The organism is Paractinoplanes ovalisporus (genome assembly GCF_016834655.1).
Classification (GTDB): domain Bacteria; phylum Actinomycetota; class Actinomycetes; order Mycobacteriales; family Micromonosporaceae; genus Actinoplanes; species Actinoplanes ovalisporus.
The window spans coordinates 55,978-111,034 of record NZ_JAENHP010000018.1; the positions used below are offsets into that span (position 1 = coordinate 55,978).

Genomic DNA, 55,057 nt, shown 5'->3' on the forward strand with positions numbered 1-55,057 from the left:
GGGCCGGGCGGGCAGTCGATGCGCGACGTGGTGACCCGGCTCGGCGAGCGGCGGGCCGACGTGGTGACGATCGGCGCGACCGACGTCGAGGGCGCGGCCGGGCGGCTCCCGGTGCCGGCGGTGACCGACGAGCGGTACAGCGCGCTGCTCGACATCCTGCCGCTGCAGAAACTGGCCCTGGCGCTGGCTCTGGCCCGCGGTGAGGACCCCGACGCGCCGCGCGGGCTCAAGAAGGTCACCACAACGCTGTAGGAAACAAGGACGTGGCACGCTTGGCGCGTGTCAACGTTGCGTGATCTGGCCGAGGAGCACACCGGTCTGGGGCCGGCCGACATCGACCACCTGCACCGGCTCGCCGGTGACTGGCAGCTGCTGTCCGACCTCTCCTTCGCCGACCTGCTCATGTGGGTGCCGGTGAAGGTGGAGGCCGGGCCGCCGCGCGAGTACCTCTGCGTGGCCCAGGTGCGGCCGACCACGGCGCCGACGGCGTACCAGGACGACCAGGTCGGCAAGATCGTCGGCGGCCCCGAGGTGGCCCACCTCGACATCGCCTTCCGCCAGGAGCGGATCTGGCGGGAGGGCGACCCGGTCTGGTACGGCGACACCCCGGCCCGGCACGAGGCGATTCCCGTACGCCTGCGCGACCCCAACGACCACGAAGAGGGCTTCAGCGAGGTCATCGCGGTGATCGGCCGCGACACCAACCTCTCCACCGCGCGTACGCCCAGCCAGCTCGAGCTCAACTATCTGACCACCGCCGACGACCTGGCCCAGATGGTCGCCGACGGCACCTTCCCGCCGCCCCGGCACCCGGGCGAGACCACCTCGGCGCCCCGGGTCGGTGACGGGCTCATCCGGCTCGACGCGGGCGGCAAGGTCACGTACGCCAGCCCCAACGCGCAGTCGGCCTACCGGCGCCTCGGCTTCAACGCCCACCTGGTCGGCGAGGAGCTCTCGGCGCTCACCAGCCGGCTCGCGGCCGACCCGCTGGAGGGCAACGACGCCGCCGAGCGGGTCCTGTCGGCGTTGCGCGGCGAGTCCCCGCCCCGGCAGGAGATGGAGGCCCGCGGCGCGACCGTGCTGATCCGGTCGCTGCCGTTGATGCCGGCCGGGGTGCCGATCGGCGCGCTCGTCCTCGTCCGGGACGTGACCGAGGTCCGACGCCGCGACCGCGCGCTGATGACCAAGGACGCGACGATCCGCGAGATCCACCACCGGGTCAAGAACAACCTGCAGACCGTGGCCGCGCTGCTGCGCCTGCAGGCCCGCCGGGTCGACGCCCCCGAGGCCCGGATCGCCCTGCAGGAGTCCGTGCGCCGGGTCGCGTCGATCGCCCTGGTGCACGAGACGCTGTCGATGTCGAGCGACGAGGCGGTCGAGTTCGACGGGATCGTCGACCGGGTCGCCACCGCGGCCACCGAGGTCGCCGCGACCAGCGTGCCGGTGAAGATGCGCCGCGAGGGCACGTTCGGGGTGCTGCCCGCCGAGATCGCCACGTCGCTGGTCATGGTGCTCAACGAACTGCTGATCAACGCGGTCGAGCACGGCTTCCCGGCCTCGGAGGACGACGACGCCCCCGCGCCGGGTGAGGCGGAGGGGGACGGTGAGGTCGTCGTCTCGGCCCACCGGTTCCGCAAGCAGCTGCACGTGACGGTGGCCGACAACGGCCAGGGACTGCCGGACGACTTCCGGGCCGACGACAGCCAGCGCCTCGGACTGCAGATCGTGCGCGCCCTGGCCACCGGTGAGCTGCGCGGCAGCATCGAGCTGCGCAACCGGGCCGGCGGGGGCACGGAGGCCGTCCTGGTCGTGCCGTTGGGCAAACGCTGAAAGCTCCCACCAGGTGGGCCGGGACACACTCCCGAAATCTGGACCGCACTGGCCCAGATTGGTTCGGCGTGAGAGGCTTGCCGACATGACCGCTGCTCTGGACCGCCGCTTCGTGGCTCGCCGCCACGTTGATTACGGCCGTGTCCGCAGCGCGATGTGTCCGGCTTCCTGACGCCGTCCGATTTTTATTTCGGGCGCGCGAAGACGCGCCGGCCACTCCTGACACTGTAGTCACGAGCCTTCTGAGCCGTGAGCGTCCGGTCGCGCCCACGAGTCCAGGAGGACCGCCGACATGGTGACCCCAGCTAAGCCGACCGCTCGCCCCCGCAAGGCGCGCGGCGAGGGTCAGTGGGCGCTCGGACACCGCGAGCCGCTGAACCCCAACGAGCGGATCAAGAAGGACGACAACCCGCTCAACGTCCGCGCCCGCATCGAGAACATCTATGCCCACTCGGGCTTCGCCTCGATCGACCCGCAGGACCTTCGCGGTCGTTTCCGCTGGTGGGGGCTCTACACCCAGCGCAAGGCGGGCATCGACGGCGGCCGCACGGCGGTGCTCGAGCCGCACGAGCTCGAGGACGAGTTCTTCATGCTCCGCGTCCGCATCGACGGCGGCGCGCTTTCCGTGGCCCAGCTCCGCACGATCGCGCAGATCTCGCAGGAGTTCGGCCGCGACTCGGCCGACATCACCGACCGGCAGAACATCCAGCTGCACTGGATCCGGGTCGAGGACATGCCGGAGATCTGGCGCCGGCTCGAGGCGGTCGGGCTGCAGACCACCGAGGCCTGCGGCGACTGCCCGCGCATCGTGCTCGGCTCGCCCGTGGCCGGGGTGGCGGTCGACGAGGTGATCGACGCGACGCCCGCGATTGACGAAATTCTCAAGCGCTACATCGGCGACCCGCGCTATTCCAACCTGCCGCGCAAGTTCAAGTCGTCGATCGGCTGGCTGGCCGACGCGCCGTACGAGACCAACGACATCTCGCTGGTCGGCGTCGAGCACCCGCAGCACGGCCCCGGCTTCGACCTGTGGGTCGGCGGCGGCCTCTCCACCAACCCGCGCCTGGCCGAGCGGCTGGGCGTGTGGGTGCCGCTCGAAGACATCCCGGACGTGTGGGAGGGCGTCGTCGGCATCTTCCGCGACTACGGCTACCGCCGCCTGCGCAACCGGGCCCGCCTGAAGTTCCTGCTGGCCGACTGGGGCGTCGCGAAGTTCCGCGAGATCCTGGAGAAGGAATACCTGGGTCGCGCGCTGATCGACGGCCCGGCGCCCGACCTGCCGGCCAAGCCGATCGACCACATCGGCGTGCACAAGCAGATCGACGGCCGCAACTACATCGGCGCGGCGCCGGTCGTGGGCCGGTCCTCCGGCTCGCAGCTGAGCAAGCTGGCCGACCTCGTCGAGACGCACGGCTCCGACCGGGTGCGGCTCACGGCGTACCAGAAACTCCTGGTTCTTGACGTTGCCGACGACCAGGTCGAGCCGCTCATCTCCGGGATGCGCGCCATCGGTCTGGAGGCGCGGCCCTCGGCGTGGCGGCGCGGCACCATGGCCTGCACCGGCATCGAGTACTGCAAGCTCGCGATCGTCGAGACCAAGGCCCGCGGCGAGGAGCTGGTGGCCCGGCTCGAGGAGCGGCTCAAGGAGTTCGACGCCGACATCTCGATCCACATCAACGGTTGCCCCAACGCCTGCGCGCGCACCCAGGTGGCCGACATCGGCCTCAAGGGCCAGCTCGTGATGAACGCGCACGGCGAGCAGGTCGAGGGCTTCCAGGTGCACCTCGGCGGTGGCCTCGGCATGGCCCAGGGGCAGACCTCCGGCTTCGGACGCAAGCTCCGGGGCCTCAAGACGACGGCGGAGGAGCTTCCCGCGTACGTCGAGAAGGTCGCCCGCCACTACCTCGACGGCCGCACGTCGAAGGACGAGTCGTTCGCCCAGTGGGTGCTCCGCGCCGACGAGGAGCTCCTGAAATGAGCGACGCCCGATCCACACCCCTGTACTGCCCCTACTGCGGCGAAGAGGACCTCCGCCCCAACGAGGCTTCGCACGGCGCGTGGGAGTGCCACTCCTGCGCCCGGGTTTTCACGGTCAAGTTCAACGGCTTGCTTTCCAAGGGAGTCAACCGATGACAGTCGTGGCCGCCACCTCTCTCAACCTGGTCAACCTCGGTGCTCCGGTCGTCTCGGACCCGACTCGCCGCTCCCGTGACGAGCTCGAGGCGCTGGCGCGCGACGCCGGCCGCGATCTCGAGGGCGCCCCCGCCGAGGTCATCGCCAAGTGGGCGACCGACACCTTCGGCGACCGGTTCTGCGTCACCAGCTCGATGGCCGACGCCGTCGTGGCCCACCTCTTCTCCCGGGTTGCGCCCGGCGTCGACGTGGTCTTCCTCGACACCGGCCTGCACTTCCCCGAGACGCTCAAGGTGCGCGACATCGTGGCCGCCACGATGGACGTGAACGTCCGCTCGATCCGTCCCCGCAAGACGGTCGGGCAGCAGGACGGCGAGTACGGGCCGCGGCTGTTCGCCCGTAGCCCCGACGAGTGCTGCTTCCTGCGCAAGGTCGAGCCGCTCGAGCGCGCCCTGTCCGAGTACGACTCCTGGGCCACCGGCCTGCGCCGCGACGAGTCGCCGACCCGCGCCAACACGCCGGTCGTCGCGTTCGACGCCAAGAAGGGCAAGGTCAAGGTCAACCCGATCGCCGCCTGGACCCAGGCCGACGTGGACCGCTACATCGGCCGGTGGAACGTGCCGGTCAACGAGCTGTTCAAGAAGGGCTACGGCTCGATCGGCTGCTGGCCGTGCACCCGGCGCACGAAGGCCGGCGAGGACCCGCGCGCCGGCCGCTGGGCGATGTTCGAGAAGACCGAATGCGGACTGCACGTCTGACCGACCGCCTCGCGGTGGTCCTGGTGGCCCACGGCAGCCGGGACCCGCGGGCCGCGGCGTCAACTCAAGCCCTGGCCCGGGCCGTGCGCCGGGCCCATCCGGCGTGGGACGTCTACGCGTCGTTCCTCGACCACGCCGGGCCGCGCCCGCTCGACGTGCTGGAGTCGCTGCCCGGCCGCCGGGCGGTCCTGGTGCCGCTGTTGCTGACCGAGGCCTTCCACGGCCGTGTGGACGTGCCCGCGATCGTTGCCGAGGCGGCCAGTCTGCCGGTCGACGTGTCGCTGGCCGGTGTGCTGGGGCCGTCCCCGTCGACGTCTTCGCCCGTGCCCGGCTCGCTGATCGACGGTCTCGTGCGCCGTCTGGAGCCGGTGGGCCTCGACGCCGTCGTGCTGGCCGCCGCCGGCACGCGGGACGCTCGGGCCCGGGAAACGATCACGTGGGCCGCCGACGCCCTGAGCGCCCGTCTGAGCCTGCCGTGTGTGGCGGCGTATGCCTCGGCCTCTCCGCCGCTCCCTGGGGCCGTTGTGGGGCGTTTGCGGGCGTCGGGTGCTCGACGGGTGGGGATGGCCAGCTATTTCCTCGCGCCGGGCTTCTTGTACGACGTCGCGGTTCGCTCGGCTCGTGAGGCCGGCGCGGTCGTGGTGGCGCCGCCGCTCGGGGATGCGCCGGAGTTGGTGCGGCTCGTGGCTTCACGGGTGCTGGCTGCTGTGGGGAGTGCTCTCAGCGCTGCCGCGTAAGGGTCTGTAAGGCGACCCTAAATTCGTCGCTCACCGTTACCGGCCGTTGTGCGCTCCGCCGACGTCCACGGCGCGTGAGGTGAATGTGGACCATTCGTAGCGGTGACGCAATTTCGAGATCATTTCGTGGATTCTCGATGAAACCCAACGTGATCGAATTAGTGCGGTCGGCGAACCTTCTCGGGAACCTCTCAGGATTCGGCGCGCTGAGTAATCGGGCCGAAACAGCAAGACGCCCCGGAGCCGTTCGGCCCGGGGCGCAAATGCTGTGGGGGATTGGTTCAGGCGGTAGGAGCGCCGACCCGCAGGCCGCCACGACGCTTGACCGCGCGTCGCTCGTCTTCGCTCATCCCGCCCCAGACGCCGGCATCCTGTCCGGACTCGAGTGCCCAGGTAAGGCAGTCCTCGGTCACGGGACACCGCCGGCACACGGCCTTGGCCTGCTCGACCTGCAGGAGCGCGGGGCCGGACGTCCCGATCGGGAAGAACAGCTCCGGGTCCTCGTCGCGGCAGATCGCATCGTGACGCCAGTCCATGGCGGCAACACTCCTTGTTTCGGATGGGGTAATGAATTGCGTTACTGGTTTTACCTATGCGTCGCGGTCGGTGGCCGACGGGAGCGCACCCGTCTGCTCGCCGTGCGTAGCAAGCTTTTGTGTTTGGTAGCCGTTCGGCGCTTCTTGATTAGGAACGCGCGCAACCAGCAACCGGTTACTTCTTATCGCTTGTGAATGCTTTCACGAACTCGTGCGATGTCAAGGGTAGCGCCGGAAGTTTCTCCGGGCGGGTGAGCTGGCTCACGCCCTCTTTGTCCGGATCTGAGGTCTTGCGTCAGAGCCGGTTGAACTACGCCTCCATCAATGTAGTACGGTCCGTGCCCTTCTGCCGACCTTTTGCCCGCGTTTCTGTAACGGATTGTGAGCTTGGGCGGAGTGGGCGGCCGACCGTGACCTGGTGGTCACCGAAGGTTGATCGGTTGATCGATCTTCTTCGACTACCCAGTGGTCAGCAGATCACACGTAGCGCCTCGGGGACGGACACGAAGTGCACCTTCTGCCGTTCGCCGAGATAGTCGCCATCGAGCTGGAAGGCCTGTGGCCGGGTCGCGACCACGGTGAACTCGTCCTGGTCGTGCAGGTGCACCACCTGCTTGCCGTGCGGCTCGGCCTTGCGCAGGGCGAGCTGGGCCATGGTGCGGCTCGTGCTGGTGACGGCGAGACCACGCAACGCCATCACGTCGAGGCCGCGGTCGAACGAGGCGCCCGGGCTCGGGTTGATCGGGCGATCACCGAGGTACGTCCACGGCGCGGTGTTCTGGATGATCACGGTCCCCAGCTCGGCCTCGGGCGGTTCGCCGGGGCGCTCGATGGTCAGCGGCGGGGACTTGCGGTCCTCGCCGTTGAGGAAATGACCGACGATCGACCGGAAGTAGAGGCCGGGGGTCGAGGTGCGGCCGCGGAGCCGGGCCTGCTCGACCCGGCGCACCACCGCGGCGTCCAGGCCCATGCCGGCGGCGAACGTGAAGTAGCGGTCGTCGGCGCGCCCGAGCCCGATCACCCGGTGCCGTCCGTCGCGCAGGCCGTCGAGGATCACGCTGGTGCCCTCGACCCAGTCGCGCGGCAGGCCGAGCGCGCGGGCGAAGACGTTGGTCGAACCGCCCGGGACCACGGCGAGCGCCGGCAGCACCGAGGCGCGGGGGCCGGTCAGCCCGCTCAGCACGGCCTCGGCGGTCATCAGGCCGTTCACGGCCTCGTTGACCGTGCCGTCGCCGCCCAGGGTGACCACCACGTCGACCCCGCTCTCGGCGGCGGCCCGGGCCAGCGTCGCGGCGTGCCCGCGGCGGGTCGTGTATTCCACCGACAGCTCGACCGCGCTGCGCAGTGCCCTGACCAGGACGTCCCGGCTGCGCTCGCTGGTGGTCGTGGCCTTGGGGTTGACCAGCAGTAACGCTCGCATGCGCGGCACTGTACCCAAGAGCACGCCAAAACTCTGTCGGTATGGTGCTCGAGTGACCGGTGAGAAGGCGAGCATTGACAACCCCGCGGCGCTGATGTGGGCGGTGCGGCTGCTCTTTCTGGAGTGCGCGGCCCTGGCCGGGCTCACCTTCTGGCTCGTGGTGCTCGATGTGACGGGTGATTCGGCGCACCTCGGCGTGGCCGTGGCGCTGACCGTTTTCGCCGCTCTCGGCGTGGCGGCGATCTTCTTCGTGGCCCGCGGGCTGGCCCGGCGCACCCGGGGCGCGCGCGGCCCGGCCATCGTCGTCCAGCTGTTCACCATCGCCACCGGTGGCTTCCTGGTTCAGGTCGGCCCGCTCTGGCTGGGCGTCGTGCTGATCCTGCTCGGGGTGCTCACGGCCCTGCTGATCGTGCTCCCGTCCAGCACAAGAGCGTTGGGCATCGATTAATCGCATCCATTCGCACGCCCAGGGCCTACCCTGATGACGTGACCGGATCAACGGTGCGCCCGCCCGCGTATCAGCTGCTGGCGGACGAGTTACGAGCCGACATCACCTCGGGGCGTCTGCAACCCGGCGAGCGACTGCCGCCGGAGCCCGAGTTGTGTGTCAAAACCGGAGTCAGCCGCAGCACCGTCCGCGAGGCGTTGCGCCTGCTGGCCAGTCAGCATCTGATCGTCACCACCCGCGGTGTCACGGGTGGCAGCTTCGTCGCCCATCCGGACGCCGAGCAGCTGGCCGAGGCCTTGACCACCGGCTTCACCCTGCTCACGAACTCGGACGGGGTGGGCTTCGCCGACCTGCTCGAGCTGCGCCGGGCCCTCGAGGTGCCGGCCGCGGGCCTGGCCGCGCTGCGCCGCGACGACGACCACCTCATCGAGATCCGGGGTGCGCTGTTCGACCCCGCGGTCGACGAGTTCGAGACGATGATGGAGGCGCACGCGGCGTTCCACATGGCCGTGGCCAAGGCGACCCAGAACCCGCTCTTCGAGCTGGTGGTGCGCCCGCTCTACCACGCGAAGTTCGGCGAGGACGTCACCGAGAACCTGCCGGCGGGCTATTGGCGGCAGATCGACACCGACCACCGGCTGATCCTCGACTGCCTGATGGTGCGTGACGCCGAGTCGGCGACCAAGGCGGCCACCCAGCACATCGACTACATCGCGGCCGTGGTGCGTTAGACGGGCTCAGCCGCCCGTGCGCCGGGTGACCAGCCGGATCGTGGCGCGCTGACCGGTCGCCTCGGCCGCAGCCGAGGTGGTCAGGGCGGTCAGCACCTTCCACGCGAACGACGACTCGGCCGGCAGTTTGGCGCCCCGCACGGTCGTGACCGTGACCTCGACGGTCAGGGCGTCTTCGGTGACGGCGAAGCGGCACTCGAGCTCGGCGCCGCGGGTCGCGATGGCGAGCAGCATCGCGCACGCCTCGTCGACGGCGATGCGCAGGTCTTCGATCTCGTCGAGCGCGAAGTGCAGGCGGGCGGCCAGGCCGGCCGTGGCCGTGCGGAGCACACCCAGGTAGCCCCCGTCGGCGGGCACGGTCAGCATGACGACGTCGTCGCCGATTGCCGGGTCCGGGTGTGTGTCCAGCTGAGTCACCGTTGCTCCTCCCACCGTGAGCAGACTCTAGTCGCAGAGCGCAGTCGGCCGGTACGCCCGGTGGGCGTACCGGCCGGAACCGTGCGTGGAACTCAGGCCTGCTTGGTCTCCCAGAAGATCTTCGAGATCTCCTCGATCTTGCCCAGCAGCTGGTCGGCGACCGCGGGGTCGACCGAGCCCTTGGCGCCCGAGGCGCCGGCGAGCTTGGTGGCCTCGTTGAAGAGCTGGTGCAGGTTCGGGTACTTCTCGAAGTGCGGGGGCTTGAAGTAGTCGGTCCACAGCACCCAGAGGTGGTGCTTGACCAGCTCGGCCCGCTGCTCCTTGATCAGGATGGCCCGGGTGCGGAACTCGGGGTCGGTGTTCGCCTGGTACTTCTCGGCGATGGCCTTGACCGACTCGGCCTCGATCCGGGCCTGGGCCGGGTCGTAGACGCCACAGGGCAGGTCGCAGTGGGCGCTGACCTCGGTCTTAGGCGTGAGGAAACGCGGAAGTCGCATCAGGACTCCTCCATAGGAATTTGCGATGATCCGTGGTTGACACTACCCCTTACACCTTGCCCGTAACGTGACGGAGGACTGATGCCGTGAGGTGGCAACTACCACTGTTCGCGGTGCTTGTCCGGGGTCCCTCCATGGCACCGGCCCTGCGCTCCGGCGATGCCCTCGTGGTGCGCCGCGGCGGGCGGGCCCGGGCCGGTGACGTGGTCGTCGCGCGCTTCCGGTCCCGCCCCGACCTGCTGGTCGTCAAGCGGGCCGTCCGCGAGCAGGCGGGCGGCTGGTGGATCGAGGGCGACAACACCCTGGTCGAGGACGACAGCCGGGCGTACGGGGTGGCGGATGTCATCGGTCGGGTGTGGTTCCGGTACTACCCGCGGCTCGGTCGGCTAGGTTAAGGTCTGACATCCGCTGCGCACACTCGCGCTTCGCGGTTGCTTCTTACGGGTGATCCCCGCATCGCGCTCCGCTCCGGCGCACAACTCGCCGCTGTGATCGGTGAGCGCCCAGTCGACCCACGTCGGAATGCCGGTAGGAGTCACCCATGTCGTACTTCAGTTTTGAGCTCGATCCCGCCCTCGCCGCCGATCCCGTCTTCGACCTGCACAAACGCGGCAAGATGGAGATCAACCTGACCGTCCCGCTGGCCAGCCGCGACCACCTGTCGCTGGCCTACACGCCCGGCGTGGCCCGGGTCTGCGAGGCCATCGCCGACGACCCCGCCCTCTATCCGGACTACACCTGGACGGCCAACACCGTCGCGGTCGTCACCGACGGCTCGGCCGTGCTCGGCTTGGGCAACATCGGCCCCAAGGCCGCGATGCCGGTCATGGAGGGCAAGGCGATCCTGTTCAAGCAGTTCGGGGGCGTCGACTCGATCCCGATCTGCCTCGACACCCAGGACGTCGACGGGATCGTGGCCGCGGTCAAGGCGATGGCGCCCTCCTTCGGCGGCATCAACCTCGAGGACATCAGCGCCCCGCGCTGCTTCGAGATCGAGCGCCGGCTCGACGCCGAGCTCGACATCCCGGTCTTCCACGACGACCAGCACGGCACCGCGGTGGTCACGCTGGCCGCGCTGCGCAACGCGGCCAAGCTGCTCGACCGCCGCTTCGGCGATCTGCGGGTGGTCATCAGCGGGGCGGGCGCGGCCGGGGTCGCGATCACCCAGATGCTGATCGCCGCCGGCGTGGACGGCGCCAACGTCATCATCTGCGACTCGCGCGGCATCATCCACGCCGAGCGCGCCGACCTCACCCCGATCAAGGCCGAGCTGGCCGCGACGACCAACTTCTCCGCCCGTACGGGAGGAATCGCCGAGGCCCTGATCGGCGCGGACGTCCTGATCGGGGTCTCGGGTGGCCGGATCGAGGAGAGCGCGGTGGCCGGCATGGCCCCCGACGCGATCATCTTCGCCATGGCCAACCCGACCCCCGAGGTGGCGCCCGAGATCGCCCACAAGTACGCGGCGATCGTCGCCACCGGCCGCAGCGACTTCCCCAACCAGATCAACAACGTGCTCGCGTTCCCGGGCATCTTCCGGGGCGCCCTCGACACCCGGGCGACCACGATCACCGACCGCATGAAGGTGGCCGCGGCCGACGCCATCGCCGAGGTGGTCTCGGACGACCTGCGCGCCGACGCGATCGTCCCGTCGCCGCTCGACCCGCGCGTCGCCCCCGCGGTGAGCGCCGCCGTGGCCACGGCCGCGCAGACCGACGGTGTGGCCCGGCGTGCCGCCGCCCCCGCACCCGAACCCCGCGCGGCTGTTCTGCCCTGAGGCCGGATCGACCACTATGGTCGGAAGCTATGCGCGCCGCCTACGCCATAGCTTCCGACCCCGCCGACCCGCGCTCCGTGCTGCGCGTGGCCGACCAGCCCGACCCCGCCCCGCCCGAGGGCTGGGTGACCGTCGAGGTGCGGGCCGCCTCGCTCAACCAGCACGACCTGTGGTCGCTGCGCGGCGTGGGCCTGCCCGCCGACCGGCTGCCGATGATCCTGGGCTGTGACGCGGCCGGGGTCGACCACGACGGCAACGAGGTCGTCATCTTCCCCGTGGTCGAGGACAAGGCCGACCCCCGCGGTTACTCGCTGCTCTCCGAACGGCACCCCGGCACGCTGGCCGAGCGCGTCGCCGTACCCCGGGAAAACCTCGTGCCGAAGCCGGCCGGCCTGTCCTTCCTCGACGCCGCGTGCCTGCCGACGGCCTGGCTCACCGCCTATCACATGCTGGTCACGCGCGGCCGGGTCGCCGACGCCTCGGCGGTGCTGGTCCAGGGCGCCGGCGGCGGCGTGGCCACGGCCGCGGTCGCGCTGGCGGCCGCGATGGGCAAGCGGGTGTACGCCACCAGCCGCGACCCGGGCAAGCGGGAGCGGATCGCCGAGCTGGGCGCGACGGCCGTGGAGCCCGGCGCCCGGCTGCCCGAGCGGGTCGACGTGGTGATCGAGTCGGTCGGCGCCCCCACCTTCGAACACTCGATGAAGTGCAGCGCGCCCGGGGCCCGGATCGTGGTGTGCGGCGCGACCGGCGGGCACCTGGCCACGGTCGACCTGCGCCGGGTGTTCGCGATGCAGCTCGACATCCTGGGCAGCTCGATGGGCACCGGCCCGGAGCTGGCCGCCCTGCTCGACCTGCTGGTGACCACCGGGGTGCGCCCGGTGGTCGACTCGACGTACGGGTTCAGCGCGATCGCCGACGCCTTCGCACGGCTCGAGTCGGGCGACATCTTCGGCAAGGTCGCGATCGACTTCCTGCACTGATTTCTAGAGGTCGTCGTCGAATGTGGCGATGCTGCCGCTGGTGGCGTCGCCCTTCAGCCGTTCCCGGGCCGTGACGTCGCCGTAGAGGCTCCAGCGCCAGAAGTCGGTGCTCGTGGCCACCACGACCCGCAGCGCCCGCCCGCTGACGACGTGGCCCCCGTCGGTGACGCTGACGAACGCCTTGGGCCAGGTCAGGTTGTCGTAGGCGGCCCGGCCCTCGGCGTACGTCACCGTGCGGTCCTTGCGGCCGTGCACAAAGAGCAGGGGCGCCTCGGCGCCGGTGAACGGCACCCGCGTGATCTGGCGGCCGGCCAGCACCAGGCCCGCGCGCAGTCGCTCGTCGCGGGCCGTGCTGAACATGCCGAGCGTGGTGACGCCCCCGGCCGAGTGCCCGGCGGCCGCGATCCGTTGCGGGTCGGCGCTCCTGACGGCGGCCAGCGTCTCGGTGATCACGTACGAGGCGTCGGCGGGCTGGTTGAGTACGTCGATCACGTTCACCTCCTTCGCCGTGCCCGAGGTGCCGGGGTAGGACGGCGCGGCGACCACGAAGCCGGCCCGCGCCCACGGGATCAGCAGCTCGCGGTAGTCGGACGGGTTGCCGCCGAGGCCGTGGCTGAACAGGATCAGCGGGAACGGTCCGTTGCCCTCGGGTACCCAGACCGTGGTGGTCAACGGCCGGTCGGCGCCGCGTCGCAGCTCGAGTGTCCGCGTCGAGACGTCAAAGGCCCGGGCCGGCGCCGCGGCAACCGGGGCCGCAGACGTCGGGGCCGGAGATGGGGGCGCGGGCTCCGCTGTGCAGGCGGCAAGAAGGGCCGGCAGAACCGCGAGGGCGAGGATTCGGCGATGCACCCGACCCATTGTGCGTTTCTCGCGTCCGCCGTTGCCACGATGGGGTGAATTCCCCGTACGGATGACGTTTGTCCTGGTAGGAACCGTGGCCGGTATCATGCTGGGCTCGGCCGGCGTGCATTCTTTCGCTATGGTCTTGCGCATGTCTGACAACAGCGTCGACCCGAGCGGCAACACCGAGGCGTTCCGGGCCTTCACCCAGAACGAGCCTCAGGAATCCGCGACGGCCACCAGGACCCCACTGCTCATCGGCGGCGCGGCCGTCGCGGTGGTGCTGATCGCCCTCATCATCTGGCTGGTCGCCTGAATCAGCGCGACAGCGAGAGCGCCGTCCGGGACTGGTCGGCGATCTCCAACTCCTCGTCCGTCGGGACCACACAGACGGGGATACGGGCGCCGTGCGGGGAGATCACCTCGTCGCGGCGCTCGTTGCGTTCCGGGTCGACGCTGATGCCGAGCGGGTCGAGGCCCGAGAGCGAGGCCGCCCGGACGACCGGCGAGTTCTCCCCGACGCCGGCGGTGAACGTGATCGCGTCGACCCGGCCCAGCACCGCCAGATAGGCCCCCACATATTCGCGGATCCGCCGGCAGTAGACGTCGAAGGCCAGCGTCGCGTCCGGGTCGCCGGCCGTCCGCCGCTCCAGCACCGAGCGCAGGTCGTTGACCCCGGTCATGCCCTGCAGCCCGCCGTGCCGGGTCAGCGAATTCTCGATCTCGTCGAGCGGCAGGCCGGCCACCCGGTGCAGATGGAAGATCACGGTCGGGTCGATGTCGCCGCTGCGGGTCCCCATCACCAGGCCGGGCAGCGGGGACATGCCCATCGAGGTGGCGACGCTGCGGCCGCCCTCGACCGCGCACGCGCTCGCGCCGTTGCCGAGGTGCAGGGTGATCACGTTGGTCTCGGCCGGGTCGCGGCCCAGCAGCTGGGCCGTACGGCGCGAGACGTACGCGTGGGAGGTGCCGTGGAAGCCGTACCGGCGGATCTGCCAGCGCTCGGCCAGCGACTTGTCGATGGCCCAGGTGACGCCCTCGGGCGGGATCGTCGCGTGGAACGCCGTGTCGAAGACGGCCACCTGTGGCACGTCGGGCAGCAGCTTGCGGGCCACCTCGATGCCGGTCAGCGCGGCCGGGTTGTGCAGCGGCGCCAGCGGCACCAGCGCCTCGACCCGCGCGACCACCGCGTCGTCGATCACCGTGGGTCCGGTGAACTCGGCACCCCCGTGCACCACCCGGTGACCGACCGCGGCCAGCCCCTCCAGGTCGATCTCGTCCATGATCCCCTGAAGCGCGGCCCGGTGGTCGGCCACCTCGCCGCCGCTCTCGCCGATCCGCTCGACCAGCCCCTTGGCCACCGTCGCGGCCCCGTCGAACAGCCGGTACTTCACCGACGACGACCCGCTGTTGAGCACCAGCACCCGGCTCATCGCGCCGCCGCCTGGATCGCCGTGATCGCCACTGTGTTCACGATGTCCTTCACCGTCGCGCCGCGGGACAGGTCGTTCACCGGCCGCCGCAGGCCCTGCATGACCGGCCCGACGGCGACCGCGCCGGCCGACCGTTGCACTGCCTTGTAGGTGTTGTTGCCGGTGTTGAGGTCGGGGAAGATCAGCACCGTGGCCTGGCCGGCCACCTCGCTGCCGGGCAACTTGGTCGCGGCCACCGCCGGATCGACCGCCGCGTCGTACTGGATCGGCCCCTCCACCGGCAGATCGGGCCGGCGCTCCCGCACCAGCGCGGTGGCCGCGGCGACCTTCTCCACGTCGGCGCCCGCCCCGGAACTGCCCGTCGAGTAGGACAGCATCGCCACCCGCGGCTCGATGCCGAAGGCGGCCGCCGTCTGCGCCGACGAGAGCGCGATGTCGGCCAGCTGGGCCGCGTCGGGGTCGGGGTTGACCGCGCAGTCGCCATAGACCAGCACCCGGTCGGCCAGCAGCATGAAGAACACGCTGGACGCCACCGACACCTCCGGGACCGTCTTGATGATCTCGAAGGCGGGCCGGATGGTCGCCGCCGTCGTGTGGTTGGCACCCGACACCATGCCGTCGGCCAGGCCCTCGGCCACCATCATCGTGCCGAAGTAGTTGACGTCGCGGACCACGTCGTACGCCAGGTCGAGCGAGACGCCCCGCTTCTTGCGCAGCTCGGCGTAGCGCTCGGCGAAGTCGTCGCGCCACGGGCTGTGGGCCGGGTCCACCATTTTCGCCGCCCCGATCTCGACACCCAGCTCGCGGGCCCGCCGGGCGATCTCGGCCGGGTCGCCCAGCAGGGTCAGATCGGCCACGCCGCGCCGCAGCAGCGTCTCGGTGGCCCGCAGGATGCGCTCGTCGGTGCCCTCGGGCAGCACCAGGTGGCGGCGCTCGGCCCGGGCCCGGTCGATCAGGTCGTTCTCGAACATCAGCGGCGTGACCCGGCTCGACCGCGCCACGTCGAGCACGCGGGTCAGCTCGGCCGTGTCCACGTTCTCCTCGAACGCGCCCAGCGCCGCCTCGATCTTGCGGGGCGTGCCCGTGCCCAGGCGGGCCTGGATGTGCGAGGCGGCCGCGATCGTGTGGTAGCTGTCGCTGTCGACCAGCAGCATCGCCAGGCCGGTGTTGAGCCGCTCGATGACCCGTACGACGCGCGGGTCGGGCGGCTCACCCAGCGTCAGCACCAGCCCGGACAGCGTCACGTTGCCCGCCGCGTGCGCCGCGCTCGCGGCCAGCAGCAGGTCGGCCCGGTCGCCCGGCGTGATCATCAGCGCGCCGTCGGTCAGGTGGTCGAGCACGGTCGGCACGTGGGCGGCACCGACGACGTAGTCGAGCACGTCACGGTCGAACGCGCCCTCGCCGCCCGACACCACCGTGGCATCGAGCGCCGCCGCGACCTCGGCCACGGTCGGCGCGGCGACGGCGGCCACGGACGGGATCGACCACATCGGCACCGGCAGACCGGCATCGGAGCGGAGTTTTTCCGTGACCCGGTTGGCGATCACCGCGACGACCGTGGCGTCCAGGTCGGCGAGCGAGTGATAGGCGCTGCGAGCGGTAGCCGCCAGTGATTCCGCGCCACGTCCCTCACCACTGATCACCGGGATCACGACGCTGCCGAACTCGGTCGCCAGCCGCGCGTTGAACCCCAGCTCACGCGGGATCTCGTCACGTTCCTTGGCCCCACCGGCGGCGAAGTCGCTGCCGATCACCACCACCGAGGCGGCCCGCCGCTCGACCTCGCGGTAGCGCTCGACGATCCGCGAGATCAGCTCTTCCCACTTGCCGTCGGCGACCAGGGCGCTCGCTTCGGCCGTGGTGACGCCGTAGGAGTCCGCATAGGGCGCGACCACCGGGTAGCGCTTGGTCAGCAGCGTGAGCAGCGGATCGTCACCGTCGCCGGCAACCAGCGGACGGAACACCCCGATCCGCGCGACCTGCCGGGACAACAGTTCGACCAGCCCGAGCGCGACGGTGCCTTTGCCGACACCGGGGCCCAGACCCGCCACATAGACGCTTCGTGCCACGGGTTCAACCTACCGGCCGGTGCGGTGCCGCGCCGGGCCGAAAGTCCTAACTCCGGATGACGTCGGGCCCCTCTGCGCAAGATCAAATGCATGATGTCCCGGCTGGGTGGTGGGTGGCCGTGGCTCCTGCTCAGGCTGCCGAACCTGAAGATCAAGTGCAGGATGTCCCGGCTGGGTGGTGGATGGCCGTGGCTCCTGCCCAGGCTGCCAAACCTGAAGATCAAATTCATGATGTCCCGGCTGGGTGGTGGGTGACGGACCGTCGCTCCCGCGGGGGCCGCGGCGGCTTTCGCTGGCCGCTGGCGCGTCCAGAACGCGAAACCCACCACGGCGACGTGCGTGAGCGGTGGCGCTCACCCCAAAAACTCGATCACCCACAGCCGAGTGGCCACACGGAGCCCTCCTGGGCTGGCGGCGAAATCCGGACCGCGCCTCGCTCCCACCTCCACTACCGAACTGGCGGCTAGCACGAAGTTGCCGAGCGCGGTGCGTTGTCCACAGTTCCGGGTTGTCCACAGGGCAGACATAAGGCGCGCGCAGAGATCGACAAATCTCGTCACAATGGGTCGTGGCGGGGGTCCCCCAGGGAGGGCGGGTCTCTGGGGAGGTGGGTCTCTGGGGAGGTGGGTCTCTGGGGAGGGCGGCTTTCTGAGGAGGCGGTCCCTGGGAGGGCTGCGTGGCGACGTGCGGTCCGTGTGTGGGGCGGTCGCTATCGTCGCGGGCGCGAGTGTTCGTTTTGGCGGGGGCGTAGCGATGACAGTCGTGTTGGGGCCGTATCCGTTGTGTGCGGCCTGCCGGCTGACCAACGGTGGGCTGATCGCCGTTCGGCATCGGCAGGTTCATCTGCGGGCGCACGGCAAAGAGGCCTGCGTCGACCGTGGCCTGGCCGGGCTCCTGACCCATCTGTGGGCGGTGTGCGACACCCGGAGTTGCTGCGAGGACGATGACGGGGACGCCTACGTGGTGCCGACCGCGGACACCCTCGACGCGGCCGTGGAGATGCTGAGCGCCCTCCGTCTTGAGCCGGCTGTGACCGACGGCGTTGTCTCGTTCCCGGTGTGGACCACGTTCCGGCTGGATGATGCCGCATGGGTGCGGCAGCGGCTTTCGGGGCGATCCCGGCCGGCCGCGGTCTGGCGGGTGAACGAGAGCGGGGTCTTCGAACGCTCCGATCCGGCCGACAGTGCCGAAGACTGAAACCGACGCCAAGCGGTGTTCGGGGTCAGCGCAACCGCTCACGCACGTCGCCGTGGGGGGTTTCGCGTTCTGGACGCGTCAGCGGCCAGCGAAAGCCGCCGCGGCCCCCGCGGGAGCGACGGTCCGTCACCCACCACCCAGCCGGGACATCCTGCATTTGATCTTGCGCATGGGGATGGTCCGACGCACCGCCCAGGACTTATGAAGGCGACTGCAGGTGGCGCAGATACGCCTGCGGGGAGTCGAGGAAGCCGCGCCAGTGGGACACGATGTCCAGGTCGGCCCACTGGGTGCGGCGGATGCCGTGGGCGCCCAGCTCGAGCACAGTGGCGCCGGGTAGGGCGGTCAGCAGCGGGGAATGCGTGGCCACCACCACCTGCGAACCGGCCGCGCGCAGCTCGTCGAGGCGCGAGAGCAGACCCAGCGTCGACGTGAACGACAGGGGCGCCTCGGGCTCGTCCATCAGGTAGAAGCCGTAGCCGCGGAACTTGCGCTCCAGGATCTCCAGGAAACCCTCGCCGTGGCTCTGGTCGTGCAAGCCGGCGTCGGGGTTGGGGCCGGTCAGGCTCTCCAGGCTCTCCAGGTAGGTGTAGAGCCCGTGTGTCGTCTCGGCCCGCAGGAAGTACGCGTTGGCGCGGCGGCCGGGGGTGCGGATCACCCGCAACGCCGCGCCCAGCGGGGACTCGGTCGCGCGGGTCGAGTGCATGGCGTCGCGGGAACCGCCCTCGGGGTTCAGGCCGTGGGCGGTCGCCAGCGCCTCCACCAGGGTCGACTTGCCGGAGCCGTTCTCGCCGACGAGGAACGTGACCCCGGCCGGGATGTTCAGACCGTGGTCGAGCACCGCCCGTACGGCGGGGATCCGCGCCCACCACGCCGACCGGTCGATCAGGGCGTCGGCGTGGAGTTCGACGCGGCGGATCGGGCGGGACTCGGCGGACCTACTCGTCATCCTCGTCGTCGGCGCGGGCCAGCCAGGTGGCGAAGCGCTCGATCGGGGTCTCGAACTCGGGGTTCTGGTCGACGAAGGTGCGCAGCTGGTCGCCCAGCCACTCCAGCGTCACGCTTTCCTCGCCGCGCCGGTCGACGAGCTCCTCGATGCCACGATCGGTGAAGTACATGACCGGATAGTAAAAGGGGGCGCCCCGCCGCAGCGGAGCGCCCCCTTCACGATGAGATCACGGACGCGGCAGCGCGGCCTCGATCAGCGCCGACTGCTCGGCCTCGTGCATCTTGGCCGAACCCACCGCCGGGGCGGCCGCGGCCGGGCGCGAGATGCGCCGCAGGCGGACCCCCTCGAGGTGTTCGAGCAGGTTGAGCGCGACGAACGACCAGGCGCCCTGGTTGGCCGGCTCCTCCTGCACCCAGACGAAGTCTTCGGCGTTCGGGAACTGGGCCAGAACCGCCTTCAGCTCGTCGACCGGGAGCGGGTAGATCTGCTCCATCCGCACGATCGCGGTGTCGGTGATGCCCCGCTCGGCCCGGGCCTGGAACAGGTCGTAGTAGACCTTGCCCGAGCAGAGCAGCACCCGCTTGACCGAACCGGCGTCGAGCGGCGAGCCGTTGACGCCGGCGTCGCCGATCACCGGCTGGAACGTGCCCTGGGTGAAGTCGGCGACCGACGACACCGCGAGCTTGTGACGCAGCAGCGACTTCGGCGAGAAGACCACCAGCGGCTTGCGCTTGGGCGACAGGGCCTGGCGGCGCAGCAGGTGGAAGTAGTTGGCCGGGGTGGTCGTGTTGGCGACGCGCATGTTGTCCTGCGCGCAGAGCTGCAGGAACCGCTCGGGGCGGCCGGAGGAGTGGTCGGGACCCTGGCCCTCCTGGCCGTGCGGGAGCAGCAGCACCAGCGACGACTGCTGACCCCACTTGACCTCGCCGGACGAGATGAACTCGTCGACGATCGACTGGGCGCCGTTGACGAAGTCGCCGAACTGGGCCTCCCAGAGGACCAGCGCCTCGGGGTTCTCGACCGAGTAGCCGTATTCGAAGCCCATCGCCGCGTATTCGCTGAGCAGCGAGTCGTGCACGAAGAAGCGGGCCGAGCCGGTGGTCAGCGTGGACAGCGGCAGGAAGTCCTTGCCGGTCTTGGCGTCGACCACCGAGGCGTGCCGGGAGACGAACGTGCCCCGGCGCGAGTCCTGCCCGGCCAGCCGCACGGTGACGCCCTGGGCCAGCAGCGAGCCGAACGCGACCAGCTCGCCGAAGCCCCAGTCGATGCCGCCCTCGGTGCCCATCTTGGCCCGCCGCTCGAGCAGCTGCTGCACCCGCTTGTGCGGGGTGAAGCCCTCGGGCAGTTCCAGGTGGGCCTGGCCGACCGCGCCCACGGTGGCGGCGTCGATCGCGGTCTCGACCTCGGGCTCGGGCTCCTCCGAGATGACCCGCGGGCGGGGCGGGGTGCCGGCCGCGTCCCGGGTGGCCTTGAAGACCTGCTCCAGCTGGGACTGGTAGTCGCGCAGCTGCTCCTGGGCGTCGTCCACGGTGATGTCACCCCGGCCGATCAGCTCCTCGGTGTAGAGCTTCCGCACCGAGCGCTTCTGGTCGATGATCTCGTACATCCGCGGGTTGGTCATCGAGGGGTCGTCGCCCTCGTTGTGACCGCGGCGGCGGTAGCAGACCAGGTCGATCACGACGTCCTTGTTGAACGCCTGGCGGTATTCGAAAGCGAGCTTCGCGACCCGGACCACGGCCTCGGGGTCGTCGCCGTTCACGTGGAAGATCGGCGCCTGGATCATCCGGGCCACGTCGGTCGAGTACATCGACGAACGGCTGTATTCCGGGGCGGTGGTGAAGCCGACCTGGTTGTTGACGATCACGTGGACCGTGCCGCCCGTGCGGTAGCCGCGCAGCTGGGAGAGGTTGAGCGTCTCGGCCACCACGCCCTGACCGGCGAACGCGGCGTCACCGTGCACGAGCACGGGCAGCACCGTGTAGCCGTGCAGGCCCAGGTCGAGGCGGTCCTGCTTGGCGCGGACGATGCCCTCGAGCACGGGGTCGACGGCCTCGAGGTGGGACGGGTTGGCCACCACGCTGACGGTCGTCGAGTTCTCGCCGTCGGGCGTCGTGTACTTGCCGGACTGGCCCAGGTGGTACTTGACGTCGCCGGAGCCGTGGGCCGACTTCGGGTCCATCTGACCCTCGAACTCGTTGAAGATCTTCTCGTACGGCTTGCCGACGATGTTGGCGAGCACGTTGAGCCGGCCGCGGTGGGCCATGCCGATGACCATCTCGTCGAGACCGGCGTCGGCCGACGACTCGAGCACGGCGTCGAGCAGCGGGATCAGCGACTCGCCGCCCTCGAGCGAGAACCGCTTCTGGCCGACGAACTTGGTCTGCAGGAACGTCTCGAACGCCTCGGCCGCGTTCAGCCGGTTGAGGATGTGCTTCTGCTCGTCCGAGTCGGGCTTCGTGTACTTGATCTCGATGCGGTCCTGGATCCAGCGCCGCTCCTCGGGGCCCTGGATGTGCATGTACTCGATGCCGACGCGGCGGCAGTACGTGTCACGCAGGACGCCGAGCACGTCGCGCAGCTTCATCCGCTGCTTGGCCGCGAACCCGCCGACCGGGAACGTGCGGTCGAGGTCCCACAGCGTGAGGCCGTGCTGCAGCACGTCGAGGTCGGGGTGGCGGCGGATCTCGAACTCGAGCGGGTCGGTGTCGGCCATCAGGTGACCGCGGACCCGGTAGGCGTGGATCAGCTCGACGACCCGGGCCGCCTTGTCGATCTGGCCCTCGGAGGTGCGGGCGACGTCGCGCACCCAGCGGACCGGCTCGTACGGGATCCGCAGCGAGGTGAAGATCTCGTCGTAGAAGTCGTGCTCGCCGAGCAGGAACTCGTGCATGGCCTTGAGGAACTCGCCGGACTGCGCACCCTGGATGACCCGGTGGTCATAGGTGCTGGTCAGCGTGGTGACCTTGCTGACGCCGTGCTCGGTGAGGGTCTCGTCGCTCATGCCGGAGTAGGGCGCCGGGTATTCCATCGCGCCGACGCCGATGATGGCGCTCTGACCGGCCATCAGACGCGGGATGGAGTGGACCGTGCCGATGCCGCCCGGGTTGGTGAGCGAGATCGTGGTGCCCGAGTAGTCGTCCATCGTCAGCTCGTTGCGCCGGGCGCGGCGGACGACGTCCTCGTAGGCCTGCCAGAACTTGCGGAAGTCCATCCGCTCGCAGTTCTTGATGGACGGCACGACCAGCGTGCGCGAGCCGTCCTTCTTGGCCAGGTCGATCGCGATGCCGAGGTTGATGTGTTCGGGCTGCACCATCGCGGGCTTGCCGTCGACCTCGGTGAACGAGTTGTTCATCTCGGGGTGCTGGGCGACCGCGCGCACCAGGGCCCAGCCGATGAGGTGGGTGAAGCTGACCTTCCCGCCCCGCCCACGGGCGAGGTGGTTGTTGATGACGATGCGGTTGTCGACCATGAGCTTCGCGGGGACGGCGCGCACCGACGTGGCGGTCGGCACCTCCAGCGAGGCGTCCATGTTCTGCACGATCTTGGCGGCGACGCCGCGCAGCGTGGTGACCTTGGCGCCGTCGGCCTTCCCGTTCGCGGCGGCGGGCGCCGGCTTGGCGGCCGGCTTGGGTGCGGGCTCCGGCTTCTTGGTGGGAGCAGACTCCGTGGTGGGAACAGTCGGCTTGACCGGTGCGACCGTGGCCGCCGCCGGGGCGTCGGTGCCGGCGCGGGCCGCGGATGCGGTCGCGTTGGCGGCCTTCGCCTCGTCGGGCGTCACGATCGAACCCGTGGCCATCGCGGGCTTGTAGTCGGCGAAGAAGTCGTGCCAGGCCGGGTCGACGCTGGTGGGGTCGGCCAGGTAGCGCTGGTACATCTCGTCGACGATCCACTCATTCGGCCCGAAGTCCGCGAGTGGGTTCTCGTGCGAAGTCTGCTGGGTCGACACTTCCGTGTTCGCCTCTTTCACCATGTTTGTCAGCACGCGACTGGTTCGTCACATGGGACGGGAAGGATTCGGCATCCAGGCTACGCCGTGGATCCGGGCGAACATTCTCCCATGGTCCGGGGTGTGACCCGTTAGCTGATGTCCCGTCGCTTCGTCAGCCAGGTGCCGAAGAAACCGAGGACCGCGGCGTAGCCGATCAGCACGACTGCGCCGACCCACTGCGGCGGGCTGCCGGGCAGATCGGTGCCCGAGATCATCAGCTGCGAGGCGGTCGTCGGGACGATCACCTGGAGGTTGTTGATCCACTCGGCGACGTACTCGCTGAGCAGGAAGAAGATGAGCCCGATGGCCGAGGTGCCGACCACGTAGGTGATGCCCAGGATCAGCGTGGCCGCGATCTGGCTGCGGATCAGCACGCCGGCGCCGACCCCGAGGACGCCCCACAGGACGAAGGCGAGCGCGTTGAGGCCGATGGCCCGCCACACCGCCGGCTCGCCGAGCTGGGCGCCGAGGTCGAGGTTGCTCAGGATCAGCGGCACCACGATCAGGTTGAGGACCGTGGTGAACAGCCAGACGGCGAGGCCGATGATGATCGCTGCGCCGAACTTGGCCAGGATGACGGCCTCGCGGCGCGGCGTCGTGAGGAACGTGGTGGTCGCCGTGAGGTGGAAGAACTCGCTGGTCACGATGATGGCCGCGAGCAGCAGCACGACCAGCACGCCGAAATACTGGCCGCTGGTGTAGAGGTTGGTCGCGATGTTGATCGGCTGGAGCGAGGCCTCGATCTGCGCGCTCTGGGTGTCGGTGACCCCGGCGTCGTCGGGGACGGTGGTGATGTTGGCGTTGGCCCAGTTGACCAGCACGCTGGCCGCGTACAGCGGAACCAGGATGATCGCCATGATCCACCACAGCGAGGTTGTGCGGACCTTGAAGAGCTCGGCGTTGACCAGACTCATCGGATGCCCGCCTTTCCGGCCGTGAGCTGCAGGAAGACCTGTTCGAGATCGCCGCGCTCGGCGGACAGCTCGTGCAGCTCGACGCCGGCCGCGAAGGCCGCGTGGCCCACCGCGGCGATCTCGGCGCCATGCACCAGCAGGGCGCCGTCGGCGGTGGGGGTGACGGTCGCGTTCAGCTCGGAGAGCGCGGCGCTCAGCTGCTCGGGCTGCGGCGAGCGCACCTTGACCTGCACGCCGCCGCTCATGTCGCCCAGCACCTCGTCGACCGGGCCCTGCCGCACCAGCTTGCCCGCGGCCACGATCACCACGTCGTCGGCCAGCAGCTGCATCTCGCCCAGCAGGTGGCTGGAGACCAGCACCGTACGGCCGTCGGCGGCGAGCGACTTGAGCAGGTCACGCATCCACCGGATGCCCTCGGGGTCGAGGCCGTTGGCCGGCTCGTCGAGGATCAGCACCCGGGGGTCGCCCAGCATGGCGGCCGCGATGCCCAGCCGCTGCTTCATGCCCAGGGAGTAGCCCTTGAATTTGCGACCGGCGGCCGGGGTCAGGCCGACCAGCTCGAGAACCTCGTCGGCGCGGGTGTCGGGCAGGCCGGCCGCGCGGCAGATCATCCGCAGGTGGTTGCGGCCGGTGCGGCCGCGGTGGGCGCTGGAGGCCTCGAGCACCGCGCCGACCTTGCGGACGGGGTCGGTGAGGTCGGTGTAGCGCTGGTTGCCGAAGGTCGCGGTGCCGGCGGTCGGCGTGACCAGGCCCAGCAGCATGCGCAGCGTGGTGGTCTTACCGGCGCCGTTGGGGCCCAGGAAGCCGGTCACCCGGCCCGAGCGGACCCGGAAGGACAGGTCGTCGACGGCACGAAGTTTCTTGTACTGCTTGGTGAGGCGATCGACGACGATCTCGTCGGTGCCGGGCGCGGTCATCGACGATGCTCCCTTCCCCCGGTTGCGGAAAGGTCAACTTACTAGGTCGTGGCGATCCATGTGGCCCTGGCCTTGGCCACGGGCGTGCCGTCGGCGGCGTAGACCGTCGAGAGCACCATCGCCTTGCGCCCGGAGAAGCCGGTCGCCGCACCGACCACGACACAGGTCGACCCGGGCTCCGGCAGCGCGTCGGCGACGACCGCGATCCGTCCGAGCACATAGGTGCGCCCGTTGCGCAGGGCCGTCCAGCCGCCGGGGCAGTCGAGCGCGGCCCAGACGACCCTCAGATCGGCCTCGGCGGGCACGACCCAGGGCGCGGCCGTACGCCCGTCGGGCAGTGGACCGGAGAAGATGCGCAGCCCGTCCGGCCGTTCGGGCCCGCAGACGTAACAGGTGGGGAAGGGGTGCCGGGTGAAGCCCTCGTACGCCTCGGCCGCCTCGACCGCGACCGCCAGACCGACCGGGGTGACGGCCGGGATGTCGCCCTCGGCCGCGGTCACGGTCGCCACCAGCGTGTCGCCGTCGTGCACCGCCCCCTCGGCGAAGGTCAGCTCGGTCTCGAGCGGCGGCGGCACCCGCAGGGTCACCTCGAGCGCCGGCCCACCGATGCGAGCCCCGGCCTCGACCGCGAACGCCCCGGCCGACCACCCGCCGTTGCCGGAGCCGGGCGGGCCGTTGAAGCGCTCAGAAATCCTCATCCGGGAAGGCTCGCACAAGCCGTTCATTTTCCCGCCATGAATCGCCTCCTGAGGCGACATTCCATCGGCAGGTATCGCCCTTACACACATCACATGGCCGTTCTACTGACTGCCGCCGCCCCCACCGGGACCAGCGGCTACACCCTGCTCCTGGCCGACGAACCGGGCCAGGTCGCCGCCGCCCAGCGGCTGCGCCACGACGTGTTCGCCGGTGAGCTGGGCGCGACCCTGCCCGGCGCCACCCCCGACGGGCGCGACGTCGACGAGTTCGACGACTTCTGCGACCACCTGATCGTGCGCGACGACGCGACCGGCGCCGTGGTCGGCACCTACCGGATGCTTCCCCCCAAGGCCGCCGAACGGGCCGGTCGCCGCTACGGCGACGGCGAGTTCGACCTCTCCCCGCTGCACCCGCTGCGCGACCAGCTCGTCGAGACCGGCCGCTCGTGCGTGCACCCGGACCACCGCTCCGGCTCGGTGATCAACCTGATGTGGGCCGGCATCGCCCGCTACCTGCACCTGAACAACCTGCGCTGGCTGGCCGGCTGCGCCTCGGTGCCGCTCGACGACGGCGGCGTGACCGCGGCCGGCGTCTGGGCCCGCGTGCAGGCCAAGCACCTCTCGCCGCCCGCCCTGCGGGTCGCCCCGCGCCGCGACTGGCTGGCCGAGACTCCGCTGACCGGCGACCCCAGGATCCAGCCGCCGGCGCTGCTCAAGGGCTATCTGCGGCTGGGCAGCTGGGTCTGCGGCCGGCCCGCCTACGACCCGGACTTCAACTGCGCCGACTTCTACGTGCTGTTCTCGATGGACCGGCTGGACCCGCGTTACCGCCGGCACTTCCTGGGAGCCGCGCGGTGATCGCCGCGCTCTGGCAGCCCGTCTCCGGCTGCGGTGACCACTGCCGCGACGGCGCCGACCGGCACCCCGCACCCGGCACGGCCACGCTGCGCATGATCGTCCTGGCCTTCGTCCTGATCGGCGGCCTCCTGATGGTGCCGTTGCTGCGCGGTCCGGCCGTACGCGGCCTGGCCCGCACCATGCTGCGGGTGCTCGGCATCCGGGTGGTGCGCCGGGGTCCCGCGCTGCGGCCGGGCAGCCTGATCGTCGCCAACCACGTCTCCTGGCTCGACATCCTGGTGCTGATGGCGGTCGCGCCGATGCGCCTGGTGGCCAAGGGTGAGGTCGGCGCGTGGCCGGGCATCGGATCGCTGGCCGGGCTGTCCGGGGCGATCTTCATCGACCGGTCGCGGCCCAAGGCGCTGCCCAGCACGGTGGCCGAGGTGGCGGCGGCGCTGCGGGCGGGCCGTACGGTCGCCGCCTTCCCCGAGGGCACGACGTTCTGCGGCGTCAACCGGGGACAGTTCCGGCCGGCCCTGTTCCAGGCCGCGGTCGACGCGGGCGCGCCCGTGGTGCCGGCCTCGATCAACTACGACTCCACGGCGGCGGCCTTCATCGGCGACGACACCCTGTTCGCTTCGGTACGCCGGGTGGCCGCGCTACGGTCGCTGACGGTGACCGTGGTGACCGCGCCCGCGCTGCGGCCCACGCCGGGTGCCGACCGCCGGGCGCTCGCCCGCGCTGCTCAGGCCTCCATGGGAGTGGGCGGATACCGGCTGGCGGCGTGACCCGGCCCTCCTCAGCCTGGGAAGTCTTACAGAAAACTTTCAGCTTCCGTGCAGGCGGGGTGCAGCGGGTTGATAAACAATGGTGCCCATGGCCGCCCAGACCCAGCCCAAGCAGAGCGAGGCGAAACTGCTCGTCGTCGAGGACGACGCGAACATCCTCGAGCTGCTCTCCGCCAGCCTTCGCTTCGCCGGTTTCGACGTGAGCACCGCGACGAGCGGCAGCGCGGCGGTCAGCGCGGCGAAGAACACCACCCCCGACCTCGTCGTGCTCGACGTGATGCTGCCCGACCTCGACGGGTTCGAGGTCATCCGGCTCATGCGCGAGGGGGGCCAGCGCACCCCGGTCGTCTTCCTGACCGCCCGCGACGGCACCGACGACAAGATCCGCGGTCTGACGCTGGGCGGCGACGACTACGTCACCAAGCCGTTCAGCCTCGAGGAGCTCACCGCCCGCATCCGGGCGGTGCTGCGCCGCACCACCCAGGGCGACGACGAGCCGTCCCGCCTGGTCTTCGCCGACCTCGAGCTCGACGAGGAGACCCACGAGGTCTACCGCGCCGGCCAGCGGGTCCAGCTGTCGCCGACCGAGTTCAAGCTCCTGCGCTATCTCATGCTCAACGCCAACCGGGTGCTCTCCAAGGCGCAGATCCTCGACCACGTCTGGAAATACGACTTCCGCGGCGACGACAACATCGTCGAGTCCTACATCTCGTACCTCCGCCGCAAGGTCGACAACGTGCAGCCCCGCCTGATCCACACGCTTCGCGGGGTGGGTTACGTGCTGCGCAAGCCAGCCGTCTGAGCCGCCGGCCGTGACGCTCACCGAGCGGGTCCGCAACTCGATCCCGCCGCAGCCGAGCCTGCGAAAGGTCTCGCTGCGCATCAAGCTGGTGGCGTCCGTCCTCGTCCTGGTGTTCGCGGCGCTCACCGCGATCAGCGCCGCCAGCACCTACGCGCTGCACAACTACCTGCTCGACCGCCTCGACACGTCGCTGTCGATCTATGCGGTGACCATCGCCAAGGCGCGCGTCGGCTCCAAGATCCCGGTGCCCAATGACTACTACGTGTCGTCCAGCAGCGTCGACGGCGTCCGGTCGGAGAGCCCGATCGTCGGCGACCTCAACCTCGACCCGGACGACACGCCGCCGCTGGTCAAGGGCTTCAACAACGTCAACGCGCTGCTGGGCGAGCCCTACACGGTGCGCTCGCCCAGCGGTGACGTCACGTGGCGGGTCGTGCTCGTCGTCGACGAGTGGGGCCAGGTCATCCAGGTCGGCGAGAAGCTGTCGGTGATCGGTCTCGCGGTCAACCAGATGGTCTGGGTCGATCTGCTGGTCGGCGTCGGCGTGCTCATCGCGCTGGCCTCGATCGGGGCCGCCATCGTGCGGCAGAGCCTGGTGCCGTTGCTGCAGATCGAACGCACGGCGGCCGCCATCGGGGCCGGCGACCTCACCCAGCGCGTGCCCGATCCCGAGGCCCACGACGGCGAGCCCCAGACCGAACTCGGGCGGCTGGCCAAGGCGCTCAACGCGATGCTGGCCCAGATCGAGGCCGCGTTCAGCGCCCGGGCCCAGTCCGAGGCGGCGGCGCGTGCGGCCGAGGCGGTCGCGGTCGAGGCGGCCGACCAGGCCCAGGCGTCCGAGGCCCGGGCGGTGCAGTCCGAGGGCAAGATGCGCCAGTTCGTGGCCGACGCGTCGCACGAGTTGCGCACGCCGCTGACCACCATCCGGGGCTTCGCCGAGCTCTACCGACAGGGTGCGGTCACCGATCCCGACGACGTCGCCAAGCTCGTCCGCCGCATCGAGGACGAGGCCGCCCGCATGGGCCTGCTCGTGGAAGACCTGCTGCTGCTGGCCCGGCTCGACCGGGAACGCCCGCTCACGCTGGCGCCGGTCGAGCTGCCGGTGCTCGCGCTCGACGCGGTGCAGGCGGCCGAGGCGTCGGCGCCCGAGCGCACCATCGAGCTGCATGTCGAAGACTCGCCCGAGCGCCTGGTGGCCTACGGCGACGACGCCCGGCTGCGCCAGGTGATCGGCAACTTGATGACCAACGCTTTGGTCCACACCCCGCCCGACGCCAAGGTCACGTTGAGCCTGCGGGCCGGCGCCGGTGACGAGGCGGTCGTCGAGGTGTCGGACACCGGTCCGGGGCTGAGCGAGCAGCAGACCGCGCACGTCTTCGAGCGGTTCTACCGGGCCGATGAGGCCCGCACCCGGCGCACTGGTCAGACGGCCACCGGCACCGGCCTGGGCCTGGCCATCGTGGCCGCCATCGTCCGCGCCCACGACGGCCGGGTCGAGGTGCTGAGCGAGCCGGGCCGGGGGGCCACCTTCCGGGTGACGCTGCCCACAGTGCTCCGCGAGGTGCCCGCGGACGACGATTCACCTTCGAGTGACCACTGAGCCGCCTGAACTGTCGCTGAGTGTCGGCGGGGCTCGGCCGCCGTCGAAACGGAGTGGTCGCCGGCCTCGCGGCGCCGCCGACCGCCCGCCCACGGCGGCTTGCTGACCGTGGACCGGTCGTGGGGCCGCCGCGACGGGGGTCCGTCCGGCATCGACCGAACCGGATTCCCCGGTGGCCGCCACTCACAGAATTCCTTCAGGCGGTCTACAGGTCGGGCCTAGCGGTGTGAGGCAGGCTAGAGCCCATGAACGAGAACGAGACCGACCCGCGCCCTACGGACGCCTCCTCTGAGAGCAGCAGCCCGGAGCGGGGACAGTCTGAGCAGCCGACCGCCGTGCAGCCCGCCGCGCCCCAGCCGCCGGCGGCGCCGCACGCCCCCCAGTGGGCACGGCCGGTGTCGAGCGCTCCCCAGCCGAGCGTTCCGCAGTCAGCTGCCCCGCACTCGGGTGTTCCGCAGTCCGCTGCTCCCCAGTCCGGTGTTCCGCAGTCCGCTGTTCCGCAGTCCGGCGTCCCGGTGACAGGCGCCCCCCAGTGGAACCAGCAGCCGCATCATCCCCAGCAGTCGCCCTGGCAGCAGGCGGGCTATCAGCCGGGCCACCCCGGCTACCCGCAGCAACCCCAGCCGAGCTATCCGCCCTACGGCGCCTATGCGGGCGGCTGGGAGGGCGCGACCCAGGCCCAGCACCAGGGCCAGCACCAGACGCAGCCGCTCGGCATCGAGGGCCAGGCCTGGAGCGAGGGCCAGACCTGGTCGACGAGCGCCCACGGGCAGCCCGCCTGGGCCCAGCCGGTCGGCCAGCAGCCGCCGCGCAACCCGGGCCGGGGCCGCAAGATCTTCGTGGCCGGCGCGGCCGCGGTCGTCATCGCGCTCGCCGCCGGCGGTGTGGGTGCGGCCACCGCGCTCGCGTTCGACGACGGCGGCTCGTCCCCGTCGGTGCAGACCGGCAACTCGTCGGTCACCCGGGTGGTCGACCGCTCGTCGCTGGCTCAGATCGCCGCCGCCGTGCAGGACAGCGTCGTCTCGATCACCACCGGCAGTGGTGAGGGCTCCGGCGTCGTGATTTCCGGCGAGGGCTTCATCGTCACCAACAACCACGTGGTGGCCAGCGCCCAGGGCAAGTCGGTCACGGTCATCTTCGCCAACGGCACCAAGTCGACCGCCACCATCGTCGGCACCGACGAGCGCACCGACCTGGCCGTGGTCAAGGTCTCGGGCGTCTCCGACCTCAAGCCGGCCACCTTCGGCAGCAGCGCCAAGATGCAGGTCGGCGACACCGTGCTCGCGATCGGCAGCCCGCTCGGCCTCGAGGGTTCGGTCACCGCCGGCATCATCAGCGCCAAGGACCGCACGATCACGTCCAGCAGCGGCGACCAGGGTCAGGGCCAGGAAGACCCGTTCGGCCAGCAGCAACAGCAGCAGCAGGGCTCGTCCACCACGATGTCCGGCCTGCTGCAGACCGACGCGCCGATCAACCCCGGAAACTCGGGCGGGGCCCTGGTCAACACGAACGGCGAGATCATCGGCATCAACTCGGCCATCGCCACCCAGGGCAGCGGCACCGGCAACATCGGCCTGGGCTTCGCGATCCCGAGCGACAAGGCCAAGCAGGTCGTCAACGACCTGATGGCCGGCAAGAAGGTCAGCCACCCGGCGCTGGGCGTCAGCGTCACCGCCGCCGAGAACGGCGGCGCCCTGGTCAGCCAGGTCACGCCGAACAGCGCGGCGGCCAAGGCGGGCCTCCAGCAGGGCGACGTGATCACGTCGGCCGACGGGAAGGCCGTCGGTGACTCCGAAGACCTCATCGCGGCCGTTCAGGGCGGCAAGGTCGGCCAGCAGATGGTCGTCCAGTTCACCCGTAACGGTGAGAAGAAGGAGGTCACGGTCACGCTGACCGAGGCCCAGTAGAAAAGCTTTGCCCTGCTGTTACGGCGGGTGGTGTGCCAAGGGGGTTGGCGCGCCACCCGCCGTACGTTTGTACGGCGCTAATCTCCGACTTCCGGAGGAATCATCTCTTTTCCCCCGGGGGACTCGCCATTGTGCTCGTGGACCGCCTAATCTTCCTTCGCCATCGGCGGTTTCCCGGCAGTGAGAGGCACCAGGTTGACCTACGTCGAGACCCGGATGAACGTCTGGGAGGCGCTGGCAGGGCGCGCTCCCGGTGAGCCGTCCGGCCCGGCGGATCCCGGGCTGTGGGGTGCGGTCGTCGACCGCCTGAACCCCACCAGCGCCCGTCCCGTGCTCCGTGCCGGAGTCGAATACGTGCAGCTCACCGGCGCACGCGGCGGCGACTACATCATGCTCCGCTCGCCCGACGACGGCGAGCGTGCCAGCTATCTGCGCCTCACCCCCGAGGAGTGGGAGCTCGCGCTGCTGATGGACGGCGAGCACACGGTGGCCCGCCTGGTCGCCGAGTTCGCCCGCATCGCCGGCCGCCTCGCCCCCGACCAGGTGCGCCGCGTCGTGGCCGACCTGGCCGGCAACCGCATGCTCGACGAACTGCCGATGGACGCGTTCCGCCCCCTGCAGGAGCTGCGCCGCAAGCCGGTGGGCGAGCGCGTCGGCAACTCGCTGCTCGCCGCCGCCCGCGGCCGCAAGATGCTGCTGCTCAACGTGGACGGCCTGGTCACCGCGCTCTACCGGGCGGGTGGCCGGTTCTATTTCACCAAGGCCGTCGGCGTCGTCACCGCCGTGCTCACCGTGCTCGGCCTGGGCCTGTTCGTGGCCACGTGGACGCGCGGCAGCCGCTCGTTGTTCCTGACCGGCGACTCCTATCTGGTCGGCGCGATCACCCTGATCCTGCTCAACCTGCTCGTGGTCGGGGTCCGCGAATACGCCCGGGCCATGGCGGCCAAACACTCCGGCCGCGAGGTGCCGGCTGCCGGCTTCCTCGTCTGGTTCGGGCTGCCCTCGCTGTTCGTCGACACCAGTGACGTCTGGATGGCCGGCCGCCGGGCCCGCCTGCTCGTCTCGGCCGCCGGGCCGCTGAGCGCGCTGCTGCTGGGCGGCCTGGCCCAGCTGGTCGGGTTCGCCCTGCCCCCGGTCGCCGACCTGGCCTTCAAGCTCGCCTTCCTGTGCTACCTGAGCGCGTTCGTCCACCTCAGCCCGCTGCTGCCGCTCGACGGGCAATACCTGCTGATGAACTGGCTCGAGATCCCGCAGCTGCGCAACCGGGCGCTGGCCTGGGTGAGCGGCCGCCTGCGGGGCCAGCCGCCGCAGTGGGGCAAGCTCGACCGCGAGGGCCGCCTGATCGCCCTGTACGGCTTCCTGGCCGTCTGCTGGCTCGCCGCCGCCGCCAACGTGGCCGTCCGCATCTGGGAGGACAGGCTCTCCGGCGTCGCCACCGGACTGTGGCACGAGGGTGTCGCCGGGGCCCTGCTGCTGATCGCCGTGATGCTCGGCCTGGCCGCGCCGATCGTCTACTTCCTCGTCGGCCGGTTCACCCGGTGGTGGAGCCTGTCCCGGCTGCGCCGCGCCGAGAACGACCGCGAGGCCGACAGCCCACGCCGGCTGGCCGCTCTGCGGGCGTCCGACCTGGGCGGCCTGCCCGAGCCGGCGCTGCAGGGCCTGGCCTCCCGCGCCCGCTGGGTGCACCCGCCCACCGGCCGCCAGGTGGTCAGCGCCGGCGGCGCCCAGCAGGCCGTCTTCGTGGTGGTCGAGGGTGCCCTGGAGGCCCGCCGCCCCGGCGACCCGCCCGGCACGATCCGCCACCACGTCGGCCCCGGCGCCGTCGTCGGCCTGGTCAACGCCATCACCGGCCGGTCCACCCAGCTCGACTGGCACACCGCGGGCACGACCCTGCTCTCGATCCCGACCGCCACGGTGGCCACTGTGGTCGGTCCGCTGCCCGGGCCGCCGCCGCAGGACCGGGCCGAGGCCGAGGCGCTGTTCGCCGACACCCCGGCCCTGGCCGGCCTCGCCACCGACCAGCGGCTCGCCCTGATCGCCTCGGCCCACCCGGTCGACCTCGACCCGGGCGCGCCGGTGATCCTGCCCGGCCCCACCCACGCGGTGGTGGTCGAGAGCGGCGTCATCGCGCTGCCCGACGGCATGGAGCTGCGGCGGGGCACCCTCGTCGGCCCGGTCGGCGACGGCAGCCCCGGCATGGTGGCCCAGACCATCACCCCCGTGCGGCTGTGGGTCCTGCCCGACGCCTCCGACCTGCCGCCGCTGGTCGGCGCCACCCACCGCCCCGGCTCGCCGATGCCGGTGGTCTCCGTGAAGGGCTCGCTGCGTCCCGGCGCTCCCGGCGGTGCCGCCTACCCGCCGCTAACGCTCCCGCCCGGCCCGCCCGACGGCCACGCCGACCCCGCCGTCGACGGCAAGTTCGAACGCGGGCTCATCTGGCTGGTGGTCGTGCTGCTGACCGTGGCCCTGTTCCTCACCGGCCTGTCGTTCCGCCCCGGCCCGGCCTGGGCCGAGATGCCGGCCGACCGGGTGCTGCTCACGATCGAGCAGGGACTGGTGACGGCGACCTTCGACGGCGCACCGGAAAACCTGTCCGAGGGCGCCCGGCGCTACCTCGACCAGGGTGAGGTGATCGAGGTGCCGTCGCGGGCCTCGGCCAAGCTCACGTTCGCGGGCGGGGCGACCACGCTGCTCTGCGCGAACACCCGGCTCGGCATCGGCAACCTCAGCACCGGCGGTGGTCGCGACCAGACTCCGCGGGCGGCCGTCTCGCTGCAGAGCGGCCGGGTGCTGGCCGGCACCGGCAGCACCAGCGGCGCCTACAAGCCGCTGGCCCTCAGCGTCGACCGCGACGGCGGAACGGTGACCAACGCCGGCGCCGCCTGGTATTCGGTCGAGCCGGTGGCGGTGGTCGTGTCGCAGGGCGCGGTCGCGATCGACGGGCAGGTCAGCGCGCCCACCGGCAAGCAGCTGGCCTGCGCCGACGGGGTGCCGGTGGAGGCGCCGCCGTCGAGCAGCCCCGAGCCGCTGCCGAGCGACCTCCTACCGTCCGATCTGGAATCGATCAATCCGTCGATCGCCCCGAGCGCGTCGGTGTCGCCCAGCGCTACTGTAGTCACACCGTCACAGACCGCTGATCCCGACGAGGATGACAACCCCGGCCCGACCGACGATCCCACGACGAACCCGACGACGACCCGGCCGCCGACCGAGCCGACGGCCCCGCCGACGACCAACCGGCCGCCGACGACGTCGCCGACCAACCCCAGGCCCCCCACAACGCCTCAGACGACGCCCCCCACCACGCCTCCGGAAACGTCCGAACCGACTCCGGAACCCGAGGTGACGTCCACGGATCCGACCTGACGTGGGGGCGCTGTCGTGGCGTCCGTACGTCAGGAGGTTCGATGCTCTGCTGGTTCTGCGCCGAGTCGGCGCGGGCGAGCTGCCGCTTCTGCGGCCGCGGTGTCTGTGCCGACCATGCCCGTTTCGGTCCCTACCTCCTGCAGGTGAGCCGCTCCGAGACGAGGCGGAGGGCGGAGGCCCTGGTGGTGGACGACGCGGTGCAGTGCGGCACGTGCCGGCCACGTCCGCACGCGGTGGCCATGCCGGAACTGGACTAGAGGCCGTACCTTCAGGGAATGGCTCGCAACGACGGCTACGAAGACCTGGGCGCCTGGTCGGAGTTCGGCACGGTGAGCGGCATGGTCGCCGGGCGCACCTCGGAGAACCTCGTCACCGACGTGCACACCGGCTTCGGTGACCGTCCCGACGCCCTTGACCTCGACGGCCTGCCCGACGTCACGCTGGGCGCGAGCGTCGCGCAGGCCGCGATCGACCTGGCGCCGCCCGAGGGCTACGACAACACGGTCGACGCCGACGGCGACGGCACCGACGACGCCGCCGTCTATCTGGGCCGTGCCGACGGGGGTGTCGACATCCTGGTCGACGCGGACGGCGACGGCCGGGTCGACTTCGTCGGCACCGACACCGACCTCGACAACCGGGTCGACTACGCCGACTACGACAAGGACCGCGACGGCGTCTTCGAGAAGCGCATGTTCGACGACGACGGCGACGGCTTCCTCGACCGCTCGGAGTGGCTGCACGGCGGCAGCTGACGGCCGGCCGGCAACGTCATCGGTCGCGCGTCAGGTCTGCCACATCTGCTCGGCGTTCAGGATGCGACCGCCGTCGATGTCGAACTTGACCAGCTTCCTGGTTCCGCGCACCGACCTGAGGAACCGGTCCATGCTGACCGTCTTCCAGCCCTGCTCGGCAACGATGATCTCGTAGTGGCCGCCGGGGTCGGCGCCCAGCCAGCGCAGACGTGGGTTCTTGTTGCGGATGTAGTACTCGAGGCACCAGATGCCGTCCCGCGGCTCGCGGTCCTGCTTGCAGGCCCGTTGCGCCTTCTCCCACTCGAAGAACTCGACCAGGTCGAAGGTCACCCGATTTCCCTTGTACGCCTTCACGTAGGCGTACTGGGTGCCGTAGAGGTCGGTGGCAGGCCGGTTGGGCACCGGGTGGGGTTGTTTCTTCTTCTTCTTCTTCACCGGCGTCTTCGTGGTCACCGGCGCCTTCTGCGGCGCGGGCAGTTTCCTGGGCGCCGGTTGTGTGGTCGCGGTGGTCGGGTCGGGGGCCGCGGTGACGTCGGCGACGACGCGGCAGGCGGCCAGCGGCAGGAGCAGCGCGATCGAGGTCGCGACGGCGGCGGTGCGGTTCCGGAGAGCTGAAGTAGTCATGCCAGGCAGGGGCGCGCCGACGGGCCGCGATACCGTCTGTCGCGGAGCCGACCGGCCCGGTTTATGCCGTGAGCTGATTCGCCCAGAGGGGAATCGGTGGGCGGAAGACGCTCGCTGAGGAAAGCTGGGAGACGTCGAACGGCCGGTCGGGTTCCGGCTCCACCGGCGGATGCGAGAGGGTGTTGTCATGACTGTTGACGAGTTGACGATGCGGGGCGGCGGCGCATCCTTCGATGACCAGGTGTTCGAGCGGCTCCTGCGGGAGCGCATCATCTTCCTCGGCAGCGAGGTCAACGACGAGGTGACCAACCGCATCTGTGCCCAGATGCTGCTGCTGGCCTCGGCCGACAGCGAGAAGGACATCGCGCTCTACATCAACTCGCCCGGTGGCTCGATCAGCGCCGGCATGGCGGTGTACGACACGATGCAGTACATCAAGAACGACGTGGCGACGATCGCCATGGGCATGGCGGCCTCGATGGGCCAGTTCCTGCTCTGCGCCGGCACCCCCGGCAAGCGGTACGCGCTGCCCCACGCGCGCATCATGATGCACCAGCTCTCCGGCGGCATCGGTGGCACCGCGGCCGACATCGCCATCCAGGCCGAGAGCATGCTGCACATCAAGCACGTGATGAACGAGCGGATCGCCTTCCACAGCGGTCACACGCCCGAGGAGATCGAGCGCGACTCCGACCGTGACCGCTGGTTCACCGCCCAGCAGGCGAAGGACTACGGCCTGGTCGACCACGTGATCAGCAAGGCGGCCGAGGTCGGCACCAACTCCGCACTGGTCTGACCTGCGGTTCTCCGGCCTTTTCGACGGGCTCGCGGCTTCGGCCGCGGGCCCGTTGTGTCGTCCGCGACAGTTTCGGGTAGTAGCGCTGTCATCCCCGAATCTGTCAAGGAGGTGCTGGACGTGAGGATCCCGACGTTCTCCCGCCAGACCACTAGCGATACCACGGAGACTCCCGCGCGCCCGGCGACCACCGGCACTGTGACCCGGCCGCGGGACGACAACACGACCGAGGTCCGGCCCACTCCCGTCCGCCCCCGGCGCGACGAGGAGGACACGCTGACCGACCTTCCCCCGGCCCCGCCGGCGGCGTCGCGGCGCACCGAGCCGCCGCCCCCGCCGTCCGCCGTCACCACCCGCCCGTCCGGCACCGCCACCGTCGATCGCCCGTCCGACAAGGACGTCCCGGTGGCCGCCGGGCCCAAGCCGCGCGCCAGCTTCCTGGCCACGCTCGGCCTGATCCTCGGCGTGGCCTCGGTGCTGCTGGTGCTCTCCGGGCCGCTGCTGGGCTATGGCATCGGCGTCGCCGGCCTGGCCCTGATCCTGTCGCTGAGCGGCATCCACGCGACCGGCAAGCGCCACGTCGCGGGCAAGACCGACGCGCTGCTGGGCATGGTTCTCTCGCTCGGCGCGATCGTGCTGGGTGTGCTCGCGCTCACCGGCTCGCTGAACTGGCTCGGCACCGACGTGCAGCCGGTCAACAGCCTGCGGGAGTGGCTTGACGCACAGTTCGTGAACCGCTTCTGACGGTTTACGTCCGGCAACAGTCGGGTATCAGACATTCGCGGTCGGCGGTTCGCCGAACTCGCTACCGGAACCGGGACTGGTCGCACACCAGTCCCGCCCCGGGACCGGTCCGGCGGTTCGCCGGCAACACTTCGCCTCGGGGGCGGCCTGGTTCGGGCCGCCCCCGACGCATGTGCAACGAATCTTCGTCGCGGCCGCTGATCACGCAACGATCGAACGCTACGCGCATGGTTGAACTAACGCATTCGACGGTGCGGCGGATCTAGCGTTTCCCTCATGACGACCACGGCTTCGCCGCGCCGCTACCTCATGTGCCGGCCCACCCACTTCGCGGTGACCTACCGCATCAACCCGTGGATGGATCCCACGGCGCCCTACGACAACGCGCTCGCCGTCAGCCAGTGGGAGAACCTCCGGCAGACGTACCTCGACCTGGGACATCAGGTCGAGCTGATCGAGCCGCTGCCCGGGCTGCCCGACATGGTGTTCTCCGCGAACGGCGCGACGGTGGTCGACGGCCGTGTGCTGGCGGTGCAGTTCCGTGACGCCGAGCGGGCCGACGAGGCTCCGGCCTACGCCGCCTGGTTCCGCGAGCGTGGCTTCGAGGTGATCGAGCCCAAGCACACCAACGAGGGCGAGGGCGACATCCTGCTCGCCGGCGACGTGCTGCTGGCCGGCACCGGCTTCCGCACCGCGCACGCCTCGCACGCCGAGACGCAGGAGGCACTGCGCCGACCGGTGATCACGCTCCAGCTGGTCGACCCGTCGCTCTACCACCTCGACACGGCGCTCTGCGTGCTCGACGACACCAACATCGCGTACCTGCCCGCGGCCTTCTCTCCCGGCTCCCAGGCCGTGCTCAAGCAGCTCTACCCGCACGCGGTGATCGCCGATGCGGAAGATGCGGCGGTGCTCGGCCTCAACGCGGTCAGCGACGGCCGTACGGTTGTGCTGCCGGTGCAGGCCACGCACCTCGCCGCGGAACTGCGGGCCGCCGGTTACCAGACCGTCGGGGTCGACGTCTCCGAGCTGCGCAAGGCCGGCGGCGGACCCAAGTGCTGCACGTTGGAGGTGCGCTCATGACAAGCGTTGACATTCTCCGTACGCCGGACGAGCTCGCCGAGGCCGAGCGGTACACGGCGCACAACTACCACCCGCTGCCGGTCGTGATCACCGAGGGCGAGGGCGCCTGGGTCACCGACGTCGACGGCCGCCGCTACCTCGACTTTCTCGCCGGCTACTCGGCGCTGAACTTCGGGCACCGGCACCCCGGCCTGATCGCGGCCGCGCACGCCCAGCTCGACCGGATCACGCTGACCAGCCGCGCGTTCGTGCACGACCAGTTCGCCGAGTTCTGCCGGTCGCTGGCCGAGCTCTGCGGCAAAGACCTGGTGCTGCCGATGAACACCGGCGCCGAGGCCGTCGAGACCGCGATCAAGGTCTCCCGCAAGTGGGGTTACCAGGTCAAGGGCGTGCCGGACGGGCAGGCCGAGATCATCGTGGCCGCCGACAACTTCCACGGCCGGACGACGACGATCGTCAGCTTCTCCACCGATCCCGACGCCAAGGCGGACTTCGGGCCGTACACACCGGGCTTCGTCGTGGTCCCGTACGGCGATGAGGCCGCCCTGCGCGAGGCGATCACCCCGAACACGGTTGCCGTGCTGATGGAGCCGATCCAGGGCGAGGCGGGCGTGCTCGTGCCCCCGGCCGGCTATTTCGCCGCCGTGCGCGCGCTCTGCGACGAGCACAACGTGCTGATGGTCGCCGACGAGATCCAGTCCGGGCTGGGCCGCACCGGGCGCACGTTCGCGATCGAGCACGAGGGCGTCGTTCCCGACATGTACGTGCTGGGCAAGGCGCTGGGCGGCGGCATCGTGCCGGTCTCGGCCGTGGCCGCCGACCGTGACGTGCTCGGCGTGCTCAAGCCGGGCGAGCACGGCTCGACCTTCGGCGGCAACCCGCTGGCCTGCGCGGTCGGCGGCGAGGTGGTCCGGCTGCTGGCCACCGGCGAGTTCCAGCGCCGCTCAGCCGAGCTGGGCGAGCACCTGCACGCCCGCCTGAACGCGCTGATCGGCCACGGCGTGGTGGCGGTGCGCGGCCGCGGCCTCTGGGCCGGCGTCGACATCGACCCGGCGCTGCTAACCGGCCGTCAGGCGTGCGAGCGCCTAGCCGAGCGAGGCGTCCTGGCCAAAGACACCCACGGCTCCACGATCCGCTTGGCCCCACCCTTGGTCGTGACCCGGGAAGAGATCGACCACGCGTTCGAACAGCTAGCGGCGATCCTCGCCTAATCCTTGGTTCGGCCCCGCATCTAACCAGCGGGCGGCCCTACTTCGCGATTGCCGCCGGTGAGATGACGAGTGATTTTTCGACGCAGCGGGGTTTGCTGTGGCGGAAAATCACCCGTCATCTCACCGGTTACAAGGCAATCGCCGCGGCGCGAAGCGACGCCGGAGAGACAGTTGCGTTTGTCCAGCTCCCAAGCTCAGCTGCGCTCGAACTTGCGCAAGGCCATCGTCGGGGCCTCGGCCATGACCGACTCGGGCTGGACCACGCCGCCGGTGGCCCACATCTTCGAGCGGCCCACCTGGACGCCCGCGTAGAGCTCGACCACGTCGTTCGGGCCCAGCGTGCGGCTCTCCTGGCGGTGCAGGGCGATCCGCTCGTCGTCGTTCGTCGAGCCGCCGAGGCGGACGCCGCTGCCGTTGGTGCTGATGTCCTGCACCGTGAGGTTGCCGTCGGTGCGCAACGTGAACTGGACGTGGCCCCGGCTGATCCACTTGCGGGCGTCGTCGGTGAGCCACTGGCCGAGCATGACGCCGCGCCCGCCCTCGGGAGCGCGGCCGACGACGGTCGGCTCCTCGGTCGAGACCACGAACCGGCGGCGGATCACGCCGTCGATGCGGACGGAAAGCACCTCGACCGACGGCCGGGGACCGGCGTCACGCAGCTGCGCGCCGTGCCGCGGGCAGGTGGGCACGCCGGAACGCAGCGCGGGCGGGGGCTGGTTGACCGGGCTGGTGTAGGTGCGCATGTCGGCGAACGGGCTGTCCGGGTCGCCGCCGGAGCCGAAGCTCGTGCAGTTCGGCTCGGGGCAGCTCCAGACGCGGGCCAGCAGGCGCTCGCCGATCGGGGAGCGCTCGGCCTGCCTCGGCGGCTCGCCGCGGCCGACCCGGGCCATCAGCACCGTGCTGCCACCCTCGCCGGCCACCGCGGCCAGCAGGCGGCCCGGCTCCTCGACCCACGGGTGCCGGTCGCGGTTGCCCCGGGTGCGGGTGAGCACCGGCAGCCCCAGGAGCTCGGCCACCTCGAAGACACGGTCGTCGAGCTGGGGGACGACCTCGACCTTGCCGTCGTCGGCCCAGCGGCGGATGACCATTCGCTCGTTCGAGGTCAGGTCGGTGTCGGAGAGCAGGCCGCGCGGCGCCACTACGTAGACGGGGACGTTCTCCTCGCTGACGCGCTTGCCGAGGGCGTCGATCACCAGACCGAGGCGCACCGAGCTGGCGGGACGGCCGCCATCCAGGTCGGCATATCGGATGATCTCCGACATGTCGACCACGGCGCGGGCGAGCGCCGGGTCGGTGGTGAGGCGGGCCTCGATAGCGTCGAGGACCTTGCTGACCTCGAATCTCACGGGTCCTCCCGGGGGTCCGCATCTGTCAGTGCCACGGCCATCATGCCGCGTCCCGCTCCGGGGGAGAGCCATACCCCCTCCCGGTGTCCGTGGTGTCCGTTTGCTGGGTCCACCCATCGGGAATTGATGTAGGTGAGCCGGCGTCACTCGGACGGCGGCCGGGCGGAAGGGACGGACATGCGGACACCACGGCTCGCCGGGCTGGGTCTCGCGGCGATGGCGACGGCGGCGATCACGCTCGCCGGTTGCGGCGACGGAGGCAGCGCGGCGCCCGGTGCGAGCGCCTCCGCACCCGGCGCGGGCGTCACCGCGTCGGCCTCGGGCAGCGCCGCCGACCCGGCTGCGGTCGAGGCGCTGACCAAGGCGACCTCGCAGCTCGGCACGACCAGCTTCAAGGTCACGGCCAGCTCCGGGCCCGGCTTCAAGCTGACCGGTCAGGTCGACCCGGCTCAGGGCGTCGGCACCGCCGACCTCGCCGCGACCGGCCCCAACGCCGAGGTCAGCGTCAAGACGCTGCTGGCCGGGCAGGACCTCTATCTGCAGGTTCCGGGTATCACCAAGGCCGGAACGTGGACCCACGTCGACGTGGCGCGGCTGCCCGAGGGCGCCAACGTCGGGCTGCGCCCGGGCCAGATCGACCCGGTGAACACCTCGAACCTGCTCAGCTCGTCCACCGACGTGCACGCCACCGGCGGGAACGCGTACGCCGGAACGCTTGATCTGACCAAGGCGATCGGGCTGGCCGGCGTCTCGCAGGTGACCATCGACGAGTCGGGCGCGCAGGCGCAGAAGGTGCCGTTCACGGCGGGCCTGGACGACCAGGGCCGGCTGGCCGAGCTGACCGTGCAGATCCCGGCCATGAACGGGCAGGCGGCGCAGCCGCTCGAGGTGCTCTACAGCGACTACGGGGTGCCGGTGACCGTCACCAAGCCTGCCGCCTCCGAGGTGACCGAGGCCCCGGACAGCCTCTATACCTCGCTCGGCAGCTAGTTCCCCTACGGCGTGGGAGCGGATTTGCGTGCGGTCCAGTCCGTGCTCAGCGGGCGGAACGCCGGGCGGTTCTCCTCGATCCAGGCGTCGATCCGCTCCCACCAGTCGTAGAGCCAGGCCACCCGCTCCTCCTCGCCGGCCGGCACCTCCTCGGGCGGGACGCTCCAGAACTTCATCACCAGCCGCTTGTCCATCGGCAGCTCCTGCCAGACGTCGGCCACCGTCACCATCCGGTCGAGGCCGGTGTGCGCCACGAAGATGACCCCGGCGTCGGGCGCGGCGTCGACCGCCGCGAACAGCCCGCCCGGCTTGGGTGGCAGCACGTGCCGCATGTTCTCGGCCCGCTCGGCAGCGTCGGCCAGACCCCGGGCCCGCAGCCGGGCGATCGCGCTCATCCGGCGGCGCGGCGTGAAGTTGCCGCCCTCGGGGAAGATCACGAAGGCGTCGTTCTCGTCGAGGCCGTCCGCCGTCTCGCCGATCTGCTGCTCGAGTGTCGACGTGCCGGTACGGCCGGGCGAGATGAACCGGTTGGGCAGACGGTTGAGCAGCACGTCGACGGCCGGGTCCCACTGCAGCGTGGCCTTGAGCACGATCCGCGGCTCGCGCTGGAACCAGTTGGTCAGCGCGTGGATCAGCACGAACGAGTCACCGGGCCCGGCGTGCCGGCTCACCACGATCTCGGGGCGGCCCGGGAGCGCCGTGTCGGGGTCGGTGCCGACCACGTCGATGGTCAGGTGCAGCGCCCACTTGGCGATCCAGAACAGGATGGCCAGGAAGCGGCCGGTCACCACGTAGTGCGCCCGCTGGAACCACGGGTTGCGGATCTTGGCGCCGAACCCGGAGGCCACCCAGAGCACGGCCAGCACCACGAGCGCGGCCGCGTCCCAGATCAGGTAGAGGACGGCCAGCAGCACGAGGCGGGGCACCCGCAGGTGGCCCGGCACCAGCGGCGAGGCCAGCAGGGCCAGCACGAGCCAGACCGGCAACGTGGTCAGCAGCGCGGCGGCGAGCACCACGACGGCGGGGGCGATGACCAGGCGGCGTACCCAGATGGGGGGAAGGGGCATCAGGACACGTCCGGCCCGGGCTGCGGTGGCACGTTCGCGGCCAGATAGCGGCGGGACGCGGTGTAGGCGCGGCTGATGCGGCGGCCGACGGCGGCCATGTCACGGTAGGCCCAGGGACTGTCGTCCCGGCTCTCGCCGCCGCCGGTGGGGAGCACGTGCACCCGTACATGGTCGGGCAGGGACGCAAGCTCGCGGGCGAACCGGTGCCGCCGGGCGATCTCGAACGCCACCTGGGCCACCTCCCAGGGCCGGCGGGGGACGCTGAGCGTGCGTTCGACCCGGCCCACCTGAAGTACGAAGATCAGTTCGGCGCCGAGCCGGACCGCCTCGCCGATCGGGATCGAGTTGACGATGCCACCGTCCACATAGTGCTCACCCGCGATCTCCATCGGCGGCAGCAGGCCCGGGACGGCCGAGGAGGCCAGCACCGCGTCGACCAGCGGGCCGCTGTCGAACCAGTGCTCGGCGGCCCGCTCGATGCTCGCCGCGCAACAGTGGAACGGCACCTTGAGGTCGGCGAACGTGGTCTGCTCGCCCAGTTCGGCCTCGAGCAGGCGGCGCAGCGGCAGGGGCGAGTGCAGGTGCGTACGGGCGGCGAACCGGCGCAGCTGGCGGCCGATCGAGTCACCGTAGACCGTGGCTGCCTCGGGCGACGTCCAGAGCCGCACCAGCCGGTCGGTGACGGTCTCGCTGGGATCGGTGGCGACCAGGGCGCCGTTGACCGCTCCGATCGAGGTGCCGACCACCACGTCCGGCCGGAACCCGGCCCGGAACAGGGCGCGCAGCATGCCCACCTCGACGGCGCCGAGCACGCCGCCTCCGCCGAGCACGAACGCCACCGGAGTGTTGACCATGACTTCATCGTTCCACGCGGGGTTCTCGAAAGGGTCCGCCACCTGTCATCATCGTCGCCGTGCCTATTTCACGCCGTGCCGTAGTTCTCGCCGCCGGAGGCGTCGTCGGCGCCACGCTGACGGGCTGCGGCAAGACCGGCGGGTCCTCGGCCTGGGCCGAGCCGGCGGGCGGCGCGGGGGGCTCGCAGACGATCCTGCCAGTCACGCCGGCCCGGCCGACGGTGAACGCTTCCTCGGCCTCGGCGTCCCAGGTGCGGGCGGTGCTCACCAAATACCTCAAACCGACCCCGGACAACCCCAAGCATCCCGGGTACGCCGGTGCGGTCGCGCACGTGCTCAAGGACAACCGGACCCTGCTGACCGTCAACGTGGGGCACGCCCTGCGCTACAAGGCGGGCCCGGTCGAGTTGCCCGCCGCCCAGCGGGTCGCCATGCGGACCGACTCGATCTTCGATCTGGCCTCGATCACCAAGGTCTACACCGCGATCCTCGTGCTCCAGCTGGTCGACCAGGGCAAGGTCGACCTGGCGGCGCCGGTCCGCCGCTATCTGCCCGAGTTCACCGGCGCCGGCAAAGACAAGATCACGGTCGCCATGCTGCTGGCCCACACCAGCGCGCTGCCGGTCGGAGCCAAGGTCACCGGCTTCAGCACGAACGCCCAGCGCTGGCAGTCGGTGATGACGACGCCGCTGGTCAAGGGCGGCGTTCCCGGCACGACGTTCCGCTATTCGAGCGTGGGCCTGATGGTGCTGGGCCGCCTGGTCGAGAAGCTGGCCGGCAAGACCCTGGACAAGGTGCTGGCCGACCGCATCACGACGCCGCTGGGCCTCAAGGACACCGGGTTCCTGCCGCTGAAGTGGGTCAAGGACAAGAGCCGCCTGGTCGCCACCGACGCCCGTTCGTCGCGGGGGCTGTTGCGCGGCACGGTGCACGACGACGTCGCCAACCGCCTGGGCGGGGTGGCCGGGCACGCGGGCCTGTTCTCGACCGCCCGCGAGGTGGCGGTGGTCGGGCAGATGCTGCTGAACGGCGGCACGTACGGCGGCAAGCGCATCCTCTCGGCCGCCGTCGTCGCGCAGATGCTGACCAACGTCAACAAGGGCAAGCCGGCCGTCGACGCGGAACGCCCCAAGCGCACCGCCGACCACGGGCTGGGCGTCGAGATGAACCAGACCTGGTTCATGGGCCGGCTGGCTTCGGCGACCGCGTTCGGTCACACCGGCTTCTCGGGCACGTCATTGCTGGTCGTGCCGGCCCGCAAAGAGGTCATCGTGCTGCTGACGAACCGCGCCCACCCGAACTGGTCCTGGTCCAACCCGGACACCCACCGCGTGGCGCTGCACAACACCCTGGCCGCCTGACCGCCACATCAACGATCTTCGATCAATCAAAGACGGGGGCCCGCCCTCCACCGGGGGGTCCCCCACCTCGGCCATTTTAGTGTCGTGGGGCGATCTTGACCGGGGTGAGGCCGGGGGTCTGTGGACAACGGCGGATTGTGGATAACGCGGGCGGCCCTGGTCGGGGTTGATCGTTCTTGGTTTGAGCGTCACCGCTTACGCACGTCGCGCGGGCGGGGTGAGCGTTCTGGGCGCGCCAGCGCCCTGCTCACCCCGCCCGCGTCCCGGCGGGAGCGACGGTCCGTCACCCACCACCCAGGCACGACATCCTGATTTTGATCTTCAAGAGGGCGAGTTATCCGATGCCCTTCAGGTATGCGCCGTTCTGGTTCTGGAATTCGTAGCCGTAGAACTTGTCCCAGTTGATCGACCACGTCATCAGCCCGCGGAAGTTCGGGTTGGTGCCGCTGCGCAGCGTGTACGACCCGCAGCCGGTGTTGCGGATCAGGCAGTTGACCGCCGACTGGATGGCCGACGGCGCCACATATCCGTTGCCCGCGCTGACCGACGACGGCGCGCCGAAGGCGATCTGGTCCTCACGCAGCCCCGGGAAGACGTTGGCGGTGTTGCCCGTCACCGGGAAGCCGGCCAGCAGCATGTCGGTCATGGCGATGTGGAAGTCGGCGCCGCCCATCGAGTGGTACTGGTTGTCCAGGCCCATGATCGAGCCCGAGTTGTAGTCCTGGACGTGCAGGACGGTGATGTCGTTGCGCAGCGCGTGGATCACCGGCAGGTAGGAGCCGGCCCGCGGGTCCTGGCCGCCCCACGGGCCCGAGCCGTAGTACTGGTAGCCGAGCTGCACGAAGAACGTCTCGGGGGCCATCGTCAGCACGAAGCCGGCGCCGTAGCGGGCCTTCAGCGACCGCAGCGCCGAGATCAGGTTGACGATGACGGGCGTGGTCGGGTTCTTGAAGTCGGTGTCGCCGGTGTTCAGCGAGAGCGAGTGGCCCTCGAAGTCGACGTCGACGCCGTCCAGTCCGTACTCGTCGATGATGGCGCTGACCGAGCTGACGAACTTGTCCCGGGCGGTGGTGGTGGTGAGCTGCACCTGGCCGTTCTGGCCGCCGATGGAGAGCAGCACCTTCTTGCCGGCGGCGCGCTTGGCCTTGATGGCGTTGATGAAGTCGGCCTTGCTCTCGACGCCGGGGCACTCGGTGGCCGGGCAGAGCGTGAACCGGATGTCGCCCGAGGTCACCGAGGTCGGCTCGCCGAACGCCAGGTTGATGATGTCCCAGTTGGCGGGGACGTCGGCCATCCGGACGTAGCCGGAGCCGTTGGCGAAGCTGGAGTGCAGGTAGCCGATCAGCGCCCGCTTGGGGAGGCCCGTGTTGGGCGGGGTGGTGGGCGGCGTCGTCGGCGGGGTCGTCGGGGGCGTGGTGGGGGGAGTGGTCGGGGGCGTGGTCGGGGGCGTCGTGGGGGGAGTCGTCGGCGGCGTGGTCGGGGGTGTGGTGCCGCCGCAGGTCCCGTTGTCGATCCAGACGTCCCACTGTCCGCTGTGGGTCGACGGGGCCTCGTTCTGGGTCCACCACTTGGCGGTGTAGTTGCGGCCGTTCTGCGAGGCCGTGTTGTCCTTGACGTAGACGGCGGTGGCGCTCCACGCCGGTGCGCAGGCCGCGGCGGCGCTGGCGCTGGAGGCGAGGTAGACGGTGCCACCGCCGGCCGCGAGAGCCGCGGTCATGACGAAGATCATCGATCGGCGCATGACCAGAGTATGAATACTGTAAAGTTTATTTGTAAATAGGCTCACAGTTTCGGGGGTGCTACGGGACGCCCGGGGACTGGGTACCGTTGCCGCCGTGCCAGAGGGACACACCATCCGCCTCCTGAGCCGTCGGTAATCGGCCATCTAGCTGCGCCTACCGCCTCTGGCGCCCACGGCCGAGCCCACCCCGGCCCCACTCGTGCAGGCCTAGCCGGGCCTGACCAGGGCCGATCAAGCACCGAACTACTCGGTTGAGGTTCGATTCCGAAGGTATCTACATCGACACGTTTGTCTTTAGCGTTCGTGGCATGAGCACGCCGCCTGCACTGCCGCCAGAGAATGCCGACCCGATGGTTTGGGCGCTCGCCCGCCAGGTGTGGATTGACCACATGCCCGACCGGGATGGGTTCTGTGTGATCTGCAAAGAATGGTCGCCCTGCGGCCCGCGCGAAAGCGCAGGCATCGCCATCGCGCTCGGCGCGCAAGTGTCGTGGGACGCCGATGCGTTCGGGCAGCAGTAGAACCCAAAAGAGTGACGGCGCTATAGCGCTGCGCGTCTATCCTCGGACCGCGTGATTGCGTCGACGTGGGAGAACCGAGATCGCCCGGTACTGGGGGCCATCGTTGAGTTGTGCGACGAAGGCAGCTTCAGCGTTACTCCGGAGGATGTGGCTGCCCGCCTAGATATGCCGCTGCTGCCGGTCCAATCCTCGTTTCGAGCTTTGGAGTTCGAGGACGGAGATCCGTTCTTCTACCGGAACCTTGGGGTGAGCGGCCGAGCGGTACAGCATGTGACCGGCAAGGCGCGAAGGGCTGTCGGTTCGTGGCCCTCCCCGGAGGTGATGGCTGGCCGCCTCGTCGCTGGCATGGAGCAGGCGGCCGAGCGGGAGCCCGACGAGGAGAACCGCAGCCTCCTCCGACGCACGGCCGAATGGTTCGGAGGGGCTGGCCGCGACGTAGCCGTGGACGTGGCCGCTGCTGTCATCAACCGGCAGATCGGCGGCGCTTAGGTGGACATCTCCACGTGGGGCGGCTCGGAGTGGCAAGCCGTCGCGGCCTTCGTCGCCGTGTTCGTAGGCGGACCTATCGCCTTGATGCAGGCGAATGAGGCTCGTCGGCTGCGGCTCGAACAGGCTCGTCCGTATGTCATCGTCGATTTCGAGTTCCGCAGCGTCGTCGTTTACCTGAAGATCCATAACATCGGCAAGACGATGGCGCGTGATGTGCGGATCAAGTTCGACCACCCGCTCACGTCCACGCTGTCTAGCGTTGAAGCTCTTGAGTCCCGCCTGTTGAGCGAGCCGATCCCCATGCTTGCGCCCGGTCGGAGCATCAGTTTGGTCTTCGATTCCTTTCCCGCTCGGTACAGCCGCAGGGACGAGTTCCCGATGGACTATGCGGTCACGGTTGAATACGACGACGATCTCGGGAAGCCATATAGCGACCCGCCGTATCCACTCGACCTGCGTACATACGTCGGATCTGCGGTGGACCCGAAGGGCCTCCCGGAGCTTGTTGACGAAGTCGGAAAAGTGCGACGCGAACTCCACAAGTGGACGGACGGTAGCCGCGGGCTCCTCGTGAACGCTGTTGATCGAGATGCAAAACAGAAGCGAGAGATACGGCCTTACCGCCTGCAGGAGTACGTCACCGTCTTCAAAGAGCAGGGTGTGCGAGCGGTCGCTCGCCACGGTGCCAACCGGACCATGAAGAGGCTCGGTTGGCGATCGTGACGGCTGCGACCGGCTAGCGCCCGAGTCCGTAAACCGGCGGTTCGGGCTCGGTGCCGCCTTCGCGTCCGCGCGTGGGGAGCCGGAGGCCGGGGTCATGCTCGCTGGCTCCGAGCCGACCGTGCGCTCGCGCCCTCGCCGCGTCGGCCACTCCGGCCTCCGCCACGGCAAGCTTCTCGGCGGCTTCCTGCTCCGCCTCCCACGCCTGCTGCCGAGCAGCCCGCTGCTCCTCGGTCATCTCTGCCGGCCTGGGTGGAGGAGTCCACGCACGCGGCGTCCCCACCTAGACCACCGCCGAGTATCGGCCCTGCTGCCCGGCCGTACCTGCGATGACGTTCTGCACGAGGTGCTGCGTGCCGCCCCGCAGGAACACCTTCAGGTCGTGGACGTTGCTGCCGTAGTCGTGTACGACCAGGGCCGGGAGCGTGGTGCCCGCCGTCGGGTCGGGGATGCCCGCGAGCCGGAAGTTGCCCGTCGGCCCGCCCCGCTGTCCGAGGATGCTCGCCTGCGCCGCGTCGAACGTGTAGAGGACCATCGTCCCGAGAGTTGCCATGCTGCCGCCCTTCGCTGTTGCGCCCTCTGCAGGCGCACCATCCTCTGTGGATGGTTGAGCCAGGCTATGGAGGAGCACCCCAGTTCCGGCCATCGTTCTGTCAAGCGCCGGTCGTGGGAACCGCTGTCGCAAGTCGGACAGTGAGTCCGTTGCTAATGATCTTCCGGATCGCACACTTGTTCCCATGACAGATTTGTGGATCACAAAAGACCTGCCCGTGCTCAAGGCGGCGGTCGAGCTGTGCGACGAGGGTGACGACACCGCCGCCACCGTGGGCGGGATCGCGGAGCGGACGGGGTTCACGGAGGCGGAGGTAACTAAGTCCTTGCTGCGGCTCGACGGAGAGCAGCCGCCGTTCTTCGGCAAGATGATCCGGACCTTTGGCAGCGGCGTATCGCACGTGTTCTCCCCGACGGGTCATGCGAGACGTGCCGTTCAGCAGTGGCCGCAGGCTGAGGACAAGCTGGAAGAGATCGTCAAGCTGCTCACCGCGCTTGCAGAGAAGGAGCCCGACGAGGAGAAGGCCAAGGGATACCGCAAGGTGATTGAGCACGTCACCACGGGCGGTCGCGACCTAGCCATCGGCGTAATCAGCAGCCTTATCACCGGAGGCTGACCGCATCGTCGAGGCCGCCAGCGTCAGCCAGCGGCCTCGATAGGTGGCTCGGTGTCAGCGGCGGCGGCGTGGGTTTGGCATCTCGAGGTAGCCGCTCTTCTGGTTGTAGTAGTAAACCCAATCACCGCCGAGGTTGCGGACCCTGATGCCTTCCTCGGCCAACGCGTCGATGGCGGTGTCACGCACTGTGTCCATCATGCGGTCAAGGCGCTGCTGGGTTACATGTGTGCTGCCAGAAACATCTACCCACATCCTCACCTCGATGTATCGGTTCTCTGGACTGCGTTCGTCGTCCGTCATGCCACGCCCCTCCATAAATCTCACGGGAAAGAGTGTCGCAAACTTGTGGCAAGTTTGTCGAGACCTTCTGCTAACCCGTACGGCGGGTGCGCCAGGCCGCCATGTCAACGACCCCGCCCGCTGTGGCCGACGCTGCGGGCTCGGGGGTCGGTGGCTCGGCTGCGGCTATGGCCTGGCGTGCTGTGGCCCGCAGATCGGCGAAGGCGGCCGATATGTCGCGCCCCTGGTGGTCGAGTACGTGCCCGTACACGTCGAGCGTGATGGACGGCCGCGCGTGCCCGAGCCGCTTGCTGACGTACTGCACGTCGCCGTTGGTCAGGAGGAGCATCGCGCTGGCGTGATAGTGCCGCAGGTCGTGGAACCGGACGCCGGTCATGCCGAGGCGCTGGAGCGTTGGCCGCCAGATGCGGTGACCGAAGTCCCGCTGCCGGTGTGGCTTGGTGCCCTCCCCGAACACGTAGTCCTCCGGGCACATGCCCGCGACGTGGGCGGAGAGGCGAAGGCACAGTTCGGGGCTCAGGCTGTCGATGGTGCGGAACCCCGCCGTACTCTTCGGAGGCCCAACCGTGATGCGTCCGCTCACCTCCTGGCTGGTCTCCTCCACCGTGAGCCGGCGGCGAGATAACGCCAGCGCACGCACCCGCAAGCCGAACAGCTCACCGGCCCGGCAGCCGGTCTCCACCGCCAGCTCGACGAGCAGCCGCCACTTGTCCTGCCGGTCTCCCCACGCCTCCGGGATCGCCGCCAAGATGCGCTCCACGTCCGGCGGCTGCAACACGATCTCCGCGCGCCTTCGGGTGGCTGCGGGCTTCTTCAGCTCTCGCGCCGGGTTGCTGCGGATGTAGCCGCTCTTCACCGCGTGGTCCAGCACGGCCCGCAGCACGTGGATGACGTGCCGCACGGTGCTCGGCGCGTGCGTGGTCATCACCTCACCCACGAGTCGGCTGCACTCCCGGTAGCCGAGGCGGCCGACGGGGACGCGGACCAGCGGCTTGCAGTGGCTGTTGTAGACCACCCGGTACGCCTGCTGCGTGCTCGGCTTGAGCCCACGGACGTGCGGGCTGACGAGCCAGTCTTCCGCGACCTCGCCGAACCGCACGTCACCTGCTCTCTTGGCGACGTAGGTACCGGCCGTCACGTCGGCCCGCGCCTCGATGCTGGCCAACCGGGCGGCTGGCTTGTCGTCATACGTGCCGACGTTGTGGAGCTTGCCGAGGGCGTCCTTGACCCGTACCTCGTACTTCGTCGTGGTGCGCCCGTCCTCGTAGCGGCGCACCACCTTGCGGACGCCCGGCACGTCGGTGCCGGTGCGCGTGACCTTGGGGCGGGGCATCAGTCCTCCTTGACGCGATGTGCTGGTGAGCTCGATTGGCTGGCAACGCGCTCGCGAGCGGCGTCGGCGGCCAGGTCGAGCGCGTGACTGTTGAGCAGACGGCGGACGGTGCTGTGCCGCCAGACGCCACCGCCCACGGTCGGTACTGCGGCATCGTTGAGGTGCGCGGCTATGCCTCGGTGGCTCATGCCGCGAACGTGCGCCAGGTCGGCGACCAGGGCCACCACGTCGGCCGCGTACTGGCGCGGACGGCCGAGGCGCTGGCCACGGGCGCGGGCTTCGGCCAAGGCGTCGCGGGTGCGCTGGCGGATGAGCTCTCGCTCGAACTCTGCGAAGGCAGCGAATACGTTGGCGAGCAGCCGCCCGCTCGGGCTGGCCGTGTCGACGCCGAGGTCCAGCGTGACCAGCGACCACCGCTGCGCGCGGCTCCACTCCATGACCCCGGCGAAGTCGATCATGCTGCGGCTGAGCCGGTCCAACTTCGCGACGGCGAGCCCGTCGGCTTGGCCGTCCCGGAGGAGGCCGAAGCCTTCCGTGAGAGCCGGCCTGTCGAGAGTGCCTGCGCTGTACCCCTCGTCCACCAGCCAGCGCATGTCCCAATCGCGCGCCTGACCGGCTGCCGTCAGCGCCTCCCGTTGCGCGGCCAGACCGAGCCCGCTGCGCGCCTGCTCCTGAGTCGAGACCCGCAGATAGCACAGCATCCGCGGGCGAGCCGTGGGCGGGAGCGGAGCGGGGTCAAGGAGCTCAGGAAGAGCGAGGGCGCCGGTCATCCTTCACCTCCACGAACAGCACGTTGGTCGGGTCGCTGAGAGCGCTGTGGAACTTGACGGTGCGCCAGCACTGCCAGCACCAGGCCCACACGCCCCGACGAGGAAGACGGACGACGTGGCCGCACCGCGCGTTGCCCTTCACTCGGTCACCTCCGCCACGAGCACCCGGAAGCGCTGGCCGTTCCGCATCGTGATGACGAAGGTGCTGCCGTTCACCTCGCCCACGGTCTGCGCTCCCACGCCGTCGACGTACAGCCAGTCGCAGTCCTGCACGAGGTCTTCCAGGTCGCTGGCCATCTCGGCTGCGAACGCTTCGCTGCGGACCATCACGCCTCCTCGTCCTCGTAGCCGCCGAAGATGACCTCAGCCAGGCCGTCCTCCCAGATGTCGTCGTGCAGGCCGCTTTCGATCTCCTCGGTGAGCGCGAGCGCCGCCAGGTTGCGCCGGACGGTGGCCCGGCTGGTCTCCACCTCGACGGCGATGGTGGCCACGCTGTCGCCGGTGGCCAGGCGGTAGGCGTAGTACTCGGCTTCCTCGCGGGCGAGGCCGGTCAGGTACGGCAGCCGCCGCAACGTGCCGGTGCCGCGCAGCTTGAACAGCCGGACCTTGCCCGCCGCGCAGGCCGCCGCGAGTGCGCCAGGTGCAGCCGGGCTCGGGGCCTCGGGTTCTACGGGCTCTACGTCGGTTTCAGGCCCGATGGCGTCGGCAGCAGGCACGGCGGCTACCACCGGCAGCAGCGCAGCCGTGGGCGGGACGGGCAGGAAGGTGGTCTCGGGTGTCTCTTCCTCGACCGCCACCTGTGCGGTAGCGGCCGAAGTCGTGGTGCTGGTCATGCTGGCCTCCCGGCTGAGTCGATGTACCGATGTCGGTACTAACTCAGCGTGTAGAAGACCGGTCGATTTGTTCAGGAGGGAGGGGTGTCTATCTCTCAGGTGTGCCGACGTAGGTCGCGGCGTCGCAGGTGCGGCACCAGACTCGTTCGCCGGAACCGGGCGGGCTGACCGGAGACCGGAACCAATGCCCGCACTTGAGCTGCGTGCCCTGACGCGGCGCAGCCGTGGCTCGTTTGACGCGGCGCGGCGGGAACCGCTCCGGGTCGCTCCGCACGATGCGGCCTACGACGTTCTTCGGGATGCCGGTGTGCTCGCTCATCTCGCGTTGAGTCAGGCCGCGCGACCACAGCTCGGCTAGTTGCTCGCGGCCGGTCATCTGCCACTCGGGCTTGTCCATCTCACCTCCTTACGGTGCGTAGTGGTCGAGCTGAACGCGAGAGGGCGGGTTCGGGCGCGGTGAGAATGGCCGGCTCGCGTGGGAGGAGCAGGGCGGGTCAGTAGTTGGATTCCTCTTCACCGCTCGGGTCGGGGAGACCGTCGCCGACGCGCTCCGAGTAGCGGGCGTACCGCTCGGTCAGATGCGGAGCCATCGCGGGGTCGTCCGGGCTCCGCATCACGTTCACCACCATCTGCTCCCACGGCTGTTCGACCGCGTTCGCCTTGGCGACGTCCCCGATGTCGAGCACTTCCTTCGCCGCGACGATGGCTGCCCGCTCGTCCGGGCTCTCCAGAGCGATGCGGATGAGCCGACCCATCACGGTGTCGCTCGCGAGCTGCGCCCGAAGCTTGGCCGCTCTGACGACCTGCGGCGCGCTGCCCCCGTGCTTGTGACACACCGTCCCGCCTCGGATGGGTGGGAGGCCGCACGGGTTGCCGTGACGGTTGTGCGCGACGCACATCACCTTCATGGGTTCGTCGCCTCTAGGGTCAGCGGGCACGACCTCGCCTTCTAGCGCCGGACTCTGAGACGCCGGCCGAGCCCTGGATCGAACCCGCTTTCGCGGTTCCTCGGTCATGAGTAGCCCTTCGCAGATCCGCTCGGATTGAGGTCGTACGTGCGAACTATGGGGAGACTTCTAGGAACCGCACTGTCCTTGCGGTACTCGACGAACCCCTCGACCTCGGCCGCGTCGTACATCGGGTCTCCGACACCCTGACCGGAGATGCGCCCACTGACCGCGCCGTCTCGCCGAAGCACGAAACACAGAACCTTCTCGGCTGCCTCGCCACCTTCTTTCTCGTGGTAGACCGCCCACCATCCGTCGGCGGGCATCATCGCTACGAACTCTTCGGATCGGTCTTGCTCGCTGTACTTAGTCATCTCTCTCCCTCCAAACTGGCCCAACCCACCGCCACCCGCCCCCTACTAAAGGGGGGCGGTTGTGCCGGTTGGGTGGCAAACCACGTGCTTAGAACGGTGTGTTGTTTGCTTCTACCTGCGGAAACGCTGGATCTGCTGTTTGCTGCGCTTCGGTTTGTCGTTTGCTATGCGTAGTTTGTGCTGCGGTTTGGCCGCCACCAGGGGAAATGCCTCCCGGCGCTGTTTGCTTGTGGTTTGCCCCTAGCCCTCCGCCAGGACGTATCTCTCCGGCGTGCTGCCCCCGACACCGCCGCGCTTGCCCTTCACGTGGAGAGCGCGCCCGGCGGATACTTCCTTCTCGAGCTGCCGCTTCGCTCGGCTCACGAGCGCGGTAGTCAACTCGTTGTCTTCCTTGGCGAACATGAGCGCAGCCACCTCCCGCACCGTCGCGCCCACGGATCCGTAGTCAGTGAGGATCAGG

Annotated in this window: 58 protein-coding genes (2 of these 58 running past the window's edge); 30 read left to right on the top strand and 28 right to left on the bottom strand. The window is 70.2% G+C overall.

Annotated elements, in window-relative coordinates:
- From JIG36_RS37135 to JIG36_RS37160, 5 genes are all read left to right on the top strand, one after another.
- Positions 1-252: the 3' portion of an SIS domain-containing protein gene (locus tag JIG36_RS37135; protein WP_203381283.1), read on the top strand. Its footprint begins 786 nt before the window's first position; 252 of the gene's 1,038 nt are visible here — the last part of the coding sequence; its start codon lies beyond the left edge, outside the window; its stop codon occupies positions 250-252.
- A gap of 27 nt (positions 253-279) precedes the next feature.
- On the top strand, positions 280-1,830 hold the full coding sequence (locus JIG36_RS37140; protein ID WP_203381127.1) for a sensor histidine kinase: 1,551 nt from the start codon (positions 280-282) through the stop codon (positions 1,828-1,830).
- 292 nt (positions 1,831-2,122) lie between these two features.
- Positions 2,123-3,808, top strand: a complete 1,686-nt coding sequence (locus tag JIG36_RS37145; protein WP_203381128.1) for a nitrite/sulfite reductase — start codon at positions 2,123-2,125, stop codon at positions 3,806-3,808.
- A gap of 151 nt (positions 3,809-3,959) precedes the next feature.
- Positions 3,960-4,721 carry a phosphoadenylyl-sulfate reductase gene (locus tag JIG36_RS37155; RefSeq protein WP_203381130.1) on the top strand — a complete coding sequence of 254 codons (762 nt, stop codon included), beginning with the start codon at positions 3,960-3,962 and terminating at the stop codon, positions 4,719-4,721.
- The gene (locus tag JIG36_RS37160) at positions 4,703-5,458 is read left to right on the top strand and encodes a sirohydrochlorin chelatase (RefSeq protein WP_203381131.1); all 756 of its coding nucleotides are present in this window, start codon (positions 4,703-4,705) and stop codon (positions 5,456-5,458) included. Before JIG36_RS37155 ends, JIG36_RS37160 begins: the two co-directional genes overlap by 19 nt.
- 281 nt (positions 5,459-5,739) lie before the next feature.
- On the opposite strand, the gene JIG36_RS37165 is transcribed toward JIG36_RS37160, so the two are convergent.
- Together JIG36_RS37165 and JIG36_RS37170 are read right to left on the bottom strand one after the other, a co-directional pair.
- On the bottom strand, positions 5,740-5,994 hold the full coding sequence (locus tag JIG36_RS37165; RefSeq protein ID WP_133874584.1) for a WhiB family transcriptional regulator: 255 nt from the start codon (positions 5,992-5,994) through the stop codon (positions 5,740-5,742).
- 469 nt (positions 5,995-6,463) lie between these two features.
- Complete coding sequence (locus JIG36_RS37170) at positions 6,464-7,414, bottom strand: diacylglycerol/lipid kinase family protein (protein WP_203381132.1); 951 nt, start codon at positions 7,412-7,414, stop codon at positions 6,464-6,466.
- A gap of 52 nt (positions 7,415-7,466) precedes the next feature.
- Between JIG36_RS37170 and JIG36_RS37175 the strand changes: the two genes are divergently transcribed.
- Both JIG36_RS37175 and JIG36_RS37180 read left to right on the top strand, forming a co-directional pair.
- Positions 7,467-7,862: a hypothetical protein gene (locus JIG36_RS37175; RefSeq protein ID WP_307873059.1), complete on the top strand. Its 396-nt coding sequence runs from the start codon at positions 7,467-7,469 to the stop codon at positions 7,860-7,862.
- A 38-nt stretch (positions 7,863-7,900) separates the two neighbouring features.
- Positions 7,901-8,593 carry a FadR/GntR family transcriptional regulator gene (locus JIG36_RS37180; RefSeq protein ID WP_203381133.1) on the top strand — a complete coding sequence of 231 codons (693 nt, stop codon included), beginning with the start codon at positions 7,901-7,903 and terminating at the stop codon, positions 8,591-8,593.
- A 6-nt stretch (positions 8,594-8,599) separates the two neighbouring features.
- On the opposite strand, the gene JIG36_RS37185 is transcribed toward JIG36_RS37180, so the two are convergent.
- Together JIG36_RS37185 and sodN are read right to left on the bottom strand one after the other, a co-directional pair.
- A complete protein-coding gene (locus tag JIG36_RS37185) occupies positions 8,600-8,959 on the bottom strand; it encodes an ATP-binding protein (RefSeq protein ID WP_202991820.1) in 360 nt (119 codons plus the stop codon).
- Between the two features lie 143 nt (positions 8,960-9,102).
- Positions 9,103-9,507 carry a superoxide dismutase, Ni gene (gene sodN, locus JIG36_RS37190; protein WP_203381134.1) on the bottom strand — a complete coding sequence of 135 codons (405 nt, stop codon included), beginning with the start codon at positions 9,505-9,507 and terminating at the stop codon, positions 9,103-9,105.
- Between the two features lie 86 nt (positions 9,508-9,593).
- On the opposite strand from sodN, the gene JIG36_RS37195 reads away from it, so the two are divergent.
- The 3 genes from JIG36_RS37195 (at position 9,594) to JIG36_RS37205 (ending at position 12,264) form a co-directional block, all read left to right on the top strand.
- Complete coding sequence (locus tag JIG36_RS37195) at positions 9,594-9,902, top strand: S26 family signal peptidase (protein WP_307873060.1); 309 nt, start codon at positions 9,594-9,596, stop codon at positions 9,900-9,902.
- 146 nt (positions 9,903-10,048) lie between these two features.
- Complete coding sequence (locus JIG36_RS37200) at positions 10,049-11,284, top strand: NAD(P)-dependent malic enzyme (protein WP_203381136.1); 1,236 nt, start codon at positions 10,049-10,051, stop codon at positions 11,282-11,284.
- A 29-nt stretch (positions 11,285-11,313) separates the two neighbouring features.
- Positions 11,314-12,264 carry a zinc-binding dehydrogenase gene (locus JIG36_RS37205; RefSeq protein WP_203381137.1) on the top strand — a complete coding sequence of 317 codons (951 nt, stop codon included), beginning with the start codon at positions 11,314-11,316 and terminating at the stop codon, positions 12,262-12,264.
- A 3-nt stretch (positions 12,265-12,267) separates the two neighbouring features.
- On the opposite strand, the gene JIG36_RS37210 is transcribed toward JIG36_RS37205, so the two are convergent.
- Positions 12,268-13,122, bottom strand: a complete 855-nt coding sequence (locus JIG36_RS37210; protein ID WP_203381138.1) for an alpha/beta hydrolase family protein — start codon at positions 13,120-13,122, stop codon at positions 12,268-12,270.
- Positions 13,123-13,255: 133 nt separating this feature from the next.
- On the opposite strand from JIG36_RS37210, the gene JIG36_RS37215 reads away from it, so the two are divergent.
- The gene (locus tag JIG36_RS37215) at positions 13,256-13,420 is read left to right on the top strand and encodes a hypothetical protein (protein ID WP_203381139.1); all 165 of its coding nucleotides are present in this window, start codon (positions 13,256-13,258) and stop codon (positions 13,418-13,420) included.
- A gap of 1 nt (position 13,421) precedes the next feature.
- Here JIG36_RS37215 and JIG36_RS37220 read toward each other — a convergent pair whose 3' ends face one another.
- Both JIG36_RS37220 and pta read right to left on the bottom strand, forming a co-directional pair.
- A complete protein-coding gene (locus JIG36_RS37220; RefSeq protein WP_203381140.1) occupies positions 13,422-14,537 on the bottom strand; it encodes an acetate/propionate family kinase in 1,116 nt (371 codons plus the stop codon).
- Entirely contained in the window at positions 14,534-16,606 is a 2,073-nt protein-coding gene (gene pta / locus JIG36_RS37225) for a phosphate acetyltransferase (protein ID WP_203381141.1), read from the bottom strand. The genes JIG36_RS37220 and pta overlap by 4 nt, the downstream gene beginning before the upstream one ends.
- A gap of 753 nt (positions 16,607-17,359) precedes the next feature.
- Between pta and JIG36_RS37230 the strand changes: the two genes are divergently transcribed.
- Positions 17,360-17,803 (top strand): hypothetical protein, encoded by a 444-nt coding sequence (locus JIG36_RS37230; protein WP_203381142.1) that lies wholly within the window; start codon positions 17,360-17,362, stop codon positions 17,801-17,803.
- Between the two features lie 199 nt (positions 17,804-18,002).
- Here the strand turns inward: JIG36_RS37230 and JIG36_RS37235 are convergent, their stop codons facing one another.
- The 6 genes from JIG36_RS37235 to JIG36_RS37260 all read right to left on the bottom strand — a co-directional run bounded on the left by JIG36_RS37235 (position 18,003) and on the right by JIG36_RS37260 (position 25,269).
- Positions 18,003-18,752 carry an AAA family ATPase gene (locus JIG36_RS37235; RefSeq protein WP_203381143.1) on the bottom strand — a complete coding sequence of 250 codons (750 nt, stop codon included), beginning with the start codon at positions 18,750-18,752 and terminating at the stop codon, positions 18,003-18,005.
- The gene (locus tag JIG36_RS37240; protein ID WP_203381144.1) at positions 18,742-18,921 is read right to left on the bottom strand and encodes a DUF6104 family protein; all 180 of its coding nucleotides are present in this window, start codon (positions 18,919-18,921) and stop codon (positions 18,742-18,744) included. The genes JIG36_RS37235 and JIG36_RS37240 overlap by 11 nt, the downstream gene beginning before the upstream one ends.
- Positions 18,922-18,978: 57 nt before the next feature.
- Positions 18,979-22,698: a multifunctional oxoglutarate decarboxylase/oxoglutarate dehydrogenase thiamine pyrophosphate-binding subunit/dihydrolipoyllysine-residue succinyltransferase subunit gene (locus tag JIG36_RS37245; protein WP_203381285.1), complete on the bottom strand. Its 3,720-nt coding sequence runs from the start codon at positions 22,696-22,698 to the stop codon at positions 18,979-18,981.
- Positions 22,699-22,829: 131 nt separating this feature from the next.
- Positions 22,830-23,654 (bottom strand): ABC transporter permease, encoded by an 825-nt coding sequence (locus tag JIG36_RS37250; protein WP_203381145.1) that lies wholly within the window; start codon positions 23,652-23,654, stop codon positions 22,830-22,832.
- Complete coding sequence (locus JIG36_RS37255) at positions 23,651-24,571, bottom strand: ABC transporter ATP-binding protein (RefSeq protein ID WP_203381146.1); 921 nt, start codon at positions 24,569-24,571, stop codon at positions 23,651-23,653. Before JIG36_RS37255 ends, JIG36_RS37250 begins: the two co-directional genes overlap by 4 nt.
- Before the next feature lie 41 nt (positions 24,572-24,612).
- Complete coding sequence (locus JIG36_RS37260; protein ID WP_203381147.1) at positions 24,613-25,269, bottom strand: hypothetical protein; 657 nt, start codon at positions 25,267-25,269, stop codon at positions 24,613-24,615.
- Between the two features lie 93 nt (positions 25,270-25,362).
- On the opposite strand from JIG36_RS37260, the gene JIG36_RS37265 reads away from it, so the two are divergent.
- The 8 genes from JIG36_RS37265 to JIG36_RS37300 all read left to right on the top strand — a co-directional run bounded on the left by JIG36_RS37265 (position 25,363) and on the right by JIG36_RS37300 (position 35,324).
- On the top strand, positions 25,363-26,127 hold the full coding sequence (locus JIG36_RS37265) for a GNAT family N-acetyltransferase (RefSeq protein ID WP_203381148.1): 765 nt from the start codon (positions 25,363-25,365) through the stop codon (positions 26,125-26,127).
- Positions 26,124-26,894, top strand: coding sequence for a lysophospholipid acyltransferase family protein (locus JIG36_RS52690; protein ID WP_307873062.1), 771 nt, complete (start codon positions 26,124-26,126; stop codon positions 26,892-26,894). The genes JIG36_RS37265 and JIG36_RS52690 overlap by 4 nt, the downstream gene beginning before the upstream one ends.
- Before the next feature lie 88 nt (positions 26,895-26,982).
- Positions 26,983-27,696: a response regulator transcription factor gene (locus tag JIG36_RS37275; RefSeq protein WP_127497738.1), complete on the top strand. Its 714-nt coding sequence runs from the start codon at positions 26,983-26,985 to the stop codon at positions 27,694-27,696.
- 10 nt (positions 27,697-27,706) lie between these two features.
- Positions 27,707-29,296 (top strand): sensor histidine kinase, encoded by a 1,590-nt coding sequence (locus JIG36_RS37280; protein WP_203381149.1) that lies wholly within the window; start codon positions 27,707-27,709, stop codon positions 29,294-29,296.
- Between the two features lie 245 nt (positions 29,297-29,541).
- Positions 29,542-31,203, top strand: a complete 1,662-nt coding sequence (locus JIG36_RS37285; RefSeq protein WP_203381150.1) for a S1C family serine protease — start codon at positions 29,542-29,544, stop codon at positions 31,201-31,203.
- A gap of 195 nt (positions 31,204-31,398) precedes the next feature.
- Positions 31,399-34,569, top strand: coding sequence for a cyclic nucleotide-binding domain-containing protein (locus JIG36_RS37290; protein ID WP_203381151.1), 3,171 nt, complete (start codon positions 31,399-31,401; stop codon positions 34,567-34,569).
- A 41-nt stretch (positions 34,570-34,610) separates the two neighbouring features.
- Positions 34,611-34,826, top strand: a complete 216-nt coding sequence (locus tag JIG36_RS37295) for a hypothetical protein (protein ID WP_203381152.1) — start codon at positions 34,611-34,613, stop codon at positions 34,824-34,826.
- Positions 34,827-34,844: 18 nt separating this feature from the next.
- Positions 34,845-35,324, top strand: coding sequence for a hypothetical protein (locus tag JIG36_RS37300; protein WP_203381153.1), 480 nt, complete (start codon positions 34,845-34,847; stop codon positions 35,322-35,324).
- 30 nt (positions 35,325-35,354) lie between these two features.
- Here JIG36_RS37300 and JIG36_RS37305 read toward each other — a convergent pair whose 3' ends face one another.
- Positions 35,355-35,948 (bottom strand): hypothetical protein, encoded by a 594-nt coding sequence (locus JIG36_RS37305; RefSeq protein ID WP_203381154.1) that lies wholly within the window; start codon positions 35,946-35,948, stop codon positions 35,355-35,357.
- A gap of 187 nt (positions 35,949-36,135) precedes the next feature.
- Here JIG36_RS37305 and JIG36_RS37310 point away from each other — a divergent pair, with 187 nt between their 5' ends.
- The 4 genes from JIG36_RS37310 (at position 36,136) to rocD (ending at position 39,782) form a co-directional block, all read left to right on the top strand.
- The gene (locus JIG36_RS37310) at positions 36,136-36,744 is read left to right on the top strand and encodes an ATP-dependent Clp protease proteolytic subunit (RefSeq protein WP_203381155.1); all 609 of its coding nucleotides are present in this window, start codon (positions 36,136-36,138) and stop codon (positions 36,742-36,744) included.
- 198 nt (positions 36,745-36,942) lie between these two features.
- Positions 36,943-37,488 (top strand): hypothetical protein, encoded by a 546-nt coding sequence (locus JIG36_RS37315; RefSeq protein ID WP_203381156.1) that lies wholly within the window; start codon positions 36,943-36,945, stop codon positions 37,486-37,488.
- 276 nt (positions 37,489-37,764) lie between these two features.
- On the top strand, positions 37,765-38,571 hold the full coding sequence (gene ddaH / locus JIG36_RS37320) for a dimethylargininase (protein WP_203381157.1): 807 nt from the start codon (positions 37,765-37,767) through the stop codon (positions 38,569-38,571).
- Complete coding sequence (gene rocD, locus JIG36_RS37325) at positions 38,568-39,782, top strand: ornithine--oxo-acid transaminase (protein WP_203381158.1); 1,215 nt, start codon at positions 38,568-38,570, stop codon at positions 39,780-39,782. Before ddaH ends, rocD begins: the two co-directional genes overlap by 4 nt.
- A 194-nt stretch (positions 39,783-39,976) precedes the next feature.
- Here rocD and JIG36_RS37330 read toward each other — a convergent pair whose 3' ends face one another.
- Positions 39,977-41,128, bottom strand: coding sequence for an FHA domain-containing protein (locus tag JIG36_RS37330; protein ID WP_203381159.1), 1,152 nt, complete (start codon positions 41,126-41,128; stop codon positions 39,977-39,979).
- A 177-nt stretch (positions 41,129-41,305) separates the two neighbouring features.
- Here JIG36_RS37330 and JIG36_RS37335 point away from each other — a divergent pair, with 177 nt between their 5' ends.
- Positions 41,306-42,118, top strand: coding sequence for a hypothetical protein (locus tag JIG36_RS37335; RefSeq protein WP_236048996.1), 813 nt, complete (start codon positions 41,306-41,308; stop codon positions 42,116-42,118).
- A 5-nt stretch (positions 42,119-42,123) separates the two neighbouring features.
- Here JIG36_RS37335 and JIG36_RS37340 read toward each other — a convergent pair whose 3' ends face one another.
- Together JIG36_RS37340 and JIG36_RS37345 are read right to left on the bottom strand one after the other, a co-directional pair.
- Positions 42,124-43,185 (bottom strand): 1-acyl-sn-glycerol-3-phosphate acyltransferase, encoded by a 1,062-nt coding sequence (locus JIG36_RS37340; protein ID WP_203381160.1) that lies wholly within the window; start codon positions 43,183-43,185, stop codon positions 42,124-42,126.
- Positions 43,185-44,039 carry a patatin-like phospholipase family protein gene (locus tag JIG36_RS37345; protein WP_203381161.1) on the bottom strand — a complete coding sequence of 285 codons (855 nt, stop codon included), beginning with the start codon at positions 44,037-44,039 and terminating at the stop codon, positions 43,185-43,187. Before JIG36_RS37345 ends, JIG36_RS37340 begins: the two co-directional genes overlap by 1 nt.
- 59 nt (positions 44,040-44,098) lie before the next feature.
- Between JIG36_RS37345 and JIG36_RS37350 the strand changes: the two genes are divergently transcribed.
- Complete coding sequence (locus tag JIG36_RS37350) at positions 44,099-45,400, top strand: serine hydrolase domain-containing protein (protein ID WP_203381162.1); 1,302 nt, start codon at positions 44,099-44,101, stop codon at positions 45,398-45,400.
- 334 nt (positions 45,401-45,734) lie between these two features.
- Here the strand turns inward: JIG36_RS37350 and JIG36_RS37355 are convergent, their stop codons facing one another.
- Positions 45,735-47,141 (bottom strand): chitinase, encoded by a 1,407-nt coding sequence (locus JIG36_RS37355; protein ID WP_203381163.1) that lies wholly within the window; start codon positions 47,139-47,141, stop codon positions 45,735-45,737.
- A gap of 308 nt (positions 47,142-47,449) precedes the next feature.
- Here JIG36_RS37355 and JIG36_RS37360 point away from each other — a divergent pair, with 308 nt between their 5' ends.
- The 3 genes from JIG36_RS37360 to JIG36_RS37370 are packed head-to-tail and all read left to right on the top strand — an operon-like array spanning position 47,450 to position 48,874.
- Entirely contained in the window at positions 47,450-47,662 is a 213-nt protein-coding gene (locus tag JIG36_RS37360) for a hypothetical protein (protein ID WP_203381164.1), read from the top strand.
- Positions 47,663-47,713: 51 nt separating this feature from the next.
- The gene (locus tag JIG36_RS37365) at positions 47,714-48,151 is read left to right on the top strand and encodes a hypothetical protein (protein ID WP_203381165.1); all 438 of its coding nucleotides are present in this window, start codon (positions 47,714-47,716) and stop codon (positions 48,149-48,151) included.
- Positions 48,152-48,874, top strand: coding sequence for a DUF8453 domain-containing protein (locus JIG36_RS37370; RefSeq protein ID WP_203381166.1), 723 nt, complete (start codon positions 48,152-48,154; stop codon positions 48,872-48,874).
- A 280-nt stretch (positions 48,875-49,154) separates the two neighbouring features.
- On the opposite strand, the gene JIG36_RS37375 is transcribed toward JIG36_RS37370, so the two are convergent.
- Entirely contained in the window at positions 49,155-49,424 is a 270-nt protein-coding gene (locus JIG36_RS37375; protein WP_203381167.1) for a hypothetical protein, read from the bottom strand.
- Between the two features lie 184 nt (positions 49,425-49,608).
- On the opposite strand from JIG36_RS37375, the gene JIG36_RS37380 reads away from it, so the two are divergent.
- Positions 49,609-50,040, top strand: a complete 432-nt coding sequence (locus tag JIG36_RS37380; protein ID WP_203381168.1) for a hypothetical protein — start codon at positions 49,609-49,611, stop codon at positions 50,038-50,040.
- A gap of 54 nt (positions 50,041-50,094) precedes the next feature.
- Here JIG36_RS37380 and JIG36_RS37385 read toward each other — a convergent pair whose 3' ends face one another.
- The 9 genes from JIG36_RS37385 to JIG36_RS37425 form a co-directional block, all read right to left on the bottom strand.
- Positions 50,095-50,340 carry a hypothetical protein gene (locus JIG36_RS37385; RefSeq protein ID WP_203381169.1) on the bottom strand — a complete coding sequence of 82 codons (246 nt, stop codon included), beginning with the start codon at positions 50,338-50,340 and terminating at the stop codon, positions 50,095-50,097.
- A 70-nt stretch (positions 50,341-50,410) separates the two neighbouring features.
- Positions 50,411-51,673: a tyrosine-type recombinase/integrase gene (locus tag JIG36_RS37390; RefSeq protein ID WP_203381170.1), complete on the bottom strand. Its 1,263-nt coding sequence runs from the start codon at positions 51,671-51,673 to the stop codon at positions 50,411-50,413.
- The gene (locus JIG36_RS37395; protein WP_203381171.1) at positions 51,673-52,374 is read right to left on the bottom strand and encodes a recombinase family protein; all 702 of its coding nucleotides are present in this window, start codon (positions 52,372-52,374) and stop codon (positions 51,673-51,675) included. Before JIG36_RS37395 ends, JIG36_RS37390 begins: the two co-directional genes overlap by 1 nt.
- 207 nt (positions 52,375-52,581) lie before the next feature.
- Complete coding sequence (locus JIG36_RS37400) at positions 52,582-52,770, bottom strand: hypothetical protein (protein WP_203381172.1); 189 nt, start codon at positions 52,768-52,770, stop codon at positions 52,582-52,584.
- Positions 52,770-53,276, bottom strand: a complete 507-nt coding sequence (locus JIG36_RS37405; RefSeq protein ID WP_203381173.1) for a hypothetical protein — start codon at positions 53,274-53,276, stop codon at positions 52,770-52,772. Before JIG36_RS37405 ends, JIG36_RS37400 begins: the two co-directional genes overlap by 1 nt.
- An 88-nt stretch (positions 53,277-53,364) precedes the next feature.
- Entirely contained in the window at positions 53,365-53,673 is a 309-nt protein-coding gene (locus JIG36_RS37410; RefSeq protein ID WP_203381174.1) for a RodZ family helix-turn-helix domain-containing protein, read from the bottom strand.
- 97 nt (positions 53,674-53,770) lie between these two features.
- On the bottom strand, positions 53,771-54,031 hold the full coding sequence (locus tag JIG36_RS37415) for a hypothetical protein (protein WP_236048997.1): 261 nt from the start codon (positions 54,029-54,031) through the stop codon (positions 53,771-53,773).
- A 257-nt stretch (positions 54,032-54,288) separates the two neighbouring features.
- Positions 54,289-54,597, bottom strand: coding sequence for a hypothetical protein (locus JIG36_RS37420; protein WP_203381176.1), 309 nt, complete (start codon positions 54,595-54,597; stop codon positions 54,289-54,291).
- Positions 54,598-54,837: 240 nt separating this feature from the next.
- A protein-coding gene (locus JIG36_RS37425; protein ID WP_203381177.1) for an AAA family ATPase crosses the window boundary here: on the bottom strand, positions 54,838-55,057 show its end. Its footprint extends 1,859 nt past the window's final position; only the last 220 of its 2,079 coding nucleotides appear in the window; the start codon falls outside the window, past its right edge — the gene reads right to left on this strand; its stop codon occupies positions 54,838-54,840.

Bases quoted from the DNA above. Each gene is read 5' to 3' on its own strand.
- JIG36_RS37145 (WP_203381128.1), top strand. From the start codon at position 2,123: ATGGTGACCCCAGCTAAGCCGACCGCTCGCCCCCGCAAGGCGCGCGGC.
- JIG36_RS37155 (WP_203381130.1), top strand. From the start codon at position 3,960: ATGACAGTCGTGGCCGCCACCTCTCTCAACCTGGTCAACCTCGGTGCT.
- JIG36_RS37160 (WP_203381131.1), top strand. From the start codon at position 4,703: ATGCGGACTGCACGTCTGACCGACCGCCTCGCGGTGGTCCTGGTGGCC.
- JIG36_RS37165 (WP_133874584.1), bottom strand. From the start codon at position 5,994: ATGGACTGGCGTCACGATGCGATCTGCCGCGACGAGGACCCGGAGCTG.
- JIG36_RS37170 (WP_203381132.1), bottom strand. From the start codon at position 7,414: ATGCGAGCGTTACTGCTGGTCAACCCCAAGGCCACGACCACCAGCGAG.
- JIG36_RS37185 (WP_202991820.1), bottom strand. From the start codon at position 8,959: ATGCTGACCGTGCCCGCCGACGGGGGCTACCTGGGTGTGCTCCGCACG.
- sodN (WP_203381134.1), bottom strand. From the start codon at position 9,507: ATGCGACTTCCGCGTTTCCTCACGCCTAAGACCGAGGTCAGCGCCCAC.
- JIG36_RS37200 (WP_203381136.1), top strand. From the start codon at position 10,049: ATGTCGTACTTCAGTTTTGAGCTCGATCCCGCCCTCGCCGCCGATCCC.
- JIG36_RS37205 (WP_203381137.1), top strand. From the start codon at position 11,314: ATGCGCGCCGCCTACGCCATAGCTTCCGACCCCGCCGACCCGCGCTCC.
- JIG36_RS37210 (WP_203381138.1), bottom strand. From the start codon at position 13,122: ATGGGTCGGGTGCATCGCCGAATCCTCGCCCTCGCGGTTCTGCCGGCC.
- JIG36_RS37215 (WP_203381139.1), top strand. From the start codon at position 13,256: ATGTCTGACAACAGCGTCGACCCGAGCGGCAACACCGAGGCGTTCCGG.
- JIG36_RS37220 (WP_203381140.1), bottom strand. From the start codon at position 14,537: ATGAGCCGGGTGCTGGTGCTCAACAGCGGGTCGTCGTCGGTGAAGTAC.
- JIG36_RS37230 (WP_203381142.1), top strand. From the start codon at position 17,360: ATGACAGTCGTGTTGGGGCCGTATCCGTTGTGTGCGGCCTGCCGGCTG.
- JIG36_RS37235 (WP_203381143.1), bottom strand. From the start codon at position 18,752: ATGACGAGTAGGTCCGCCGAGTCCCGCCCGATCCGCCGCGTCGAACTC.
- JIG36_RS37240 (WP_203381144.1), bottom strand. From the start codon at position 18,921: ATGTACTTCACCGATCGTGGCATCGAGGAGCTCGTCGACCGGCGCGGC.
- JIG36_RS37250 (WP_203381145.1), bottom strand. From the start codon at position 23,654: ATGAGTCTGGTCAACGCCGAGCTCTTCAAGGTCCGCACAACCTCGCTG.
- JIG36_RS37255 (WP_203381146.1), bottom strand. From the start codon at position 24,571: ATGACCGCGCCCGGCACCGACGAGATCGTCGTCGATCGCCTCACCAAG.
- JIG36_RS37260 (WP_203381147.1), bottom strand. From the start codon at position 25,269: ATGAGGATTTCTGAGCGCTTCAACGGCCCGCCCGGCTCCGGCAACGGC.
- JIG36_RS37265 (WP_203381148.1), top strand. From the start codon at position 25,363: ATGGCCGTTCTACTGACTGCCGCCGCCCCCACCGGGACCAGCGGCTAC.
- JIG36_RS37275 (WP_127497738.1), top strand. From the start codon at position 26,983: ATGGCCGCCCAGACCCAGCCCAAGCAGAGCGAGGCGAAACTGCTCGTC.
- JIG36_RS37285 (WP_203381150.1), top strand. From the start codon at position 29,542: ATGAACGAGAACGAGACCGACCCGCGCCCTACGGACGCCTCCTCTGAG.
- JIG36_RS37295 (WP_203381152.1), top strand. From the start codon at position 34,611: ATGCTCTGCTGGTTCTGCGCCGAGTCGGCGCGGGCGAGCTGCCGCTTC.
- JIG36_RS37300 (WP_203381153.1), top strand. From the start codon at position 34,845: ATGGCTCGCAACGACGGCTACGAAGACCTGGGCGCCTGGTCGGAGTTC.
- JIG36_RS37305 (WP_203381154.1), bottom strand. From the start codon at position 35,948: ATGACTACTTCAGCTCTCCGGAACCGCACCGCCGCCGTCGCGACCTCG.
- JIG36_RS37310 (WP_203381155.1), top strand. From the start codon at position 36,136: ATGACTGTTGACGAGTTGACGATGCGGGGCGGCGGCGCATCCTTCGAT.
- ddaH (WP_203381157.1), top strand. From the start codon at position 37,765: ATGACGACCACGGCTTCGCCGCGCCGCTACCTCATGTGCCGGCCCACC.
- rocD (WP_203381158.1), top strand. From the start codon at position 38,568: ATGACAAGCGTTGACATTCTCCGTACGCCGGACGAGCTCGCCGAGGCC.
- JIG36_RS37335 (WP_236048996.1), top strand. From the start codon at position 41,306: ATGCGGACACCACGGCTCGCCGGGCTGGGTCTCGCGGCGATGGCGACG.
- JIG36_RS37340 (WP_203381160.1), bottom strand. From the start codon at position 43,185: ATGCCCCTTCCCCCCATCTGGGTACGCCGCCTGGTCATCGCCCCCGCC.
- JIG36_RS37345 (WP_203381161.1), bottom strand. From the start codon at position 44,039: ATGGTCAACACTCCGGTGGCGTTCGTGCTCGGCGGAGGCGGCGTGCTC.
- JIG36_RS37355 (WP_203381163.1), bottom strand. From the start codon at position 47,141: ATGCGCCGATCGATGATCTTCGTCATGACCGCGGCTCTCGCGGCCGGC.
- JIG36_RS37360 (WP_203381164.1), top strand. From the start codon at position 47,450: ATGAGCACGCCGCCTGCACTGCCGCCAGAGAATGCCGACCCGATGGTT.
- JIG36_RS37375 (WP_203381167.1), bottom strand. From the start codon at position 49,424: ATGGCAACTCTCGGGACGATGGTCCTCTACACGTTCGACGCGGCGCAG.
- JIG36_RS37380 (WP_203381168.1), top strand. From the start codon at position 49,609: ATGACAGATTTGTGGATCACAAAAGACCTGCCCGTGCTCAAGGCGGCG.
- JIG36_RS37385 (WP_203381169.1), bottom strand. From the start codon at position 50,340: ATGACGGACGACGAACGCAGTCCAGAGAACCGATACATCGAGGTGAGG.
- JIG36_RS37390 (WP_203381170.1), bottom strand. From the start codon at position 51,673: ATGCCCCGCCCCAAGGTCACGCGCACCGGCACCGACGTGCCGGGCGTC.
- JIG36_RS37395 (WP_203381171.1), bottom strand. From the start codon at position 52,374: ATGCTGTGCTATCTGCGGGTCTCGACTCAGGAGCAGGCGCGCAGCGGG.
- JIG36_RS37400 (WP_203381172.1), bottom strand. From the start codon at position 52,770: ATGGTCCGCAGCGAAGCGTTCGCAGCCGAGATGGCCAGCGACCTGGAA.
- JIG36_RS37405 (WP_203381173.1), bottom strand. From the start codon at position 53,276: ATGACCAGCACCACGACTTCGGCCGCTACCGCACAGGTGGCGGTCGAG.
- JIG36_RS37410 (WP_203381174.1), bottom strand. From the start codon at position 53,673: ATGGACAAGCCCGAGTGGCAGATGACCGGCCGCGAGCAACTAGCCGAG.
- JIG36_RS37415 (WP_236048997.1), bottom strand. From the start codon at position 54,031: ATGGGTCGGCTCATCCGCATCGCTCTGGAGAGCCCGGACGAGCGGGCA.
- JIG36_RS37420 (WP_203381176.1), bottom strand. From the start codon at position 54,597: ATGACTAAGTACAGCGAGCAAGACCGATCCGAAGAGTTCGTAGCGATG.